Annotated in this window: 44 protein-coding genes and 1 tRNA gene (2 of these 45 cut by a window edge); 23 read left to right on the top strand and 22 right to left on the bottom strand. The window is 59.5% G+C overall.

Annotation, left to right across the window (positions count from 1 at the left end):
* Positions 1 to 68 carry the 5' portion of a hypothetical protein gene (locus GO988_RS06965; RefSeq protein ID WP_157563530.1) on the bottom strand. It extends 328 nt beyond the left edge of the window, so 68 of the gene's 396 nt are visible here — the first part of the coding sequence; it begins with the start codon at positions 66 to 68; its stop codon lies off the left edge, out of view.
* 497 nt (positions 69 to 565) lie between these two features.
* Between GO988_RS06965 and GO988_RS06960 the strand changes: the two genes are divergently transcribed.
* The gene (locus GO988_RS06960; RefSeq protein ID WP_157563528.1) at positions 566 to 1012 is read left to right on the top strand and encodes a hypothetical protein; all 447 of its coding nucleotides are present in this window, start codon (positions 566 to 568) and stop codon (positions 1010 to 1012) included.
* Between the two features lie 350 nt (positions 1013 to 1362).
* Here GO988_RS06960 and GO988_RS06955 read toward each other — a convergent pair whose 3' ends face one another.
* A complete protein-coding gene (locus GO988_RS06955; RefSeq protein ID WP_157563525.1) occupies positions 1363 to 1638 on the bottom strand; it encodes a hypothetical protein in 276 nt (91 codons plus the stop codon).
* A gap of 388 nt (positions 1639 to 2026) precedes the next feature.
* Here GO988_RS06955 and GO988_RS06950 point away from each other — a divergent pair, with 388 nt between their 5' ends.
* Positions 2027 to 2323, top strand: coding sequence for a hypothetical protein (locus GO988_RS06950; protein WP_157563522.1), 297 nt, complete (start codon positions 2027 to 2029; stop codon positions 2321 to 2323).
* A gap of 135 nt (positions 2324 to 2458) precedes the next feature.
* On the opposite strand, the gene GO988_RS06945 is transcribed toward GO988_RS06950, so the two are convergent.
* The 4 genes from GO988_RS06945 to GO988_RS06930 form a co-directional block, all read right to left on the bottom strand.
* A complete protein-coding gene (locus GO988_RS06945) occupies positions 2459 to 2686 on the bottom strand; it encodes a hypothetical protein (protein WP_157563520.1) in 228 nt (75 codons plus the stop codon).
* Positions 2687 to 2775: 89 nt separating this feature from the next.
* The gene (locus tag GO988_RS06940) at positions 2776 to 3096 is read right to left on the bottom strand and encodes a hypothetical protein (RefSeq protein ID WP_157563517.1); all 321 of its coding nucleotides are present in this window, start codon (positions 3094 to 3096) and stop codon (positions 2776 to 2778) included.
* 104 nt (positions 3097 to 3200) lie between these two features.
* Entirely contained in the window at positions 3201 to 4286 is a 1086-nt protein-coding gene (locus tag GO988_RS06935; protein WP_198172554.1) for a metallophosphoesterase, read from the bottom strand.
* Positions 4287 to 4740: 454 nt separating this feature from the next.
* On the bottom strand, positions 4741 to 6387 hold the full coding sequence (locus tag GO988_RS06930; RefSeq protein ID WP_157563511.1) for a CotH kinase family protein: 1647 nt from the start codon (positions 6385 to 6387) through the stop codon (positions 4741 to 4743).
* Positions 6388 to 6945: 558 nt separating this feature from the next.
* On the opposite strand from GO988_RS06930, the gene tal reads away from it, so the two are divergent.
* Complete coding sequence (tal, locus tag GO988_RS06925; protein WP_157563509.1) at positions 6946 to 8085, top strand: transaldolase; 1140 nt, start codon at positions 6946 to 6948, stop codon at positions 8083 to 8085.
* Positions 8086 to 8246: 161 nt separating this feature from the next.
* On the top strand, positions 8247 to 8663 hold the full coding sequence (locus GO988_RS06920; protein ID WP_157563506.1) for a hypothetical protein: 417 nt from the start codon (positions 8247 to 8249) through the stop codon (positions 8661 to 8663).
* Between the two features lie 75 nt (positions 8664 to 8738).
* Here GO988_RS06920 and GO988_RS06915 read toward each other — a convergent pair whose 3' ends face one another.
* Together GO988_RS06915 and lptB are read right to left on the bottom strand one after the other, a co-directional pair.
* Positions 8739 to 10265, bottom strand: coding sequence for a GH3 auxin-responsive promoter family protein (locus GO988_RS06915; RefSeq protein ID WP_317164811.1), 1527 nt, complete (start codon positions 10263 to 10265; stop codon positions 8739 to 8741).
* Positions 10266 to 10448: 183 nt separating this feature from the next.
* Positions 10449 to 11186, bottom strand: a complete 738-nt coding sequence (lptB, locus tag GO988_RS06910) for an LPS export ABC transporter ATP-binding protein (protein ID WP_157563504.1) — start codon at positions 11184 to 11186, stop codon at positions 10449 to 10451.
* 218 nt (positions 11187 to 11404) lie between these two features.
* On the opposite strand from lptB, the gene GO988_RS06905 reads away from it, so the two are divergent.
* Both GO988_RS06905 and GO988_RS06900 read left to right on the top strand, forming a co-directional pair.
* Positions 11405 to 15814, top strand: coding sequence for a DUF7619 domain-containing protein (locus GO988_RS06905; RefSeq protein WP_157563501.1), 4410 nt, complete (start codon positions 11405 to 11407; stop codon positions 15812 to 15814).
* 392 nt (positions 15815 to 16206) lie between these two features.
* A complete protein-coding gene (locus GO988_RS06900; RefSeq protein WP_157563498.1) occupies positions 16207 to 18387 on the top strand; it encodes a protein-disulfide reductase DsbD family protein in 2181 nt (726 codons plus the stop codon).
* Between the two features lie 72 nt (positions 18388 to 18459).
* On the opposite strand, the gene GO988_RS06895 is transcribed toward GO988_RS06900, so the two are convergent.
* Positions 18460 to 19350, bottom strand: a complete 891-nt coding sequence (locus GO988_RS06895) for a LysR substrate-binding domain-containing protein (protein ID WP_157563495.1) — start codon at positions 19348 to 19350, stop codon at positions 18460 to 18462.
* Positions 19351 to 19536: 186 nt separating this feature from the next.
* On the opposite strand from GO988_RS06895, the gene hppD reads away from it, so the two are divergent.
* The 6 genes from hppD to GO988_RS06865 all read left to right on the top strand — a co-directional run bounded on the left by hppD (position 19537) and on the right by GO988_RS06865 (position 26083).
* The gene (gene hppD, locus GO988_RS06890) at positions 19537 to 20667 is read left to right on the top strand and encodes a 4-hydroxyphenylpyruvate dioxygenase (protein ID WP_157563492.1); all 1131 of its coding nucleotides are present in this window, start codon (positions 19537 to 19539) and stop codon (positions 20665 to 20667) included.
* 159 nt (positions 20668 to 20826) lie between these two features.
* Positions 20827 to 22035 (top strand): homogentisate 1,2-dioxygenase, encoded by a 1209-nt coding sequence (locus GO988_RS06885; RefSeq protein ID WP_157563488.1) that lies wholly within the window; start codon positions 20827 to 20829, stop codon positions 22033 to 22035.
* Between the two features lie 81 nt (positions 22036 to 22116).
* On the top strand, positions 22117 to 23346 hold the full coding sequence (locus tag GO988_RS06880; protein ID WP_157563485.1) for a Glu/Leu/Phe/Val dehydrogenase dimerization domain-containing protein: 1230 nt from the start codon (positions 22117 to 22119) through the stop codon (positions 23344 to 23346).
* Between the two features lie 149 nt (positions 23347 to 23495).
* Positions 23496 to 23882, top strand: a complete 387-nt coding sequence (locus GO988_RS06875) for a DoxX family protein (RefSeq protein ID WP_157563483.1) — start codon at positions 23496 to 23498, stop codon at positions 23880 to 23882.
* A gap of 64 nt (positions 23883 to 23946) precedes the next feature.
* On the top strand, positions 23947 to 25347 hold the full coding sequence (locus tag GO988_RS06870) for an APC family permease (RefSeq protein ID WP_157563482.1): 1401 nt from the start codon (positions 23947 to 23949) through the stop codon (positions 25345 to 25347).
* A gap of 55 nt (positions 25348 to 25402) precedes the next feature.
* Complete coding sequence (locus tag GO988_RS06865; protein ID WP_157563480.1) at positions 25403 to 26083, top strand: hypothetical protein; 681 nt, start codon at positions 25403 to 25405, stop codon at positions 26081 to 26083.
* On the opposite strand, the gene GO988_RS06860 is transcribed toward GO988_RS06865, so the two are convergent.
* The 4 genes from GO988_RS06860 to rocD all read right to left on the bottom strand — a co-directional run bounded on the left by GO988_RS06860 (position 26080) and on the right by rocD (position 29529).
* Positions 26080 to 26592: a GNAT family N-acetyltransferase gene (locus GO988_RS06860; protein ID WP_157563478.1), complete on the bottom strand. Its 513-nt coding sequence runs from the start codon at positions 26590 to 26592 to the stop codon at positions 26080 to 26082. The genes GO988_RS06865 and GO988_RS06860 overlap by 4 nt on opposite strands.
* A gap of 2 nt (positions 26593 to 26594) precedes the next feature.
* On the bottom strand, positions 26595 to 27587 hold the full coding sequence (gene hemB, locus GO988_RS06855) for a porphobilinogen synthase (protein ID WP_157563475.1): 993 nt from the start codon (positions 27585 to 27587) through the stop codon (positions 26595 to 26597).
* Positions 27588 to 27732: 145 nt separating this feature from the next.
* Positions 27733 to 28260, bottom strand: coding sequence for a hypothetical protein (locus GO988_RS06850; RefSeq protein WP_157563472.1), 528 nt, complete (start codon positions 28258 to 28260; stop codon positions 27733 to 27735).
* Between the two features lie 12 nt (positions 28261 to 28272).
* Complete coding sequence (gene rocD, locus GO988_RS06845) at positions 28273 to 29529, bottom strand: ornithine--oxo-acid transaminase (protein WP_157563469.1); 1257 nt, start codon at positions 29527 to 29529, stop codon at positions 28273 to 28275.
* A 213-nt stretch (positions 29530 to 29742) separates the two neighbouring features.
* Between rocD and GO988_RS23735 the strand changes: the two genes are divergently transcribed.
* From GO988_RS23735 to GO988_RS06815, 7 genes are all read left to right on the top strand, one after another.
* Complete coding sequence (locus GO988_RS23735) at positions 29743 to 29922, top strand: DUF5522 domain-containing protein (RefSeq protein ID WP_198172552.1); 180 nt, start codon at positions 29743 to 29745, stop codon at positions 29920 to 29922.
* A gap of 140 nt (positions 29923 to 30062) precedes the next feature.
* Positions 30063 to 30302 (top strand): 50S ribosomal protein L28, encoded by a 240-nt coding sequence (rpmB, locus tag GO988_RS06840; protein ID WP_068339669.1) that lies wholly within the window; start codon positions 30063 to 30065, stop codon positions 30300 to 30302.
* 256 nt (positions 30303 to 30558) lie between these two features.
* On the top strand, positions 30559 to 30741 hold the full coding sequence (rpmG, locus tag GO988_RS06835; protein ID WP_133659579.1) for a 50S ribosomal protein L33: 183 nt from the start codon (positions 30559 to 30561) through the stop codon (positions 30739 to 30741).
* Positions 30742 to 30750: 9 nt separating this feature from the next.
* On the top strand, positions 30751 to 30906 hold the full coding sequence (locus GO988_RS06830; RefSeq protein WP_157563464.1) for a DUF4295 domain-containing protein: 156 nt from the start codon (positions 30751 to 30753) through the stop codon (positions 30904 to 30906).
* Between the two features lie 180 nt (positions 30907 to 31086).
* Positions 31087 to 32064 (top strand): signal recognition particle-docking protein FtsY, encoded by a 978-nt coding sequence (gene ftsY, locus GO988_RS06825; protein WP_157563461.1) that lies wholly within the window; start codon positions 31087 to 31089, stop codon positions 32062 to 32064.
* Positions 32065 to 32147: 83 nt separating this feature from the next.
* Positions 32148 to 32591 (top strand): Rieske (2Fe-2S) protein, encoded by a 444-nt coding sequence (locus GO988_RS06820; protein ID WP_157563458.1) that lies wholly within the window; start codon positions 32148 to 32150, stop codon positions 32589 to 32591.
* Positions 32592 to 32698: 107 nt separating this feature from the next.
* A tRNA-Asn gene (locus GO988_RS06815) sits at positions 32699 to 32772 on the top strand.
* 277 nt (positions 32773 to 33049) lie between these two features.
* On the opposite strand, the gene GO988_RS06810 is transcribed toward GO988_RS06815, so the two are convergent.
* The 6 genes from GO988_RS06810 to GO988_RS06785 all read right to left on the bottom strand — a co-directional run bounded on the left by GO988_RS06810 (position 33050) and on the right by GO988_RS06785 (position 44926).
* Positions 33050 to 34612 (bottom strand): RagB/SusD family nutrient uptake outer membrane protein, encoded by a 1563-nt coding sequence (locus tag GO988_RS06810; RefSeq protein ID WP_157563455.1) that lies wholly within the window; start codon positions 34610 to 34612, stop codon positions 33050 to 33052.
* A 23-nt stretch (positions 34613 to 34635) separates the two neighbouring features.
* Positions 34636 to 37683 carry a SusC/RagA family TonB-linked outer membrane protein gene (locus GO988_RS06805; protein WP_157563452.1) on the bottom strand — a complete coding sequence of 1016 codons (3048 nt, stop codon included), beginning with the start codon at positions 37681 to 37683 and terminating at the stop codon, positions 34636 to 34638.
* A 157-nt stretch (positions 37684 to 37840) separates the two neighbouring features.
* Positions 37841 to 39610, bottom strand: a complete 1770-nt coding sequence (locus tag GO988_RS06800; protein WP_157563449.1) for a glycoside hydrolase family 13 protein — start codon at positions 39608 to 39610, stop codon at positions 37841 to 37843.
* Positions 39611 to 39661: 51 nt separating this feature from the next.
* Positions 39662 to 40543: a carbohydrate kinase family protein gene (locus GO988_RS06795; RefSeq protein WP_232341433.1), complete on the bottom strand. Its 882-nt coding sequence runs from the start codon at positions 40541 to 40543 to the stop codon at positions 39662 to 39664.
* 71 nt (positions 40544 to 40614) lie between these two features.
* Positions 40615 to 41943, bottom strand: coding sequence for a sugar porter family MFS transporter (locus GO988_RS06790; RefSeq protein ID WP_157563446.1), 1329 nt, complete (start codon positions 41941 to 41943; stop codon positions 40615 to 40617).
* A 196-nt stretch (positions 41944 to 42139) separates the two neighbouring features.
* Entirely contained in the window at positions 42140 to 44926 is a 2787-nt protein-coding gene (locus GO988_RS06785; RefSeq protein WP_157563443.1) for a substrate-binding domain-containing protein, read from the bottom strand.
* 356 nt (positions 44927 to 45282) lie between these two features.
* Between GO988_RS06785 and GO988_RS06780 the strand changes: the two genes are divergently transcribed.
* On the top strand, positions 45283 to 47343 hold the full coding sequence (locus GO988_RS06780) for a glycoside hydrolase family 65 protein (protein WP_157563440.1): 2061 nt from the start codon (positions 45283 to 45285) through the stop codon (positions 47341 to 47343).
* A gap of 185 nt (positions 47344 to 47528) precedes the next feature.
* On the opposite strand, the gene GO988_RS06775 is transcribed toward GO988_RS06780, so the two are convergent.
* Both GO988_RS06775 and GO988_RS06770 read right to left on the bottom strand, forming a co-directional pair.
* On the bottom strand, positions 47529 to 48464 hold the full coding sequence (locus GO988_RS06775) for a ring-cleaving dioxygenase (RefSeq protein ID WP_157563437.1): 936 nt from the start codon (positions 48462 to 48464) through the stop codon (positions 47529 to 47531).
* Between the two features lie 45 nt (positions 48465 to 48509).
* Positions 48510 to 49403, bottom strand: a complete 894-nt coding sequence (locus tag GO988_RS06770) for an AraC family transcriptional regulator (RefSeq protein ID WP_157563434.1) — start codon at positions 49401 to 49403, stop codon at positions 48510 to 48512.
* A gap of 280 nt (positions 49404 to 49683) precedes the next feature.
* On the opposite strand from GO988_RS06770, the gene GO988_RS06765 reads away from it, so the two are divergent.
* Complete coding sequence (locus tag GO988_RS06765) at positions 49684 to 52215, top strand: sigma 54-interacting transcriptional regulator (protein ID WP_157563431.1); 2532 nt, start codon at positions 49684 to 49686, stop codon at positions 52213 to 52215.
* 71 nt (positions 52216 to 52286) lie between these two features.
* On the opposite strand, the gene GO988_RS06760 is transcribed toward GO988_RS06765, so the two are convergent.
* Positions 52287 to 54617 (bottom strand): histidine kinase dimerization/phosphoacceptor domain -containing protein, encoded by a 2331-nt coding sequence (locus GO988_RS06760; RefSeq protein ID WP_157563428.1) that lies wholly within the window; start codon positions 54615 to 54617, stop codon positions 52287 to 52289.
* Positions 54618 to 55407: 790 nt separating this feature from the next.
* Between GO988_RS06760 and GO988_RS06755 the strand changes: the two genes are divergently transcribed.
* Positions 55408 to 56199: an alpha/beta fold hydrolase gene (locus GO988_RS06755; protein WP_157563424.1), complete on the top strand. Its 792-nt coding sequence runs from the start codon at positions 55408 to 55410 to the stop codon at positions 56197 to 56199.
* A 410-nt stretch (positions 56200 to 56609) separates the two neighbouring features.
* On the top strand, positions 56610 to 57671 hold the 5' portion of the coding sequence (locus GO988_RS06750) for an aldose epimerase family protein (protein ID WP_157563421.1). Its footprint extends 147 nt past the window's final position; 1062 of the gene's 1209 nt are visible here — the first part of the coding sequence; its start codon is at positions 56610 to 56612; the stop codon falls past the right edge of the window.

Here is a 57671-nt window from a genome sequence, read left to right as displayed (position 1 = left end):
GCCTGGGCGGCCAGGGGCAAGAGCAGTGCCAGCAGCAGCCAGCGGGTCAGAGGGGAGAAGTGCTGCATATAAAGAATAAGCAAAAAATATGTCGGCCGAGATGCCCCACCGTACCCGAAAAGGTCGACAGTAACAAGGGCTAGCTTTAGCGCATATTGATGCTATGCGCACACTTATTCTAACTTTATTTTTTCCATTAAAATGTAGTATATCAAGGTATTATTAGCTTTTTGTTAGTTCAGTTCCTTTTGCTGTATAGAGTTGGTAATTGCAGTGGGAATGACACCGGCCACGATGCAGCTAAACGACGCACTGGGCTGCGTGATAAGTACAGCTTCAATACCCTTGAGTAAACCCTATGAGTTGGACGCGCATAGCTTTGAAAGTGGGGTCTGCTTTCTGCGGCTTCAAATAAAGAATTTATTGATTGCGACAAGGTTACTTCTTGATTAGCACATGTTTGTAAACTAAACTATAAAAAATTCCAACTAGATGGTCGGGTTTTTTTATTACGTTTCCTACCTGATTCCCTATTGACACTGAACAGCATGCGTAGTTTGGCAGCATGAAAAAACTGCTGCTACTCGCCCTTCTTCCCCTTTCGCTACTAGGTGCTAGCGGCTGCTCGAAAAAAGAAGACGACGCGACCCCTACCCCGGCGCCCGCGCCTACTTATAAGGAGCTTATTATTGGTAAATGGAATATCACGGGCAAGGACTATGTCTATACCCCGCCCACTGGCGCGCCTTACACGAAGTCGCCCAGGTATACAAAAGGGCTCTATACCAGCGTTTTTACAGCCACTACGGTGGAAGAGACACTCGCTGGACTTTCGAGCGGAGTCAATACGTATAGCCTTTCCGGCACTACGTACACGACAGCCGGCTTCTCCACGTACACCTACAAAATTCTGGAACTGACCACCACGCGGCTTGTCACGAGTACTTCCTATGACACGGGGACCAATGGCAATTCACAAATAATTGTGGAAACGACGACCCTGGAGCGCTAAACCCCTTATTCTATCACCTGGGCGGTATAGCTCGCGCCAACTCGCATATTCAGCGTCGGTGAAGAAAAGGGTACCTTAAGCTAGACAATAAGCCCGCCTACCCCCATCGGGTGGCGCACAAGTTCTTCAGCTTGGCGGGCAGGCTAGTGATTTCCTTAATCGTCAGGACGTAGTACTGACGATTAAGGAAGTCACTGGCGACAAACTTGGCATAGTTGCCCTGCTCGTCCACCTTGTTGAACTAAGCTAGGGTATTGGCAATCTGTCCTCGAGCTTGCGGTACTCTTCCCGCTGCTTGGTCAAGTCTACTTTATTGGCCTGCTCGGCAATCTCGCGCCGCCGGATTAGGCCTAAGCCTTGTCGGTGTTGATGTCTAGGTCCTTGCCGTAAACATCAAACTGCATCACGGTCGTAGGAATCTCGGTTCCTACTTTTTCGATGCTGCTGCGCAACTCCTCCTGCTCGGCCGCCGTCAGGCTGCTCTTGCTTTGAGCTTGTCGTAGTAGGCCAGTAAGAGGGGAATGGGCAGCTCTGAATGGCCCTGGGCACACTTCAGGCGGCTGATGGCCCAAAAAGCCGTAGTTAGCAGCAAGCACTTCTTCATATAGTGCTGAAAATGTAGACAATGTATACGAGAAGGCAAGTAACGCTAAGCTATGCCCGGTGAAAATTACTTCCTGCCGAGCTGGCCCAGTCTCGGCGGCGATTAAATTGTACCTAGCAGAGGTTGCTAGCCATATGGGGCGGGGGTAGGGGTAGCAGAGTGGTAATCCTGTCAACTGCTAAAAAGTAACTGGCCACTCTTTATATATCCCGGCCCTTGCGCTGATTGCTTTAAGGTAAAAAAACAATTTATTTTGAGAAATAAAAATTACCAATAGACGGTAAAGTAAGTGTGAAAATGATTTTAATTATAAAATAACTCTGCTTTATCTTATTCAAGATGCTAACTGACAGTCAGTAAAAAGCTAGTTAAGCTGTTACTTACAAATAATTGGTGTATACTTGTCCTCTATGAAAGATGCTATTCAAGATTGCTGCCAGCCGCGCACTCAATTACAGGAAAATATGCAATTTCCTGAGGATATCCTACTATTAGAGGAAACTACTCACATGTCATTCGGCGCTATTCGAGCAGCACTAATTGGTATGAGTTTTACCGTATTGATGATAGTAGCGCTAGTTCGCTTTTTTTATCACTCTGCCGAGCCGCAGCCTGCCGCCGTTAGCTACGAGGTGCATGCTGCACAGCCGGCGAGCACCCTAGCGAGCAATGCTCCGCAAGCCACCGTACAGGGGGTAGCTAACTAAACCTCTGGCGGGCAACCACCGGCCAGCCGCAGGGCGAGTTACCGCTCGCCGAACAACACCTGTGCGAGTACACCAGGCTACTTGAGGGTAGGCAGCCAGTTAGCTATGCGTTAGCGCCAGGGGCGGCGCCGCAAGCTAAAGGCGGTTAAGCACCACCAGCAGAATTACCTGCTGCGCGTCTTTGGGCGACAGCTTATTATCAAAGCTGTCCAACTCGTAGCCCTTTGCCAGCCACTCCTTCACCTCTGGGAAGGCGAGGATTTCGGCTTTGGTGAAGGGAATGGGAGCCGCTTGTTGACCAGCAGCTGAGCCGGCCGATAAGAAGGTCAGCATCTTAGTTGCCGGAAGGTTATCTGAATGCATAAGAAGAACTGCTTGCCACAGAAAGCAGAGTAGAATAAGAGAAAATAATGCAGCCGCGCGCACAGCGAAGGCTACGAGGCCCACCAAAATTAGGGCCGGTGCCGCCGTAAGTAGTAGCGCACGCCTCCACCCTGGTTGCGTTGCCCAACGCTGATAACCTCCCAGCCCCGGCTGCTTAGGTAGTTCAAAGCATCGACTTCGTACTCGAAGGTTTTCATACGGGCTACCTCCTCGGTTTGCTGGGTTTGGGCAGGGTCGGCCCCCGTGATTAAGCTCACTAACGACCGATTGCCACTTCGAGAAGCCGTTTCCAAAATGCAGTACTGGTCGGGCTGAGGCGGAACTGTTTGGGCTAGGGCAGGGGGTAGGAAGGCCACTAGCAGCCCGGCAACTAACACTAATTTTTTCATAAGAACAATGAATAAGCGCAGCTAAGGGCATCCCACTAACGCCGCCACCCGCTGCCAGATGTTTGGCCATGCCTTAGTAGGCGCCCTCACCACCCACGGTAAGCTTACAGCACTACGGCCTGGGTAGCCTGCGCAAAGCCAGGGCCCAGCAATTGCACATAGTATAAGCCCGCGGGCAAGGTGCCGCGCACCCACGGAAAGCGGTGCCAGCCCGCTAGCAGTTCGCCTTGGTGCAGAGTGGCTACTTCTTGGCCCAGCACATTGAGCACGCGCAGCTGCACCGTAGTGGGGCTAGGCAGCGAAAACTCCACCGTAGTGGCTTCCTGAAATGGGTTGGGAGCAACCGGGTACAGCTTGGGCTCGGGGCTGATGGGCCGCAGCAAGGTGTAAGTATCGATGAGCTTCTGGGTGCGCGTAAAAAATTGCAACTTCAGGCTGTCGGGCGTGGCATTGATAAGCATGGCGCCGTAGTCGCCATTGAAAATAAGCTTGCTTTCGGCTAAAGCCACCCGGTTTACCCGGTATACACTGCGGCCGCCTAGGCCATTCACGAAGTACGGTAGCCCGTCGGCTTCTAGGCGCTCGTAGTGGTGGTCGTGGCCCGCCAGCACCACCGAGGCTCCCCACTCGCGATATGGCCAGCGCGTAGCGGCCGTGCTGCCGTGCAGCCCCGACGAATAGGGCGCGTGGTGCAAATACACCACGTTCCAGCGGGCTTGCGAGGCGGCCAAGCCGGCTTGCAGCCAGTGCGCCTGTACCGAATTAGCATCGACGCCGTCGGGCTCGGCCGGGTCGCTATCGAGGGCGAAAAAATGCACGTCGCCGCGCACAAAATCGTAGTAGCGCCCATTGCCGGGCAAGGTGAAATAGTCGCGGTAGGCTTCCCCGTTGCGCGTATAGTAATCGTGGTTGCCAAGCGACGGGAAGAAGCGGTTGGTAGAAGCGCTGGGGCCGTAGCGCCCGCGGTACTTATAGATGTAATTGTGGAAGTACTGGCCGATGTTCTGGTCGATAGTGGTCGAGTCGCCCACGTCGTAGTTGTTGTCACCCAGCGTAATAATAAAATCCGGGTCCCAGTCCTTGACCATCTGCGCCACCTGCGCTTCGGCCGGCCCCGCGTACCCATAGTCGCCGATGGCCGCAAAACGCTGCCCGTAGCTAGCCCTGCCCCCTAGGCTCAGCAAAAGCATTAGTACTAAGCAACGTAGGCGGAAATGGGGCCAGGTGTTAGCCAAAAAAGGTAGCGGTATACTCATGCCGGGCTGGTCGTTTGCGGGGCGCGCCGGGTAGCGGCTCGGCCCCTGCTAATAGGGCTATAACTACCTCTAGCTGCAGAAGGTTGCCCCGCTGTGCAAGCAGTTAAGTCGCTAATTTACGTGTGACTTACGCTGTGATTTTGCGCCAGTAACCACTTTTTCCGAATTGGATAAAAGATTCTTCGGCAGCGCCAGCCAGCCGCTACCTGCCGGCTGATGCCTTAGTCAGTGGTTCAGGCTTTTACCCAAAATCTTTCTGGTTGCCCTACCCCCAGCTTGCGGCCCGAGCTACGCGCTCCTATACCAAGCGCCCACCCATACTCAGTGGTTGCTGAGTGCAGGTGGGCGCCAAGAAGGGGGGTGGGGCCCAGCCGCCGGGCCCTACGCACTATTCGGTGTGCACCACGCGCAGCGTCCGGCTGCCCGCGTCGGAGGTAAGCTGCAAAAAGTATACACCGGGCGCCAGCTTGGCGCAGTCAGTGAGGTGCACCACGTGCTCGCCCACGCTTTGGCGGGGTAGGGCCTGCTGGTACACAGGCCGCCCGAGGGCATCGGCCAGGGCCACGCGCACTACCGACGCGCTAGGCAGCGAGTAGGCCACGGCCAGCGCCGCCCCAAACGGCACCGGCGAGGCAGTAGCCTCGGCAAATACCACGGGGGCTTTGGTGGCTAGCAAGGGGTTTGAGTTGGTGGGTATGTTGTTATCCATCCAGGCCAAGCGCTGGTGCATCCAGTTTTTCAAGTAGTTAACTTCTTCGCCATAGGTAGGGAAGGCTACTGCATTGGCCCATACCCCCACGCCCAAAATGGGCCAGGCCGTAAAGTTGCGCCCCTGGCTTTCGGCCACCTGCGCCGCATTGGCATCAATGAGCTGGTCGAGGTTGGCCTGGTTCAGCACCGACGAGCGCAGCACGTCCCAGCGTGCGCGCAGTTCGCGCACGAAAGCCGGGTCGGCCAGCAGCTGGCGCCACCAAAACGGAATCTGGTGTCCGCAGCTCGCATTGCTGTACACCCAGCCCGCTGGGTCGCTGCCCGCGCAAAGCGCCGCGCTACCCCAAGCCAGGTCATAATCCCAGGCGGGGCCCATGGTCAGCTTGCCGTTTTTGCTGGTACGGTCCTTATAAAAATACGTGCTGAAGCAGTAGCCGTCGATATTGCGGCTCAGCTCGGTGAGCAAAAAATAATCGGCAAACGACGTCGTGTTAATGAAGTGCCGGTAGCCCCGGCGCGCATCGTTGAAGTTGCCGCCACTCAGCGCCGTCTCGAAGCTATCGACGTAGGCCTGGATGTAGCTGCGCTGCGCCAAATTGATGTCCTCCAGCTTCGGGTATTCCACCTGGAAAAGTATCTCATTTTCTAGCGCATTAGTCGGGTTCTTGAACTTAGAAGTCCAGTTGGCGGCCGAGCTACCCGTAGCCTTATCGAGCTTCACGATATAGCCGCCCGTAAGGGCATCGCCCTTCGTATCAGTGGTTTTGAGTTTGCTGATATTTACGCGGTCGGCGCCCCGCTTCACTTTTTCGGCCAAAATGTACACGCCCTGGTACACATTGTTTATTACCACTTCGCAAAAGCGGGTGCGGCTGGCGTAATTGCCTACCTGGTTAGATATCTGATAGGTTAATACATTGCGCATCAAGGTCTTGTCGCCGTAACTGGCTGACAGTACCCAGTCGCTACCCGCCGGCATGCCGAGCAGGCTGGCGTCGAGGTCTTCGCCGGCCGCGTCGCGGGTTTCTACCCCGAAGGACTTTTTGGGGAAATACCACTGCGAAGAAGAACCACGGGTTTCAATGCCAATCTTACCAGTATAATTATTAAAAGAATCAGTTGCAAGGTTGCGCTTGCCTGGGCCGTTGTCAATGATACCCATATCGGCCTCAATTTTGGGGTCGTCCAGAATTTCCTTCTGGTGGGTATCAATAACAATAATTGGCAAATCAGAAGAGAGAAAACCTAGGCCTGGCAACGGAACAACTTGGGCCCAGCTAGACAAGGGTAAGCTAAGCAGTAGCGTGAATAAGAGGTGCTTCATGCAGAGAAAAAAGAGTATAGAATATGAGTAAAATGCAATAGAAATGTTTCTTATCGCAAATAAGGGTACAAATAACGCGGAAAAAGCGTATTCATGCAAATACTCATTATCTATATGTTCTAAAGTATAAGCGCTTGTGTGCTAAAGTGTCATGAAGCACGACCCGCTACTTTGTAAAGGCCGGGCACCGAAGAATAAGTAAATGTTGTTTTTTTGGTAAGTTGCACGAGTCGCTGATGCGGCTCCGCTGGTGACTAGCCAGCGAAAAAAGGTTGTAAATACATGTAGGCTACCTGAATAATAAATATAACTTTTAGCCTAGCAAGCTTGGGGCGAATATCGGTTTGCTCCTGCTGTGCATGGGGGGTAGGCGCTGGCCCACTGCCGCCCGCGCGCGGTAGCAACGCGTGGCGGTGCGGCGTAGGCGGGACACTGCTATTAAGTATAACTTGCCGATAATTCCCTAAACCCCGCGTTTTTCGTATCAGCAGGCAGGCAGCCGGCCAACTACCTGGTTGGTTAGCTGTTCTTACCTTCTATTAAGAAGCCCCTTTTGCCATGAACCCTTTAGTAGACATACGCCGCCTCGACCAGAGCCTGTGGCTCGACTTCATCAGCCGTAAAGTGTTGCAAAACGGCGAGCTCAAGCGCCGCATTGAGGAAGATGCGCTGCGGGGCGTGACCTCCAACCCCGCCATTTTTGAGAAAGCCATTGGCGGCAGTGCCGATTACGACGACACCATTCAGGCGCAGGCCCAGCAGGGCAAGTCGGCTGAGGAAATCTACATTGGCTTGGCCGTGGCCGACGTGCAGGCCGCGTGCGACTTGTTTCGCTCGCTCTACGACAGCCACGACAATTCGAGCGACGGCTACGTGAGCCTCGAAGTATCGCCCAAGCTGGCCCACGACACGGAAGGGACCATTGCCGAAGGCCGCCAGTTGTGGAAAGACGTGGCCCGGCCCAACGTGATGATAAAAGTGCCCGCCACTCTGGAAGGCTTACCCGCCATTCGGCAGCTGATTTCGGAGGGCATCAACATCAACGTAACCCTGATTTTTGGCTTGGAGCGCTACCGCGCCGTTACGGAAGCCTTTATTGCGGGCCTCGAAGACCGCGCCAAGGCTGGGCAGTCGCTAGAAGGCATCGATTCGGTAGCCAGCTTCTTCCTCAGCCGCATTGACGTGCTGATTGACCCGCAGCTGGAAAAGATAGCGGCCGAAGGCGGCGAAAAAGGCCAACTGGCCGAGTCGCTGGTGGGCCAAGTGGCGCTGGCCAGTGCCAAGCAGGCGTACCAGATGTACAAGCAAATCTTTGCTGGCCCGCGCTGGGAAGCCCTAGCCGCAAAAGGCGCAAATACGCAACGTTTGCTGTGGGCGAGCACAGGCAATAAAAACCCGAAATACGACGACCTTAAGTACGTAGAAGGCCTGATTGGCCCCAAAACGGTGAACACCATTCCGGTGGAAACCATGGACATCTTCAAGCAAAAAGGCCAGCCCGCCGACCGCCTGGAGCAGGGCTTGCCCCTGGCCGAAGCTGTGCTGCGCGACCTGCCCAAAGTAGGCATCGACCTCGACGCCATGACGGCCCAATTGGAAAAAGAAGGGGTGCAGAAATTCATCGAACCTTTCGGCAAGCTGATAGACTCGGTAGAGAAGAAGCGCGAACAAGCCGTGAGCGCCGTAGCCGGCAAGTAGCTAAGCAGCGCTACCCTACCCCCTGCAGGAGGTTCAGGGTAGTACAACGCCTTGTATACCAAGCCCCAGTGCTGGCCGGCGCTGGGGCTTTTGCGTGCCGCAGGCAACGCGCGCGGCCTGGGGCACGTATAGCAACAGGTTTAGGAAAATTACACGTATTCGTGAGCCAACCCAGCCAATATTTCCGCAACCCGGCGGCCGAGATAACTTATTACCCTGCCGGCTACATCCGGGCCGATTGGCGGGCAATGGACTCTTCCGAAACCGAGCTGCGCGCTATTTACGAGCACATTCTGGGGGCCATGCGTCGTTACGAGGTAACGGCACTCTTGATTAAGCACACGCAGCCGCAGCCCATTCCGGCGGTGCTCCGGCTCTGGCTGCTAGAGAATTGGATTCCGCGCGCCATGCGCGAAGTGGGCTACCGCCGCTGCGCCATTGTGGAAACGGCCGACACGGCGAGCCGGTCTGCTACTCGGGAAATCGGTAGCCGCCTCAACCAGCCGCTGGACTTTGCTTATTTCGAAGACCCGGCCGAGGCCGAAGCCTGGCTGCTACGGCCAACTAGCGCGCAGTAGCGCAGCAGGTACTTAGCTACGAAAAATTGGCTGTTTGCCAAGCTGTGCGCATCTGGCGGGGGTAGGGCTGGCTGCCTACGCCGGCTGGCAGGCCAGCACCTCCTCCAATATCTGCCGCGAATTGCTGAGGCGCGGCACCTTGAACTGGCCACCTAGCCGGCCGCGGCTGCGCAGCCAGGCCTCGAAGGTGCCGGCGGGCAGCAGGTGCAGGCGCGGGGCGGCCAGGGCGATGTCGCGGTGGCGCTTAGCGTCGTAGTCGGAGTTGAGGCGGCGCAGTTCTTGGTCGAGGGTGTGGCCAAAGAGCGCCGCATCGGCGGGCGGCGGGCCGGTAAACTCCACGGCCCACTCGTGGCTGCCGCGCGAAGTGGCCGCGCCGGTAGCAAAGTAGATGGGCGCTGCCGTAAAATCGCGCACCAGCGTGCCCGTGGCACGGGCCGCGGCCGCCACGGCTGCTTCGGCATTCTCTACCACTACCTCTTCGCCAAAGGCATTGAGAAAGTGCTTGGTGCGGCCCGTAATGCGCACCCGGTAAGGCTGTAGCGACGTAAAACGCACGGTATCGCCCACGAGGTAGCGCCACAGCCCAGCATTGGTGCTGATGACGAGCGCGTAGGTGGGGCCTACCTCCACGGCTTCGAGCGGCACGGGGCGGGGGGTAGGCGAGTTGAACTCGGTGGCGGGCAAAAACTCGTAGTAAATACCGTGGTCGAGCAGCAGTAGCAAGTCCTCCGAGTCGGGCTCGTCCTGCAAGGCAAAGTAGCCCTCCGAAGCATTATAGATTTCGAGGTAGCGCATTTGCGGGTTCGGAATGAGCTGCTTAAACAACTCGCGGTAGGGCCCAAACGCCACCGCGCCGTGCAAGAACAAACCCAGCCGCGGCCACACCTGCGAGATGTCGGTGGCGCCGGCCAGCGTGAGCACGCGGCGCAGCAGCACTATCATCCAGGTAGGTACGCCGGCCAGCACGCGCACATCTTGGTGCAGCACGTGCCAGGCAATGCGCTCAATTTTTTCTTCCCACTCATCGAGCAGCGCCAGGGGCAGGGGCGGCGTGCGCAGGTACTCGGCCCAGCTCGGCAGGCCCTGCATGATGAGCGCCGACACATCGCCGGCCTGCGCCGCGCCGCCGAAGGGGCTGGGGCCGCGGGTGCCGCCCAGGCTCAGGGTTTTGCCTTGCAGCACGCGGTGGGCGGGGTAGAGGTGCGTGCTAAGGGCCAGCATGTCGCGGCCGGCGCGGTAGTGGTTGCCGTGCAGCGCCTCAGTGGTAAGCGGGATGTACTTGCTGCGGGCGTTGGTGGTGCCACTGCTGCGGGCCTGCCAGTGGGGGGTAGGGCCGGGCCACAGCACGTTGGGCTGGCCGCGCAGCACTTTTTCGAGCTCGGGGTATAGCTGCTCGTAGGTGCTTACGGGCACGCGGCGAGCAAACTCGTCGGCACGCAGGCTGGTGGCGTAGCCGTAGCGGCGGCCCCACTCGGTGCCCTGCGCCCGGCCCAGCAAGTAGCGCAGCACGGCCGCCTGCGTGGCCAGCGGCTGCTGGCGCACGCGGGCCAGCCGGGGCAGGCTCCCCAGCTGAACGGCGGCGGCAATGAGCTGGTCGAGCACTTTGTTCTAGTTATGAATTGAAAATCTTGAATTTCAAGGTGAGTTTCAAGAAGAACGTCATGCTGAGCGCAGCCGAAGCATCTTGCTCGCAGCACTAGCCTAATCGTTCAACGGTATTGATTAGTGCTGCGAGCGAGATGCTTCGGCTGCGCTCAGCATGACCTTTTTCAAGAGAGCAAACGATTAATCAAAATACTTGCGCTTGAACTCGAAGTTCTTGCCCAGGTACACGCGGCGCACGGTTTCATCCTCGGCCAGCTCTTCGGCGGTGCCGGCTTTGAGCAGCTTGCCCTCGAAGAGCAAGTAGGCGCGGTCTACGATACTGAGCGTGGCTTGCACGTCGTGGTCGGTGATGAGGATGCCGATGTTGCGGTGCTTGAGCTTGGCCACAATACCCTGAATCTCCTCGGTGGCGATGGGGTCGACGCCCGCAAATGGCTCGTCGAGCAGCACAAACTTGGGGCTTACGGCCAGCGCGCGAGCTATTTCGGTGCGGCGGCGCTCGCCGCCGCTCAGCACCTTGCCCAGGTTTTTGCGCACGTGGCCGAGGCTGAACTCATCGAGCAGCTCCTCTACTTTGTCGTGCTGCGCTTTTTTGGGCATGTCCGTCATTTCGAGCACCGAAAGGATGTTTTCCTCCACGCTCAGGTCGCGAAACACGCTGGCTTCCTGGGCCAAGTAGCCCATGCCGCGCCGGGCACGCTGGTAAATGGGCAGCCGGGTAATGTCTTCGTCATCGACGAAAATGCGGCCCGAATTGGCTTTCACCATGCCCACCATCATGTAGAAACAGGTGGTTTTGCCGGCGCCGTTGGGGCCCAGCAGCCCCACTATTTCGCCCTGCGCCACGGACAGCGACATGTCGTTGACGACGGTGCGGGCTTTGTATTGCTTAACGAGGTGCTCGGCGCGAAGAATCATAGACAGGGACAAAGGTAAAACCCAAGGCCGCCGCTCGGCTGCGGGCGCCCAAGGGGGGTAGGGCCGCGCAAGCCGGCAGCTCGGAAGTAGCTAACGCGGGCCGCGAAATAAAGTGCTTTGGCGGTGGCTAATGAAAGCTGTTGGCGGCGTGGCGAGCTGGGTTTTGAGGTAAGTGCCGCGCTATCGTTTCTTTGCTACGGAATATTATCTACTTGCTTATGCCTAAATACTTACTCTTTTTTATACTGTGGGGAAATTGGTTGGCTGGGTTTGGGCAAGCTCCGGCTTTTCAGCTGACCAAAACTATTGGTACTCCGGTGTCTGACCCCTACGATTTGGTGGTGGACAAGGCCGGCTTTATCTACTTGCTCGATGGCCCCGGCATCACGAAGCTGAATGCGAAAGGCGAGTTGGTGCAAAGCATCGTGCTGGAAACGCACAAATACGGCGGCTTTGGCCTGGGCATCGACGACGCGGGCAATCTGTACGTGGCCAACTACACCTACAGCTACGTGCAGAAATACAACCCAGCCGGCAAGCTACTGCTGGAGTTTGGCACTGCGGGCAGCGCACCAGGGCAGTTCACCTACGCCAACAGCCTGACCGTGGACGGCGCGGGCAACATCTACGTGGCCGACACGGGCAACAACCGTCTGCAAAAATTCGACACCAACGGCAAGTTTTTATTTGAATACAAGGCCACTAGCAGCAACAAGCTCGACCGACCCATGGACGTGGCGCTGGACGCCGACGGGGCCATTTATTTGTTTGACCAGAGCTTGATGATTACCAAGCTCTCGGCCAGCGGCGCGCTGTTGCAAACCATCGCGCTCGGGCCAGTATCGACTGACGAAGGCACTTCGCTGGCGGTAGACGCGGCGGGGGATTTCTACCTAAGCACCTTCCGGGGCGGCGGCGTACTGAAATACAGCAGAACTGGCGTGTACCAACGCGCGCTGGAGGCGGGCTACGACTGGAGCAACAGCACCCACACACCGATTGCGCTGGACGCGGCCGGCAACGTGTACGCCTCCACCTTTGGCCACCACGGCGACAGCCGCCTGCTCAAGTTCGACGCCAGCGGCAAACAGTTGAACCGCTGGGGCAACCTGGGCACATTTGGGCCGCTGGCCATGGATGCGGCCGGCAACTACTACTACCACGACCCACTGCAAGGTAAAATCTGTAAGTATGCGGCTAACCACCAGCTGCTGGCGCAGTTTCCGGGCGTGTTTGACCCCGCCGCGCTGGCTGTGGATGCGGTAGGCAATATCTACGAGATGGCCTGGAGCTCGCCGGCCAGCATCACCAAAATAGCCCCCAATGGCCGCGTGCTGGCAACCTATAATAAGCTGGGCGGCAATATTGGCTACAACTCGTCGGGCATTGGGCTGGCCGTGGACGCGGCCGGCACCATGTACGTCACCGACTACTACGGCGGCTGCGTGCGCCGCATTGATGCGCAGGGCAACCAGCTGCCCCCCATTGGCACGTGGGGGGTAGGGGCGGGGCAACTGTGGCTGCCGCAGGCCGTGGCCATCGATGCGCACGGCTTCGTGTACGCCGTGGACAACGGCGGGCTGCGCGTGCAGCGCTTCACGCCCGATGGCCAGCTGCTGCGCGAGTTTGGCGAGCGCACCACCATGGGCGGCTCGGTGTCGGTGAGCACGGTGCGCATGGCTGTGGATGGCGCCGGCAACATGTACGTGACCAGCAGCCTCGTGGCGGGCTTGCAGGTGTACGATGCCGCGGGCAAGGGTAAAACCATTCTGCCCGACATCTGGGGCTTTTTGGCCGTGGACCGCCGCGCCAGCCAGCTCGTGACGATAGGCGGCGACCTCATTCGCCTCTACAGCGGCAATAACGTGCGGCCCGAAAACGTGATAACCGGCAACATCTACGAAGACCTCAACAACAGCTGCACCCGCGAGGCCAACGAGCCTGCCCTACCCGGCATTGCGGTGGTGGCGCAGCCGGGCAACTACTACGGGCTGTCGGATATCAATGGCAACTACTCAATTGCTGTTGATACCGGTGCTTACACCGTGCAGCAGCTGCTGCCGACGCACGAAGTGGGCCGGTCGATTGCGCTGCTTTGCGCCGCCTACCCCCCCTTGGCATTCTCCTCGTACGGCAACACGGCCAGCGGGCCCAACTTCGGCGACCAAGTAAGCCTTGCACCCTACCTCAGCGTGAGCGTAGCCGTGAACCGCCGCCGGCGCTGCGCTCGCAACAGCACCACGGTGTCGTACGCCAACACGGGTTTTGCCCTGGCGCCCAACGCCCAGGTGGTGGTGGCGCTGCCAGAGTACGTGGTATTTGTGGCGGCCAGCGCGCCCCACACCCGCGATGCGCAGGGCAACTACGTATTCGCCGTCGGCGACCTACCCCCCAACCGGCAGGGCAGCATCACAATTCAAGACTCGGTGGTGTGTGGCAACACCGCCATCCGGGGCCTCACGCTGTGCACCAAAGCCTGGATAACGCCCGCCAATTCCTACCCCGAGCCTTCGGCCTGGAACAAGGCGTCGATGGCCATCAGCAGCCGGGTGGAGGCCAACAACCAGGTGCGCTTCGTGCTGCGCAACCAAGGCAAGGGCGCCACCACCGACAGCCTAGCGCTGCGCGTGTACCAAGATGCGCAGCTGGCGCTCACGCACGCCTACGCCCTAGCCGCCGGCGACAGCCTGGTGCTGCGCGTGCCGGCCACTCGCTCGGCGGTGCGCCTCGAAGCCGACCAGCCCGCCGGCCACCCCCTTCAATCCCAAACCAGCGCCACCGTCGAAGTAGCGGCCCTGCACACCGGCGCCGCGCCCAATGCGGCCCTGCGCGCCCTACCCCCCAACGCGGGCAATCCGCAAGTGGCCGAAGACTGCCAGCCCGTCGTCGATTCCTTCGACCCTAACGATAAGCAGGTGTGGCCGCAGGGCACCACGGCCCAGCACTACACGCCCACCGGCAGCCCGCTGGCCTACCAGGTGCGCTTCCAGAATACGGGTACCGCGCCGGCTTACTACGTAACGGTGGTGGATACCCTGGCCGCCGGCCTCGACCTGCGCACGCTGCGCGTGGGCGCCGCGTCGCATCCGTACCAACTCACGGTTTCGGGCAAAGACCGGCCAGTGCTCACCTTCACCTTTAGCGGCCTCACGCTGCCCGAAAGCGCCCGCGACCCGCTCGGCAGCCAGGGCTTTGTGCAGTTCACCATTCAGCCTAAAGCGGGCTTGGCGCCGAAGACGTTGATTGAAAACTACGCCGATATTTTCTTCGATTACAACGAACCGGTGCGCACCAATACCACCACCAACCGCCTCTACGATGTGCCCGCCCAGGTAGTGCCGGCCGTGCAGCTGGCGTATGCCGACCTGGTGGCCTCGCCCAGCATCAGCCGCTTTGCGCCCGCCCAAGGCCGGGTCAGCACGCTGGTGACGATAACCGGCCAGCGGTTCGACGCCACGACGACGCACAACCAGGTGCTGTTCAACGGCGTGGCGGCGGCGGTGCTCAGCGCCACCCCTACCACCCTCACGGTGCGGGTGCCAGCCGGCGCCACACCCGGCAAAATCCAGGTAGTGACGCCCAATGGCGGCGTGCGCAGCGCGACCGATTTCCTCGCCTACCCCCCGCCCACCCTGGCAGCCGTAGCACCGGCCGAAGGCGTGCCGGGCGCCGTCATCACACTCACCGGCACCGGCTTCTCGCCCGATAGTCGGCAAGATTCGGTGGCTTTTGACGGCGTAGCGGCTGTGGTGCGCCGCGCCTCGGCCACCGAGCTAACGGTGGAAGTGCCCGCTGGCGCGCACACGGGCCTTGTTACCCTACGCACGCTGGGCGGGCAAGTAGCTAGCGCGCAGCCGTTCCGGGTGTGGTATCCGCCCACGCTTAGCGCCTTCGGGCCGGGCAAGGCTAAGGCCGGTACGGTGCTGACCATCAACGGGACGAATTTTGCCGAAACGGCAGCCCGCAACGTCGTGCTGCTGGGCACAGTGGCCGCCCCGGTAGTGGCGGCCACCGCCACCCAGCTACGGGTGCAAGTGCCCAGCACCGCCGAGTCGGGCCCGCTCACGGTGCGCACGCCGGGCGGCCAGGTGGTCTCGGCGGCCAGCTTTGTTTTTGTACCTGCGCCTACCATCACCGACTTCGCGCCCCGCGAGGGTAGCGTAGGTACTACCCTCACTATTAGCGGGAAGAACTTCAACGCCGACGGGCAGACCGATACCGTTTACGTGAACGGGGTAGCGGCCCGGGTGCTCAGCCGCAGCGCCACGCAGGCGGTGGTAGTCGTGCCCAAGGGGGTGCGCACCGGGCCCGTAACGCTGGCCGGCGCGGGCGGCCCCGCCCGCAGCGCCCAAAATTTTGAGGTGCTCGACCTCGGGCCCGACCAGGCCGTGACGGTGTACCCCAACCCCACGCACGGCCCCCTCACGCTCGACTGGCAGCACGCCGATTTTGCCCTGCAAGAAGTGCGCGTGTACAATGCGCTGGGCCAACTCGTGCTCCAGCAAACCCTGGGCGGCGTGGCTACTGATACGCTCCCACTGACGCTGGACACCGCCGGGCCAGGGCTGTACCTGATAGTCATTCAAACTGCTCGCGGCTCGGTAACTAAGCGAGTGGCCGTGCATTAAGAGTGTATAGGAAAGTTAGCGAGAGTCAAAAGCACGTCATGCTGAGCTTGTCGAAGCATCTCTACCTGGTGAGTAATTCCTGACGTTAGGGTGTTAGTGGCGCGATAGAGATGCTTCGACAAGCTCAGCATGACGTGCTTTCTGCATTCACAGAATTTCCCTGCATGTACTAATTAAGAAACCAAAGAGTCAGTTTTTAGCAAGCAAAAGGCCGACGCATCTCTATGCGCCGGCCTTTTGCTTGGGGTAAGGTAGCCGGCCAGGGCCTATTGGCAGTGGCCCGCGCACCGCCGGCGCAAACTGCCAGCTGGTTGCGGCTGTTAGGAAGGCCGCTGGGCCAGACCTTTGCAGCCCCGTACTTTCGCTGCGGCCGCGTGGCCGTTGTTCTTTATATGCTAGATTTTGTTGTTCGCCGCCCCGCCGCCCTGCGCCTGGCGTGGCTACTGGTGCTGTTAGTGCTGGGCCTCGGCCGCCCGGCCCAGGCTCAGATAGAGCGCCCCGTTACCTGGAAATTTGCGGCCCAGCCCGGCGCCGCTGGCGAAGCCACGCTCACCTTCACGGCTGCCATTAGCGGCAACTGGCACATTTACTCGCAGTTTATTGAGGAGGGAGGCCCCGAGCCCACAAGCTTCAAGTTCACGCCCTCGCCCGACTACGAGCTGGTGGGCAAGGTGAGCGAGGAGCCTACCCCCGTCAAGATGTTCGAGAAGGCGTTCAACATGAACATTGCTTACTTTCCCAAGCGGGCAGTGTTCAGCCAAAAAATTCGCCTCAAAGCCGCGCAAACTACCGTGAAGGGTACCCTCACCTTCATGGCCTGCAACGACGAAAAGTGCCTGCCGCCCGACGACCTCGATTTCAGCATCGCCGTGAAAGGGACGGCTGGTGCCGCAGCAAGTGCGCCTGGCGTGGCTGCCCCTACCCCCCCCGCCGCCACTAAGCCCACGGCAGTAGCACCCGCGGCCCCAGCCGTGCCTACTCCCGCCCCGGTGGCCGACGCGCCGCCGGCCGCACCCACTGCCCCGGCGCTAGCTGCCGCTCCGGCCGACTCGGGCCGCCAAGCTGCGGCCGCAACTGCGCCAACGAGTACTACCAAAGTCTTGGCCGATGCGCCAGCTTCGGGGGCGAGCCAGTCGTTGTGGGCCATTTTCCTGGCTGGCTTTCTGGGCGGCTTGGCGGCGCTTATTATGCCATGCATTTTTCCGCTCTTGCCGCTCACGGTTAGCTACTTCACCAAGCAGGCGCACTCGCGCCAGCAGGGGCTGGGCCGGGCGCTGCTCTACGGGGCCAGCATCATCGTTATTTACGTGGCGCTGGGGCTGTTGATTACAGTTTTATTTGGCTCCGATGCGCTGAACGACTTGGCTACTAGTGGCTTGTTCAACCTGTTTTTCTTTGCGTTGCTGGTTGTGTTCGCGGCCTCCTTTCTGGGTGCGTTCGAGTTGACATTGCCCAATTCCTGGATTGCCAAAACTGACACCGAAGCCGATAAAGGCGGCGTGCTAGGTATTTTCTTTATGGCGGCCACACTGGCGCTGGTATCATTTTCGTGCACCGGCCCCATCATCGGCACGCTGCTGGTGCAGGCGGCCAGCACGGGCGCCTACCTGGGGCCAACGGCCGGCATGTTCGGTTTTTCAGTTGCTTTGGCGCTGCCATTTACCCTGTTTGCGCTGTTCCCGTCGTGGCTGAAAGCGCTGCCCAAGTCGGGCGGCTGGCTGAACTCGGTGAAGGTGGTGCTCGGCTTTTTGGAGCTGACGCTGGCCCTGAAATTCCTCTCTAATGTAGACTTAGCCTACCACTGGCAGTGGTTCGACCGCGAACTGTTTTTAGCTCTGTGGATTGTGATTTTTGCACTGTTAGGTTTCTACCTGCTGGGCAAAATTCGGTTTTCGCACGACAGCGAACTGCCATTTGTGTCGCTGCCTCGGCTGTTTTTGGCCATTGTGGTGCTGGCTTTTACTACCTACCTGGTGCCCGGTTTGTGGGGCGCGCCGCTCAAGTCGGTGTCGGCGTTCCTACCCCCCCAACACACCCAAGACTTCGACCTCTACACGCCCACGCTCAGCGGCGGCGGTGGGGGTAGCGCGGCTGCCCCAGCGCATCCTGTGCGCAAGTACGGCGAGCTGTTTCACGCCCCGCTGGGGCTCGATGCGTTTTTCGACTACGACGAGGCCCGCGCCTACGCTACGCAAGCTAATAAGCCCATTATGATTGACTTCACTGGCAATGCCTGCGTGAATTGCCGCAAGATGGAAGCCAACGTGTGGCCCGACCCGGCCGTGTTGCAGCGCCTGCGCAACGACTTTGTGCTGGTGCAACTCTACGTAGACGACAAGACCGACCTGGCCCCCGCCGAGCAAACGGTTTCAAAGTTCAGCGGCAAGAAAATTCGCACCATTGGCAACAAATGGAGTGACTTTCAGGCCAGCCGCTACGGCTCTAACTCGCAGCCCGACTACGTACTGCTCGACCCCCGCACCGAGCGCGTGCTGGTGGCGCCCCAAGGCGCTAACTACGACCCCGCCAATTTCCTAGCTTTCCTGGATAAAGGTTTGGCGGCGATGAAGTAACAGCTGGTAAAAACCATTTGGTCAATTAAGAAAGCGGCCATGCTCTGGATAGAGCATGGCCGCTTTTTGGGCTTATACCAGCCCCACCAACGCCTGCAACAAGGGCGCAGGCCGCGCTGCCAAATAAGCCACGCACTGCGTAAGCGTCAGGGCGTCGCCGCTGGCTACGTGCAGCGGCCGCGCCACTACCCCCGGCACTTGGCTGAGGTCAAAAAACGAGGGTACAAAGGCGATGCCAATGCCCAAGCTGACGAGGTTGCTGAGTAGCTCCAGCGACGATACTTCCTGTACAATGGCCCCGCGCCGGCTAAAGCCCGCCTGCTGGCAGAGGTGCTCTATCTCGTCGTACACCGGGTGCAGCGGGCGGCTGATTTCGACCCATCTCTCGTGGGCCAGGGCGGCCAGCGGCACCTCGGCAGCAGTGGCCAGCGGGTGGGCAGTGGGTAGGGCCACGGCCAGGCCGCCCTGGCCGAAGGGCCGCGCCGCCAGCTCGGGGTGCAGCAGGGGCAGCATGGTTAGGCCCAGGTCAATAGTTTCGGCCATTAGGGCTTCTTGCACGGCCCGGAAGGTGGGTAGCTCGTGCAGGTGAAACTGCACGTCGGGGAAGCTCTGGTTGAAGCGCTGCACAATGCCCACCAAGCGGTCGGGGCGCAACAGTTGGTAGTAGCCGAGCTCTACCGTTTTTTGCTGCGAGCCCACGCGGCGCACCGCTTCAATGGCTTGCCGGCTAAGGTGCAGCAGGCGCTGGGCCTCGGCCAAAAACACGGTGCCGGCCTCCGTGAGCACTACTTTGCGCTGGCGGGTGCGCTGCGCGTGGTCGAATAACTCGACGCCTAATTCGCTCTCTAGCAGTTGAATTTGCTGGCTAAGGGCCGGCTGCGATACGCATAGTTTGGTGGCCGCCCGGCCGTAATGCCGCTCGGTAGCTACCTCAGCAAAATAACGCAACTGGCGGAGTTCCATTAGGCAAATTTCGATAAGAAATTCTTATCAGCCTCATAATAAACTGATATTGGACTTGGTGGCTAACAAGCGTTAGTATTGCGTGGTAAATACGTTTTAAAAAGAACGTCCTATTGCGGCAAGCGCAGCAGGGCCGCCTTTTTTATCCTTAAAAATACTTCCATCCCCACCCTACCCCCTCCTCTCATGGAAACCCTCGTCGCCCAGGAGCTACAGCAGCGCGCTACTACCGACTTCCTACCCCTGCTCGGTACCGACTACCTCGAGTTTTACGTGGGCAATGCCAAGCAGGCGGCCTACTACTACAAGGCCGCGTTTGGCTTCCAGACGGTGGCCTACGCCGGCCCCGAAACCGGCGTGCGCGACCGCGCCAGCTACGTGGTGCAGCAGGGTAAAATTCGGCTGGTGCTGACCACCGCTATGCACTCCGACCACGAGATTTCGGCGCACGTGCGCCAGCACGGCGATGGCGTTAAAATTCTGGCCTTGTGGGTAGAAGATGCTTTTGAGAGCTACGAAAAGACGATGAGCCGCGGCGCCCGCAGCTACCAAGAACCCAAAGTGCTCACCGACGAGTTTGGCGAGGTGCGCACGGCGGGCATCTACACCTATGGCGAAACGGTGCATCTGTTCATCGAGCGCAAAAACTACCACGGCGCCTTTTTGCCCGGCTACGTGGCCCAGGAGTCGAGCTTCAACCCGGCGCCCGCTGGCCTGCTCTACGTAGACCACTGCGTGGGCAACGTGGGCTGGAACCGCATGAACGAAACCGTGAAATGGTACGAGGAGGTGATGGGCTTCACCAACATCCTAAGTTTTGATGATAAGCAGATTACGACCGAATACTCGGCCCTCATGAGCAAGGTGATGAGCAACGGCAATGGCTACGTGAAATTTCCCATCAACGAGCCGGCCGAGGGCAAGAAAAAATCGCAGATTGAGGAATACTTGACCTTCTACGAGGGCGAGGGCGTGCAGCACATTGCGGTAGCCACCGACGATATTATCAGCACGGTGCGCGAGCTGAAAAGCCGCGGTGTGGAATTTCTCAACACCCCCGATTCGTACTACGACAACCTGCGGGCCCACGTCGGCAACATCGACGAGGATGTGGAGGCACTGCGCAACCTGCGCATCATGGCCGACCGCGACGAGGAAGGCTACCTGCTCCAGATTTTCACCAAGCCAGTGGAGGACCGCCCTACGGTTTTCTTCGAAATCATTCAGCGCAAAGGCGCTAAAAGCTTCGGCGCCGGCAACTTCAAAGCCCTGTTCGAGAGCCTAGAGCGCGAGCAAGACCGTCGAGGCAACTTGTAAGTGCCTACTAAAGAACGTGATGCTGAGCCTGCGAAGCATCCCACTTTCGCCGCTGGCAGTAGTAATCCAACGGACGCGAGCAAGATGCTTCGCAGACTCAGCATGACACGCAGGATTGGTCGTTAGCCACTCATCAACTCATTAGTAATCACTAGCAAGATGCCCATCTACCACAAGCTCGGCCGGCTGCCGGCCACGCGCCACACGGTGTTTGACAAGCCCGAGGGCGGGCTGTACTACGAGCAACTATTTGGCACCATCGGTTTCGAAGGCATGTCGTCCTTGATGTACCACTTGCGCCGGCCTACCACGGTGAAAGAAATCTTGGGCGAAACGGACCTTACCCCCCAAATCGCGGTCGAGAAGAGCATTAAAGCGCGGCTGCTGAAAGGCTTCCAGGTGCCGCCGCAGGATGATTATTTGCAGTCGCGGACGCCAGTGCTGGTGAATGGCGACGTGCACATTTCGCTGGCGGCGCCGCGCCAGTCGCTCACGGCTTATTTCTACAAAAATGCCGATGCGGACGAGCTGCTGTTCATCCATAAAGGCACCGGCAAGCTGCGCACGCAGCTGGGCAATATCGAGTTTGAGCCGGGCGACTACCTGCTGATTCCGCGCGGCATCATCTACCAAATTGAGTTTGATGGGGAAGATAACCGGTTGTTTATCACCGAGTCGTTTCATCCTATTTACACGCCCAAGCGCTACCGCAACCACTTTGGCCAGCTGCTAGAACACGCGCCCTACGCCGAGCGCGACTACAAGCTGCCCACCGAGCTAGAAACGCACGACGAGCTGGGCGATTTTGTGGTCAAAATTAAGAAGCAGGGCGTGCTGCACGAGTTGCTCTACCCCTCGCACCCGTTTGATGTGGTGGGTTGGGATGGCTATAATTTTCCCTACGGGTTGAACATCAAGAACTTTCAACCCATTACTGGCAAGGTGCACCAGCCGCCACCCGTGCACCAGCAGTTCGAAACCAAGGCCTTTGTGGTGTGCTCGTTTGTGCCGCGGCTGTTCGACTACCATCCGCAGGCCATTCCGGCGCCCTACCACCACTCCAACATCGACTCAGACGAGGTGTTGTACTACGTAGACGGCAATTTTATGTCGCGCAACAACATCGCGCAGGGCCACATTACGCTGCATCCCGGCGGCATTCCGCACGGCCCCGCGCCGGGTGCCTACGAGCGCAGCATCGGCAAAACCGGTACCGACGAATATGCCGTAATGATTGACACCTTCCGGCCGCTCATGCTCACGGAAGCCGCCCTAAAGCTCGACGATGGGACTTATTATAAGTCTTGGCTGGAGCCCGCTGCCGCGCCCGCCGTTGGCGAAGGCCAGCGCCTCGAACGCATCGAATAACAGGTCCTACTTCCTACCCCCTCTAAGTTGGGCGGGCCGGCTACGTAAGCCGGCCCGCTTTTTAGTAAGTTATTGATTTTCATGAAAGAATTATTGGCTCAGTTTGAGCAAAAGCGTCCCGAAATCGTCTTTGAGTGGAAAGATTCCGAAACCGAAGCCGAAGGCTGGATTGTTATTAATTCGCTGCGGGGCGGGGCCGCGGGGGGCGGCACGCGCATGCGCAAAGGCCTCGACAAGCGCGAGGTTGAAAGCCTGGCCAAGACGATGGAGGTGAAGTTTACCGTGTCGGGCCCGGCCATTGGCGGGGCGAAGTCAGGCATCAACTTCGACCCCCAAGACCCCCGCAAGCGCGGCGTGCTAGAGCGCTGGTACAAGGCCGTAATCCCGCTGCTGAAAGCGTATTACGGTACCGGTGGCGACCTCAACGTGGACGAGATTCACGAAGTAATTCCCCTCACCGAAGACTACGGCCTCTGGCACCCGCAGGAGGGGGTAGTCAATGGCCACTACCGCGCCACCGAGCCCCAAAAAATTCAGAAGCTGGGCCAGCTGCGCCAAGGCGTAGTAAAGGTGCTCGAAGATGCCACCTTCACGCCGAGCCTGGCCCGCAAGTACACCGTGGCCGACCTTATTACCGGCTACGGCGTGGCCGAGGCCGTGCGGCACTACTACGCCCTGTGGGGAGGTAGGGCCGTGGCGGGCAAGCGCGTGCTCATTCAGGGCTGGGGCAACGTGGGCGCGGCGGCCGCCTACTACCTGGCCAGCCAGGGCGCCCACATCGTGGGTATCATCGACCGGGCGGGCGGGCTGCTGCGCTCCGAAGGCCTGAGCCTGGAGGAGGTGCGCGAGCTGTTTTTGAACCGCGCTGGCAATGCGCTGCACGCGCCTGGCTTACTGTCGTTTGCCGAAGTAAACGCCCGTGCGTGGAGTGCCGGCGCCGAGATTTTTGTGCCCGCTGCCGCGTCGCGCCTCGTGACGCAGCCGCAGGTAGAAGCCCTGGTGGCGGCCGGCCTCGAAGTCATTTCGTGCGGGGCCAACGTGCCCTTTGCCGACCCGGCCATTTTCTTTGGCCCCACCGGCGAGTGGGCCGACGCACACTGCGCCGTCATCCCCGATTTTATCGCCAACTGCGGCATGGCGCGCGTGTTTGCTTACCTCATGGAAACGGGCGCCGAAATTACCGACCAAGCCATTTTTCAAGATACCTCGCGCATCATCGAGGCCGCCCTGGCCCGCACGCGTCGCCAAAGCGCCGAGCCCACGGGTATCGCCCAGCGTTCATTTGAGATGGCCCTGCGGCAACTGGTGTAGCCAGCGCCTAGTAACGCAAGCAGCAGCCACACGAGTCAAAAAGAACGTCATGCCGACGACAGAAAACCTCTCGTTCGTACCGTTGCTGACGTAGGAGCTTACTGCTGCACGCGCGAGGCTTCCTGTCGTCAGCATGAAGTTCTTTTTCTATGATTAACGCCCGTCCCCTGTCCCGTCGCCCTTGGTCCCTTTACCTGCTGGCGCTGCTCTTCGTGGGCGCGGGCCTGCTGCACTTCCTCAAGCCCGAAACCTACCTGCGCATTATGCCGCCCGCGCTGCCTGCGCCCCGGCTGCTGGTGCTGCTAAGCGGCGTGGCCGAGGTGGCGGGCGGCCTGGGTTTGCTGCTGCCCGCTACCCGGCGCTGGGCGGCTTGGGGGCTGCTGGCGCTGTTGCTGGCAGTGTTTCCGGCCAATGTGTATATGCTTCAAATTCAGGCACAGTTGCACATCCCGGCCTGGGTGGCGTGGGCGCGCTTACCCCTCCAGCCGCTGCTGATGTGGGGGGTGTGGCACGCGGCCAAGCCCGCCAGCCGATAACTATTGGCGGTTAGTTTTGCTTGCTAGTGCTCCCAGCTATCAGCTAGGAGCTAACCGCTACCTAATGTCGCAACCTTCTCTACAGCGCCGTTTGGGCCTGGTGCAAGCCACCGCCCTCAACATGATTGATATGGTGGGCATCGGGCCCTTCGTGACCCTGCCGCTGGTGATGGGTTTCATGGGTCCCAACTTCTTGTTGGCCTGGTTGGTGGGGGCAGCGCTGGCCTCCGTCGATGGCCTCATTTGGAGCGAGTTGGGCGCGGCCTACCCCGAGGCGGGGGGCTCGTACCGCTTCCTCAAGCTGGCCTACGGCGAGCAGAAATGGGGCCGTTACATGTCGTTTCTCTACGTGTGGCAAACGCTCATTCAGTCGCCACTGGTGCTGGCTTCGGGCGCCATTGGCTTTGCGCAGTACTTCAGCTACCTAGTGCCCATGCCCGAGTGGTGGCAGCCTAAAGCCGTGGCTGGCAGTGTGGTGTTATTGCTAATTGTGCTGCTCTACCGCCGCATCGAGGACATTGGCAAGCTGGGGGTGGCGCTGTGGGTAGGCGTACTGGGCCTCATGGGCTGGCTGATTTTTGGCGGTCTCACGCACCCCAACCACCCGGTGGCCTTATTGCCCGCAGGGGGGGTAGGGGCCCTGCCGGCCCTGCTGCTATCGGCCGCCATGGGCCAGTCGGCGGTCAAAACCATTTATTCCTACCTCGGCTACTACAATGTATGCCACTTGGGCGCCGAAATAAAAGGCCCCGAGCGCGTGATTCCGCGCAGTATTTTCCTGAGTATTCTGGGCATTGCGGCGCTGTATTTATTGCTCAACTGGAGCGTGGGCACCGTCATTCCGTGGCAGGAAGTGCAGGCGTGGCAGGCCGGCGCCGGCGACAAGTCGCAGTTTATTGTGAGCGTGTTTGTGGAGCGCCTGTATGGGCCCGCGGCGGCCACCGTGGCCACGGGGCTGGTGCTGCTGGTGGCGTTTGCGTCGCTGTTTGCGGTGCTGCTGGGCTACTCGCGCATCCCCTACGCGGCGGCGGCCGATGGCGAGTTTCTGCCCGTTTTTGCGAAACTGCACCCTACCAAGCAGTTCCCCTACGTATCGTTGCTGCTGCTAGGGGGGGTAGGGTTTGTGTTTAGCTTGCTATTTCGGCTGGGCGAAGTCATCTCGGCCATCCTGGCCATGCGCATTTTGGTGCAGTTTGTGGGCCAGGCGGTGGGGCTGATACTGCTGCGGCGCCGGCGTGGCACCAGCACGCTGCCCTTCAAAATGCCGCTCTACCCCCTGCCCGTTCTCGTGGCGATACTTGTGTGGCTGGCCGTGTTTGCGGGCATTGCGCCGGTCGAAGTCAACTGGGGCGGCGTGCATTTTAAGCTCTACTTTCAGCTGGCCGCCGTGGGCATGATGGCGCTCGGCACCATCGCGTTTCTGCTCTGGAGCCGCCGACTGGGCCGCTGGCCGTTTGAGCAATAGCTACATTATGGGTATACTTGCACGTTCCTACCCTTACCCAACACTGCAACGAGCTATGCGCCAGTTATTGACCTGGGTTTTGCTGGCCGCAGCGCTGGCTTCGTGCACCTCCCTAACCTTCGTGCGGGCTGGTTTTAAGCCGGCTGCGCTGCAAGATGTCGCCTTCGTGACGCCGCAGTCAGTTGTGGCCATTAGCCCGCTCAATCAGCCGATGGTAGTGGAGGAGTCAGCTACCAATTTATCGGTGCAGATGCTGCATAAGCTGATGGTCCGGCACCGGTTTCAGCTGCGGCTGCGCGACGAAATAACGCTACCCGACTCGCTATTTCAGCAGGGCAGAAGCGAGATTTATAGGGCTATTGACGGCATTGAGCGCCACCAGCAGCTGGCCGGCGGTGCCGCGTTGCCGGTGCTTGATTACCTGTTAGGCGCTCATGGTCAGCGCTATGCTATGATGGTGGCGGGCCGCGGCATTCTGTGGCTACCAGTCCGCACAAAGTGGCAAGTACCAGTGGGCTATGACCCGAACCTATTGCTGAGCCAAACGCTGAAACAAACAGTAATCGGGGTAAAATCCAGCTTGTACTTGTTCATTTACGACAGTCAGCAGCACGCCATTGTGTACTATGCGCGCACGCCGCCCACCGAGCAGCGCAACCCACTCAACGAAGCCAGCCTGGAAGAGCAATTCAGCAAGATGGTAGGCAAGGATTTTCCCGTGCCGCACCTGCCTTAAAGCTGCTTTTCGTAGCAAAAAAAACGCAGTCCCGGCCGAAACGCCAGCTTTATTTCGCCCGCAAACCGGTAGCCCAGCTTCGGGAAAAGTCGTTGGGTAGCCGCATTTTCGGAGTTAGTATCCACGCGCAACGTGCGCAGGCCCAGCGCCCGCGCCTCGTGTTCGGCCTGCGCCAGCAGCGCCTGCGCTACCCCCTTGCCCTGGGCCGAGGGCGCCACCGCCAGGCGGTGCGTGACTACGGCTGCCTCGGCGGCGTCCCAGTCGGCATCGGCGTATTCCGCATCTTGGTCTTGGGTGAGGGCGGCCACGCCAGCTAGCTGGCCGGCCAGTTCGGCCACCCACAAGTGCTGCTGCTCAATATCTTGCCCAAATACCGCCTCGTTGGGGTACTCCGCCGTCCATTGAAAATTGCCACTGGCGTTCATCAGCGGCACTACCGCTTGCACCAGCGCCACGATGGCCGGCAAATCGGCCACCGTGGCGCGGCGAATCGTTACGTCAGTAGCCATGCCTACCCCCAGCGCAGCACCTCAGCTGCTTCTTTGGCGAAGTAAGTAAGGATGGCGTCGGCGCCAGCGCGCTTGATGCTCATGAGCACTTCCATCATCGTCTTTTCGCCATCCACCCAGCCATTTTGGGCCGCCGCTTTGATGAGGGCATACTCACCGCTCACGTTGTAGGCCGTCACGGGCAAATTCGTGTGGTTTTTCACTTCCCGAATTATATCGAGGTAGCTCAGGGCTGGCTTAATCATCACCATATCAGCGCCTTCTGCTTCGTCGAGAGCCAACTCGCGTAGGGCTTCTAGGCGGTTGGCGGGGTTCATCTGGTAGCTTTTTTTGTCGCCTTTCTTGGGGGCCGAGTCCAGCGCATCGCGGAACGGGCCGTAGAACGCCGACGCGTACTTGGCCGTGTAGCTCATGATGCTCACGTGGCTGAACGCGTTGCTATCCAGCACTTCGCGTATCCAGGCCACGCGGCCATCCATCATGTCCGAGGGCCCGATGATGTCGGCGCCGGCGCGGGCTTGTGCCAGGGCCATCTGGCCTAGAATCTCTAGTGAAGCGTCGTTCAAGATTTCGCCCGTTTCGGCATTTACTACCCCATCGTGGCCGTCGGAGGAGTATGGGTCCATCGCCACGTCGGTCATGATGACCACATCCGGAAACTGCCGCTTGATGTCGGCTACCGTTTTCAGGTAGAGCCCGTCTAGGTTGGTCGATTCGCGCGCCAGCGGGTCTTTCACCGCGTCGCTCAGGCCAGGGAAGGGCGCGAAAGCGTTGATGCCCAGTGCTACGGCCGAGCCAATTTCGTCGATAATACGGTCGGCCGAGTAGCGGTATACGCCGGGCATCGACTTCACTTCTAGACGTTGGTTTTGACCTTCAACTACAAAAACGGGGTAAATAAAATCGTGCGCCGTGAGCCGCGTTTCCTGTATCATGTCGCGGATTACCTGCGACTTACGGTTGCGGCGGGGGCGGTGCGTGGGAAGAATGGGCATAGAAAAGCAAACTCGAAGTAAAAGCCGCGGTGCCGCGGTGAATCAATGCGCCTATAACCAGCAACGGGGCCAAAAAGGTTAAGCGCCGGCCCAGTAAAGCAGCCAGATGCGCAGCAGCAAGCCCGCCGCACCACAGAAAAGAAGCCTATTTTTTGCCGCTCAGCAGCAAATACAACACGCCCAGCACTACTAGCCCCGCCGCGGTGTAGCCCAGCGCCGTAAAAAAGCCCACGCCAAAAATGACGTTCACCAGCGCGGCCAAGCCCGCCAACACGGCCAGCACCACCCCAATAAAAAACAACCCAATATTACCCAGGCCACTTTCGGCCGCTCCACCCCGGGCCTGCTGCCGATGGAGGTGCTGGGCCAGGCGCCGCGCCGCCCGCATGGGCACCGTCGCCGTTGCCAAGGGGGGTAGGGCCTGCGTCAGCTTGGCCACCGACCGCTGGCGCAGCGGTTGCGTTGGGGCTGTTGCAGGGTGGCTCGGCTCGGTCGGGGGGGGTAGGGCCGCGCTGCTGCTTACGGGCGCAGGCGCTTCCGGCGCTTCAGCGGGGGCCACGGCTCTTGGTTTGGTCGCTACCGCCGTCGAAGCCACTGGCTGAAAGTGAAACGCTACTTGCTCGCTGCGACAGCCAGCCAGCAGCACGCCAGCCAGGAATAAGAGTTTTTTCATGAAGGGAGGAGGTTAGAAAGCCAGTAGTACGTCGGCAATCAACTGGCAGGCATCACGCAGCTCATTTTCGGTGATGACAAGCGGCGGCGCAAAGCGAATAATGTCGCCGTGCGTGGGCTTGGCTAGCAGGCCGCGCTCCATCAAGCGCACGCACACATCCCAGGCGGTGCGGCCGTCGGGGGTAGGGTTGATAACCACCGCGTTAAGCAAGCCCCTACCCCGCACCAAGTCGATGAGGTCGGGGCGCTGGGCCTGCACGTGGCGCATCTCCTCGCGAAATATTTCACCCAGCCGGAAGGCATTATCGGCCAGGTTTTCGTCCTGCACCACATCTAGTGCCGCTTGCATAACCGCGCAAGCCAGCGGGTTGCCGCCAAACGTAGAGCCGTGCTGCCCCGGCTGAATCGTGAGCATAATAATGTCGCTGGCCAGCACCGCCGACACCGGTAGTACCCCGCCGCTCAGGGCTTTGCCTAAAATGAGGATGTCGCCTCGAACTTCGTCATAGTCAGCTGCTAGCAGTTTGCCCGTGCGGCCCAGCCCAGTCTGAATTTCATCGGTAATGAGCAGCACATTGTGCGCATTGCACAGCTCGGCAACTTTGGCCAGGTAGCCTTCGCTGGGCACCACTACCCCCGCCTCACCCTGGATGGGCTCGACCAAAAAGCCGCACACGTGCGGGTTTTTCAGGGCTTCGGCCAGCGCTTCAATGTCGTCATAGGGCACCACTTGGTAGCCCGGCACAAAGGGGCCAAACCCACCCGTGCTATCAGCATCGGTGCTGAAAGAAATAATGCCCGTAGTACGCCCGTGGAAGTTGTGCTCGGCTACTACAATAAGTGCTTGGTTGGGCGCGATGCCCTTCTCTTGATAACCCCACTTCCGGGCCAGCTTAAGGGCAGTTTCTACGGCTTCAGCCCCGGAATTCATCAGCAGCGCCTTATCATAGCCAAAGAACTCGCACAGCTGCTGCTCGGCGGCGCCCAGCCGGTCGTTGAAAAACGCTCGACTCGTGAGGGTTAGGCGCTGTGCCTGCTCCGTGAGAGCTTCAATAATACGTGGGTGGCAATGGCCTTGGTTCACAGCCGAATAAGCCGATAAAAAGTCGAGGTATTGCTTGCCCTTCACATCCCAAAGATGCACCCCGCGGCCCCGCGTCAGCACCACGGGTAGGGGATGGTAGTTGTGGGCGCCGTACTGGTCTTCGAGCTGCATAAAGCGCTCAGCTTGTGAAGCAAGGGGGGTAGGGGCAGGCGTGGACGTTGACATAAGAGAGCAATGGCTAAACTTGAATACGCTGTAAGTTTACGAGGAAGCGCCGCCTGCGGCTGGCACAAGTACCTTGTGGGTCGCGGAAAAGTACGTTAAGACGCTGGTTGTAAGCAAATTGCTGGCGAGTTCGGCATTACTGGGGGCTATTTCCGCTCTGCAGTGCCGGCTAGCGGCGACTTATATAACTGAGCGCGCCGTAATTTTCGGCCTATGCCCCCTGCCGACCCGCGGCTCGCCGCTTTTGCGGCTCAGCCACTTCAGCCAGACGATTTTTATTACACCCCCGAAGGCTACCTCGTTTTCACCGAGCAGTACCACCGGCGCCGGGGTTTTTGCTGCGGCAATGGCTGTCGCCACTGCCCCTGGAAAAAAAGTAAGAAGGCAGAATGAGCCAGGGAACAAGGTAAGTTACTGGTAGCTATTCCAAATTACGCATGCCTCATGCTCAATTGATTTGGTAGTTGGCTGAATTTTTCCGATATTTGCGGCCCGTTTCGGAATAGCATAGCATCATCTAACCCTTCGATATCATGGCCCGAGTTTGTGATTTGACCGGCAAGCGTACCCGCGTGGGTAACAACGTGTCGCACGCCAACAACAAGACCAAGCGTAAGTTCTACCCCAACTTGCAGAAAAAGCGCTTCTACATCCCCGAGCAAGATGCTTGGGTAACGCTGAAAGTAGCCGCTTCGACCATCCGCACCATCAACAAGAATGGCATTATGGCCACCTTGAAGAAGGCCAAAGAGCAAGGCTTTATCGTTTACTAGTTGCTGATTTAGCCGCCGTTTCGGCGGTCAGTCACAGGCCAGTGATAGTGCTGCCAGGGCCGGCCCGCATTTCTTAGCTAAGAAATGTGAGCCGGCCCTGGCCTTGTCATTTCAGCAAGAGCCACGGAGTAATTAAGTAGCCAAAAAGAATGCGCAACAGCAGCTTTCTTACAGACTGCCTGCACACTACTTGGTATTTTCCTGAAAAAGCCGTACCTTTGCAGTCCTAAAATCAAAAATTAAACCCCCCGTCACGATGGCCAAGAAAGGAAACCGGGTGCAGGTTATCATGGAGTGCACCGAGCACAAAAACTCGGGCATGCCGGGCACCTCGCGCTACATCACCACCAAGAACCGTAAGAACACCCCCGAGCGCATCGAGCTGAAGAAATTCAACCCGATTCTGCGTAAAATGACTGTTCACAAGGAAATTAAATAACCCTGCGTCATGGCTAAGAAAGTAGTAGCAACCCTGAAAACTGCCACGGGCAAAGATTGGGCGAAAGTGATTCGCGCCGTACGCTCGGAAAAAACTGGTGCCTATACCTTCAAGGAGGAAATGGTACCCGTAGATAAAGTACAAGAAGTACTGGCCGGCAAATAAGTTGCCCCAGCACTTAAACACGAAAAAAGTCCCACCTTCGTGGGACTTTTTTCGTGTTTAACAATTTTGTCAGGCTGGCGCCAGAAGCATCTTATCATGGCTACTTTCGTCAGATTGCCCCACCCGAGCGTTGCGAACGTGGTAAGATGCTTCGTAGGCGCCGCATGACACAGCAGGTATATGGGTCTTTTCGACTTCTTTAAGAAAGACAAGGATAGTAAAGAGCAGCAGCAAGCCCTCGACGAAGGGTTGCAGAAAACGAAGACCAATTTCTTCGACCAGCTCAGCAAAGCAGTGGTGGGCAAAAGCACCGTGGACGAGGCCGTGCTCGACGACCTCGAAACGCTGCTCGTGCACGCCGATGTAGGCATCGATACGACCGTGAAAGTTATCGACCGCATTGAGAAGCGCGTGGCCCGCGACAAATACGTGAGTACCAACGAGCTGGACCGCATCCTGCGCGAGGAGATAGTGGGCTTACTCGATGCCAATACCGAAACCACGGGCTCGCGCGCTATTCTGGACCGGCCTGATAGCCCTGGCCACCCATTCGTAATCATGGTGGTAGGCGTAAACGGTGTGGGCAAAACAACTACCATTGGCAAGCTGGCGCACCGCTTTCACTCGGCGGGCAAGAAGGTGGTGCTGGGTGCCGCCGACACTTTTCGGGCGGCGGCCGTAGACCAACTTATCGTGTGGGGCCAGCGGGTGGGCGTACCGGTTATTTCGCACGGCATGAACACCGACCCCGCCTCTGTGGCCTACGACGCCGTGCAGAAGGGCGTGGAAATGGGTGCCGACGTGGTGATTATCGACACCGCCGGCCGCCTGCACAACAAAGTGAACCTGATGAACGAGCTCAGCAAAATTAAGCGCGTCATGCAAAAGGTTATTCCAGAGGCGCCGCACGAAGTACTACTAGTGCTGGATGGCAGCACGGGCCAAAATGCTTTCTTGCAAGCCAAGGAGTTTACCCGCGCTACTGAGGTTACGGCCCTGGCCATCACCAAGCTCGATGGCACGGCTAAAGGGGGGGTAGTAATCGGCATTAGCGACCAGTTTAGCATCCCAGTGCGTTACATAGGGGTAGGAGAGAAGATGACGGACTTACAGTTGTTTGACCGCCACACGTTTGTGAACTCCCTTTTTAAAAAATAACGGCCAACAACGCTTGAATAAAACCGCCCGGTAAACTACCGGGCGGTTTTGTGCGTTTGGCGGCTACTCCTTTTCTATTCCTCATGCGGATTCTTCTTTGGGTTGGCTTGCTAGCCAGCGGGCTGCTAGCTGCCTGTAGCTCGGGCACCGACACGTCGTCTACTATTCCTTCTGTGCCCGTAAATGTGCAGCTCGACCTGCGCGACCAGCAAAACCAAGCCCTGCGCTTCGACAATGGGGTAGTAACCCTGCCACCTACGGGCCTGAACGGCGGCGGGGTCAAGGGCATCTATGTGGTGCGCCGCAACGCCACTACGTACTTCGCTTTTGAGCGCAACTGCCCCTACCAGCCCTACAACACCTGCGCTACCGTGACACTCGACCGCAGCTCACACTTATTCTTCCGGGATTCCTGCTGCACCTCACAGTTTGACTTGAATGGTACGGTGTCCGGCGGGCCGGCTACTCGTTCGCTCCGCCAATATGCAGTTAGCATGAGTGGTAGCTTGTTGACAATCACGAACTAAGAAAAATATTGTTCAAAAAATAGGGAAAATTATCTGAAGAGCTTGTTTTCCTAAAAAAGGCGTCCCTATCTTTGCAGCCCGAAAGCGCCGGTTTCGGAATACTATTAGCTTCCTTAGCTCAGCCGGTTAGAGCATCTGACTGTTAATCAGAGGGTCCCTGGTTCGAGCCCAGGAGGGAGCGCTTTTAGAGAAAAACCCTTTGTAAATCACGTATTTACAAAGGGTTTTTTGTTAGTGCGCCCGTCAGTGCCCCTTTTGAACTGTTTTGCGCGTAGCAAACCACCTAAAATATTAGGTTAGCTTTGTTCAAATTACAGTGCTAACCGTTGAGCGTTTGCTTAGGTAGAAAGGGTAGAGGCACAAAAAGCCGTCAGTCTTGCTTAGGCTAGGCCAGAAGCAAAACTGACGGCTTTTTGTGTGTGCGATAGCTGAGCCCCGAGGAGCCGCCAATCATTTGCCTAGTATCCTGGGTTCTGAGTGAGGTTTGGGTTCACTGCTAATTGCTGATTCGGGATGGGGAAGATGAGATATTTGGGGTCGCTGCTCGTGGGGCCTTGCTCGATGGGACCCAGGAACGTGCCGAAGCGCACCATATCCTGGCGGCGCCACTGCTCCAGATACAGCTCGCGGCCGCGCTCGGCGTAGAGCGTGGGCAAATCCACGGCGGCCAGGGCGCCGGCACTACGAGAGGCATTGGTACGAATAGAGTTGACCAAGGCTAGCGGCGTGCTGCCGTAGGTGCCGGCCGTGGTGCCGGTGCCGCCGCGCAAAATGGCTTCGGCCTTCATCAGCAGCACGTCGGGCAGGCGGAAGTGCACCATGTCGTTGTCAATCGCGCCCGAGGCGTTGTTGGTGAAATCGGGCGGGTATTTCATAGGTCGGATGCCGGTTACCTCCAGGTTGGCGCCGAGTTCGATGATACTCACCGCCCGGGTGAAGGCTAGCGGCGCGCCGCTGCGGTCGGTAAGGGCCTTGTCCGTAATCAGGTTGTATTGCTGCCCAATGAGGAAGCCCACGTTTTGGCGCTTTCCGGGGTTAGCCGGCCCGTTGGTATAGGTATACACCGTGCCGCGGCGGATGTCGTTAGCTCCAAACGTGTCGTAGAAAGTCGGCAGGGCACACGGGCCGTTGTAGCCGCTGGGCACCATATTGTAGTGCGAGATGAAGCGCCATAAATCGTACTGCGCCCCGCTGCTCACCCCGCCGATATTCTGCTCGGTAAAGATGTTTTCCGTGCCGATGTTGGTGTTGTCGGGGGCGAAGTTGTCGAAGTAGTTGTTAGCAAACTTATAGCGGTTGCCGGTGATAATCTGGTCAGCCAGGGTAATCACCTGGTTCATATCGGCTGCCGCAAACGTGGGCGTCTGGCGGTTGGCATACACCCCTCGGTTGAGGTAGCATTTCATGAGCAGGCAGCGGGCCGCGTCCTTATTAGCCCGGTAGGCCGGCCCATCGGGCAGGTTGTTGATAACGGCCGTTACCTCACTAATGACATAGTCGAGCGCCTCCGAGCCTTTGCGCACGCGGGCCAGCACGCCCACCGTTTCGCCGGGCTCGCGGTAGGGCACTTGGTCGTAGAGGTCCAGCGTCCAGTAGGTAGCAAAAGCGCGGATGAAGCGTGCTTCGGCCTGCTGCTGGGCAGTGGCGTTAAACTTGGTTTGCAGCACGTCGTTGGCCGCGAATATTACCCCACCCAGATTGGCGAAGGCATCCCGAATTTCAGGGTGGTTGGCGTCCCAATTGTGCAGGTGCAGGGCGCGCCACTTGCCATTATCGTCCCAGTCGCCGGAGCGGGTGGGCATCAGGCGCTCGTCGGTGGTCACCTCCGTCATGGCAAAAATCTGGGTGGCCCCCTGAAACGGGCTCCGCATGGCCGTGTAGGCGCCTTCGAGCAGCGAGGCCGCATTGCCGGTGGCAATCTGGTCGGGGGTAAGCACGCCCTGAAACTCCTCGTTAATCTTGCAGCTATCGGCTAGCTGCAGCAGGGCCAGCATGGCCGCTGCACTGAGTATCTTTTTCATAATAATAATGCGCGATGGGTGAGTTACAGAGAGAAGTTGAGGCCGAACGTGAAGGTGCGAGCCGTGGGATAACCCGTGTAATCGATGCCGGCTGAGGGTACTACACCCGACGACTTATTTGTGTTCACCTCAGGATCGAAGCCCCGGTACTTCGTGATAACGAACAAGTTCTGGCCGATGGCGTAGATGCTAGCCCCTTTGAATACCTTGCCGATGTCGCCAAGGGCGTAGGAGAGCGTCACGTTGGAGAGCTTCACAAAATTGCCGCTTTCCAGGTAGCGCGTCGAGGGCGTTACGGCGTTGGCCACCGACTCTTTTACTCCCGATTGGTACTCGGCCAGCGAAATGTTGCGGCCCCCGCGAATCTGGCTCACGTTGAGCACACTGTTGAAGGTGTTATTGTAAATCTTGTTGCCGAATACCCCGTTGAAGTTGGCAGTCAGCGAGAGTTTAGCAAAGCGGATGGTAGTGCTTAAGCCCGCAATGGCCGTAGGGTTGGGGTTGCCCACGTAGCTGGCCGGAGTAAAATCATTATAGATGCCGGTAGTAGAGTTGAGGCCATTATAGGTGGGCAGGTAGAAGCCGTTGAGCGGCTGGCCGTTCTGAATGGTTTCGGCCAGTACCCCCGACAGACCCTGCCCGCTGAGCGTGCCGGTCTGAATGATGAGCGTAGCTGGCAAACCCGACACGTTGTTGTGCACAAAGGTGGCGTTGGCATTGAAGTTCAAGCCAAAGCGCTGGCCATCAACGGCCGTGACGCCGAGCAATAGTTCTACGCCCTTGTTCACGATGTTGCCCGGCAGGTTTTGCCACACCACGCTGCTGCCGCCGGGCGCCGCCGGAAAGCCGGGGATGTTGGGGTACAGCAGGTCGGTGGTGCGCTTGTAGAAGTAGTCGGCCGTCAGCGTCACGCGGTTGTTGAACATGGCTACGTCGATACCGGCGTTGTACTGCTCATCCGACTGCCACTTCAGGTCGGCGTTGGCGTTGGTGGTCCGGCTGATACCGCCATTGTTGGGCAGGAACACGAACTGGTCGCGAGCCGAGCCGGCCGGAAACTCTTGGTTGCCGGTGCGGCCGTAGCCCACGCGCAACTTCAACTGGTTGAGGGCTTCGTACTTCGACTTCAAGAACTCTTCCTGGCTAATATCCCAGGCCGCCGATACCGACGGGAAGTAGCCGTACTTGTTATTGTCGCCAAACTTGGTACTACCATCAGCCCGCAGCGTAGCCGTGAGTAGGTAGCGGTCCTTGTAGTTAAGAATGGCGCGACCGAAAAACGACTGCAGTTCCGTAACCGGGTCTACAAACGATGAGATGAGGCGGCCCGAGGGGTTCGAATACTGGAGGTAGTTGGTGTAGTCGAGCCCGTAGGTGCCGAAGCCCTTCGGCGTGCCATCCGAGTTAGCTGGTCCGCGGCCGCTCAGGTTAGTGCCCGAAAAGCCGAATTTAGTGTATTCGTAGCCCAGCAAGGCATTCACGTTGAGGTCCGGCGTGACTTTCTTGTTAAAATTCAGTGTGTGGGTCATTTGCTGCGTTTGCAGCTCGTTGGTACCGATGGCGGCGTAGCCAAACTGCTGATAATCAGAGATATTGAGGCGCTGGTCAATCGAAGTGCGCCGCATACCCGTGCTATAGTTGATAGCCACCAAGGCGCGGTACTCCAGCCAGTCGGTAAACTTGTAGTAGGGCGAAATTGAAGCCAAGGCCGTCGTTACGCGCGAGTTATCATCGTAGTACTGCTGCTGCGCCACCGGGTTGATGGTCGTGCTGCCCAGGCGCGACACCGGCAGGCCATTGGCGCTATACAGCGAGTCGGTGGGATTCCACTGCAAGGCCTGGCCGATGAGGCTGCCCCGGAAGTCGCCGTTGTTAGTGATGGGGGCTAGCTGCTCGCGCGTTTGGCTAGCCGTGATGTTCATATCCACGCCCAGCTTCTTGCTTTCCAGAAACTTTACGTTGGTTACGAAGTTGGCGCTATATTTCTTGAAGTCGGTTTTCTTAACAATACCCTTCTGGTCGAGGTAGCCTACCGAGAGGCGGTAGCGCGCATTCTCGTTGCCCCCGCTCACGGCCGCCGTATAGTTCTGCAGCGGCGCGGTTTGCAAAATGGCTCCTAGCGCATCATTGCTTAGGCCTTTATCATTGCTGGCCGGAGCCCCGTAGTAGGTAAGGGCCTGGCGGTACTGGTCCGCGTTCAGCACATCGATGCGGCGCATGATGTGCGAGAAGCCGCCCGATACCCCAATATCCAGTTTGGCTTCGCCTATCTTACCGCGCTTGGTAGTAATGAGTACGACGCCGTAAGCAGCTCGCGAGCCATAAATAGCCGTGGCCGAGGCATCCTTAAGTACCGTAAGCGACTCAATATCAGCTGGGTTCAAGAAGTTGAGTGGGTTGCTGTCCGGGCTGTCGCCGGCCGAAGTATTCAGGCCCGGGCGGGCCGAGCGGCCGTCGAGCGGCACGCCGTCCACCACGTACAGCGGCTGGCCGGTGCCTGTTACAGCCGAGTTGCCTCGGATGCGGATAGTGGAGGCCCCACCGGGCTGCCCGCTATTCTGAGTTATCTGCACACCCGAGGTCCGGCCCTGAATAAGCTGATCGGGCGAGGTAAAGGTGCCCTTGTTGAAATCTTTGGGACCCAGCGTGCTCACGGCTCCGGTCAGGTCGCTTTTCTGCACCGAGCCGTAGCCCACTACTACTACATCACCCAGGGCCTGGGCATCGTCTTTTAGCGCGATGGTCACCGTGGATTTACCTGTGATGTCCACCGTTTGCTTGGCGTAGCCCACGAACGACACCGTGAGCGAAGTAGCGGTGGCGGGTACTTGCAGCCGGAATGAGCCATCGGCCCCCGTGCTGGCCCCAATCTGGGTGCCCGTCACGAGTACCGTCACGCCGGGCAGGCCGGTGCCGGTGGCGTCCGTCACCTTGCCCGATACGTCGCGCGTGGTTTGCGCAAAGCTAGCGATGGGCAAGAAAAGGGTTAAGAGCAGCAACTTGCCGCTTAGGGCCGACCGGACCGCCGGCTGCTCGTAGGCTTGGTGCGTTGAGTAACAGGTGTTACGCATGAGTGAAAAGGAGGAAAAGTGGGAAATTCTAAAAACACTTAGCCGCCGCAGCAGCTATCGCAAACGATTTCGAAAAAAGTTACAGCAGCTACCTGCGCTAAGTGAGGACCTGGAAAAGAGTGAAAATTGCTGAAGGCCATAGGCCCTACCCCCCGCGCTACCGCAGGCTGAGCACCACCGCCTGCCAGGGCTGCAGCGCCAAAGCCGGGCCGGTAGGCACCGTAGGGTAGTTGTTGAGCAAAGGCTGGCTGCCGGGCTGTAAGCCAGGGGGTAGGGGCCAGCTCTGCGGAGCGGAAGAGAAGTTGAGCACCACCAGCGCTTTTGCGGCGCCTAGGGTGCGGGTGTAAGCGTAGATGTGTGGGTTGGCGGCGTCGAGTAGCTGGTACTGCCCGTATACTAACGCTTTATGCTGCTTGCGCACGGCTATGGCCCGGCGGAAGTGGTGGAGCACTGAAGCCGAATCTTTGGCTTCGGCGGCTTCGTTGACGGTTGGGTAGTTGGGGTTTACCTTCAGCCAGGGCGTGCCGGTGGTAAAGCCCGCATTCGCCGTGGCATCCCACTGGAATGGCGTGCGGCTATTGTCGCGCGAGAAGCGCTGCAAGGATTTGATATACTGCGGAATGCTACCCCCCTGGCTGCGCACGAGCTGGTAGCCGTTGCGGGCCGCCACATCGCGGTAGTCGGCGATGTTGTCAAACTTGCTATTGGTCATGCCCAGCTCGTCGCCGTTGTAGCAATAAGGCGTGCCGCGCATGGTCAGGATAAAGGTGTTGAGCAGTTTCGCCGACGCGGCCCGAAACGCCGGGCGGTCGTCGCCGAACTTGCTCACGATGCGCGGCTGGTCGTGGCTGCCTAAGTAAATCGACTGCCAGCCCTTGTGGGCAAAGGCGCTGTCCCATCGTGTAAACACGCGCTTCAGGGCCGTGAGTTGGTAAGTATCTGCGCCGCTGCCTACCCCCACCGCCTCGAAGTGGTAGGTCATATTCAGCTCCTTACGGGCGGGGTCTACAAAGAGCATGGCCTCGGCGGGGTTGCGGCCCGCGCCCTCGGCCACGGTCATCAAGTGGTACTTGCTCAGCACCTCGCGGTTCATCTCCTGGAGGTAGTCGTGCAGGTGCGGGCCGTGGTTGTAGGCGTTGGTGTAGTTGTGCTCGTTTAGCCCCGGCATGGGCGGGAAGGTGGGGTCTTTGGCCACAAACTGGAAGGCATCCATGCGGAAGCCGTCGATGCCTTTGTCGGCCCAAAACCGCATGAGGCTGTACACTTCCTGGCGCAGCTTGGGGTTGTTCCAGTTCAGGTCGGGCTGCTTCTTGGAGAAATAGTGCAGGTAGTAGCTCTTGGTAGCAGCGTCGTACTGCCAGGCATTTTTCTTGACATCGAAAGTGCTGTAGCGGGCCGGGGGCGTGCCCTTGTCGGCGGGCCACCAGTAGTAGTAATCGCGGTAGGGGCTAGTACGCGAGCTGCGGGCCGACTTAAACCAGGCGTGTTCGTCGCTGCTGTGGTTCACCACCAAGTCCATCACTAGCTTAATGCCGCGCTGGTGCAGGCCCTTGAGCAGCGCGTCGAAGTCGGCCATGGTGCCAAAATCCTTCATGATGGCGCGGTAGTCCGAAATGTCGTAGCCGTTGTCATCGTTGGGCGAGCCGTAGATGGGGTTCAGCCACACAGTGCCTACCCCCAGGCTTTGGAGGTAGTCGAGCCGCGAAATAATACCGCGTAAGTCGCCTACCCCATCGCCGTTGCTGTCCTGAAAACTGCGCGGATACAACTGGTACACTACCGTTTCCTTCCACCAGTCGGCCTGGCCGACGGTGGTGGGGGTAGGCGCAGCAGCTGTGGTAGCAGTTTCCGTCTTGGCAGGTTGGTTGCAGGCCGCAACCAAACCTGCCAACAGCAGAACAGCCCATGCGATACGGGGATAAATCATGAACGGAGCACCAAAAAACTTAAATTGAAAAATAGTGTAAGTAGTAGAAAATCAAGTAGATGAAGCTGCAAGTGCCAGCACCTGCGCCGCCGAAATAGCTGGTGTGGCGCCCTGGTAAGTAGCTACCAGCGAGCCCGCCGCGCAGGCAAAAGCCAGCATGTCGGCCGGGGCCTGTCCCGCCAGCCAGCCCTTGAGCAGGGCCGCCAGAAAAGCGTCGCCGCTCCCGATGGTATCCTGCACGGCCACCGCAATACCGGGGCTGCGGTACAGCTGCTGGCCGGCCCAGAGCACGGCGCCATCGGCACCCTTCGTCACGCACACGGCTTGCAGCTGGAAGCGGTCGGCTAGCCAGTGCAAGGCCGTTTCTTCGTCGGGGCTGGCGCCAAACCAACCCATTATCTCGGCCAGCTCGTGGTGGTTGAGCTTCACCAGGTTAGCTTGCCGCAGCAGGTAAGTGACCACGCTGCGCGAGTAGTGCGGGGCGCGCAGGTTCACGTCGAATACCTTGAAGGGAGCCCATTGCAGCAGCCGGTACAGGGTTTCGCGGGTGGTACTGCTGCGGGCAGCCAGGCTGCCGAATACAAAAGCATCGGCCGTTTCAACTAGTGGCCCCAGTGGCGCTTCGTACTGAATGTAGTCCCAAGCCACGGGCTGTACTATCTTGTAAACCACCTCGTTGCTATCGCCCACGTTGGCTTTTACTACCCCCGTCAGGTGGGTTTCGCCGCGCTGCACGTAGCAAGTGCTCAGGCCTTTGGCTTCGGCAAAATCCAGTAACTCGGTGCCCAGGTCGTCGTGGCCCACGCGGCTGATAAGCTGGGCAGTCAGCCCAAAATGGTGCAGGTGCATAGCCACATTAAGTGGAGCACCGCCCGCTTGCCGGCCGGTGGGCAGTACGTCCCAGAGCATTTCTCCAAAACAGACGACGGACATGGGAGTGGGTGGGAAAGGGAGGGGTAGGGAGAGATAGGAAGGCGGGCGGCGCCTACGCAACAACTTGATGGCTAATGCATAACTAAGGTTTTGGCGACGCCTTCGAGGCTGGTGCCCTTGGTTTCGGGCATGAAGCGCAGCACGAACAGGAGCTGGAGCACCATCATGCCGCAGAAGAAAGCGAAGGTGTTGCCCCCGCCCAGCCGCTCGGCGAAGTAGGGGAAAGTGAAGGCAATGACCGTGGCCATTACCCAGTGCGTGCTCGAACCCAGCGCCTGGCCCTTGGCCCGCACGGCATTGGGAAAAATTTCGGAGATAAAAACCCAGATAACGGCGCCCTGCGAGAAGGCAAAAAAGGCGATGTAGGCGAACAGCAGCCCCGGCACCAATAAGCCGTTAAATATCTGAAAATTAGAGGTATAGAAAGCGGCCGCCACTAGCCCCAGCGTGGCAATAAGGCCCACCGAACCAATGCGCATGAGCGTGCGCCGCCCAAACCGGTCGATGAGGTTGACGCCCAGCAGCGTGAACACGAAGTTGACCAGCCCAATACCCGCCGACGATAGCAGCGCCGCGCCCTGGCCCAGCCCCGTCATCTCAAAAATGCGCGGAGCGTAATAGATAATGGCGTTGATACCAGATACTTGGTTGAAAAAAGCGAAGGCCATGGCCAGCAGCACCGGCGTGCGGTATTGCGCCGCCCAGAGCGACTCGCTTTGCTGGCCGGCTAGCTCCTGCGCCGTGAGAATAGCCGTCGTATCGGCCTCAACCGTGGCGGGGCTGATGAGGCGCAGCACGTCCTTACCCTCCGCTAGGCGGCCGTGCAGCAACAGCCAGCGCGGGCTTTCGGGCACCCAAAACAGGAACACTAAGAAGGCTAGCGCCGGCACGGCCTGCACGCCCAGCATTAGGCGCCACGAGTGCTCGCCCACGTTGGCCAGCAAGTAGTTAGAGAGGTAGGCGGCCAGAATGCCGAATACGATGTTGAACTGAAACAAACCTACGAGCTTGCCCCGCGAGTCGGCCGGCGAAATCTCCGAGATGTAGAGCGGGGCCGTAACCGACGACGCCCCTACCCCCAGCCCGCCCAGGAAGCGAAATAGTAGAAACGATACCCAGGCCGGGGCTAGCGCCGCGCCCAGCGCCGATACTAAGTAGAGCACCGCAATCCAGCGCAGCGTTTGGCGCCGGCCCAGCTGGTCGGAGGGGAGGCCGCCGAACATTGCCCCGAGCACCGTGCCGATGAGGGCAATCGAAATCGTGAAGCCGTGCTCCACCGCGCTCAGGTGCCAAAGCTGCTGAATGGCTTTTTCGGCCCCCGAAATAACGGCCGTATCGAAGCCGAACAGGAAGCCGCCGAGCGCCGTGACAATAGACCAAAAAAGAACTTTGCGCTGCATGAGCCAGACCAAAACGTTTGCTCAAAAGTCTGGTCTTGACTGCTTTTGCCCGTGCTCGATTATGCCAAATCCATTAAAAATTAGGGCAAAACTTACTTATTGAATAACGTATTGATTTCAAGTGCTTAGCTATAATGTAAGGCTGCGGTTACGGAAAAGGCGTTTTCACTTTTGATGCACGACTTTTGAAAATAGGTCAGGTGCGCAGGGGGGTGTGCACAGCTTTGAACTCGGAGGGCGACACCTGGTACTTGCCTTTGAAGGCAGTGGAGAAGTAAGAGGGGGAGGAGAAGCCCGTTTGGTAGGCCACGTCGGCCACGGTGCTGCCTTCTTGCAGCAGCAATTGCCGAGCTTTGGTGAGGCGCACGCTCTGGATATATTCCGTGACGCCGGTGCCGAGCAGGGCTTTCACCTTGCGGTAGAGCTGCGTGCGCGACACGCCCAGGCTGTGGGCAATGTCGTCCACGTTCAGGCTGGGCTGGTCGAGCCTACCCTCGATAATGGCGGCGAGGTCGGCCAAAAACTTTTGGTCCACGCGCAGCGGGGCCACGGTGGGCGTGGCGCCCGACAGCTGCCGGCGGAAGTGCTCGCGCTGTTGGTCGCGGTTGCGCAGCAGCGTGCGCAGGCTTTCAAGCAAAAAGGTGGGGTTGAAGGGCTTGGTAAGGTAGAGGTCGGCGCCGGCCTGCACGCCGGCCACCTGCTGCTCGGGGGCATTTTGGGCCGTGAGCAGCACCAGCGGAATGTGCGAGGTGCGCCAGTCGCCCTTCAAGATGGTGGCCACCTCAAGGCCGCTCAACTCGGGCAAGTTCACATCGCACACGATTACGTCGGGGATGGTGTCGCTGGCCAGGCGCAGGCCAGCCGAGCCGTCGGCGGCGGTACTTACCTGGAAGTACGCTTGTAGCTTCTGCACCAAAAAGTTGCGTACTTCCTCGTTGTCTTCAATAACGAGGGCCGTGGCGTCGGTGCGGGAGAGTGCCGCGTCGGGGGTAGGGTCGGCTAGCTCATCGTCGGGCAAGATGGCCGCGCTGGGCAGGCGGGCCGGGCCAGGCGCCACGTCGAGGAAGGCGGCGGGTTTTTCGAGGGGTAGGCGCACTTCGAAGGTGCTGCCGTGGCCCAGCCGGCTCCGAAACGAGAGCGTGCCCTGGTGCAGCCGCGTGAGGCCTTCGGCCAGCGCCAGGCCCAGGCCCGAGCTGTTGGCCGAGGGCTGGCTGCCCTGGTAAAACCACTCCAAGATGTGGGCCTGGTCGGCATCGGCAATGCCGCGGCCGTCGTCTTCTACGCTGATACGCACCGTTTTAGCATCGGCCTCGGGCTGGATACACACCGTAATGTGCCCGCCATCGGGCGTGTACTTGAAGGCGTTAGACAAGAGGTTGAAAAAGACCTTATCCAGAATGTCGCCATCAAACCACAGGAAAATAACCGGCTCGGCGGGCAAGAACCGGAACGTGATGCCGCGCCGCCGGGCCGTTTTCTCAAACACGTCCATGATTTCGCGCACAAAGCCCACCAAGTCGCCCTCGGTGGCGCGCACGGCCATCTTGCCCACGTCGATTTTGCGGAAGTCCAGCAGCTGGTTCACCAACTGGAGCAGCCGTTGCGTGTTGCGGCGCACCAGCCCCAAGTCTTGGCGCTGCGCGGTCGATAAGTTGGCGGGGCTCGTCAGCAAGTCCTCGATGGGCCCCAGAATAAGGGTAAGCGGCGTGCGCAGCTCGTGCGAGAAGTTGGTGAAAAAGCGCAGCTTAGCCTCCGAGGAACGCCGTACTTCCTCGGCCGCCTGGCGGGCTTGCTCAGCCAACTGCGAAATCTGGTTGCGCTGAGCGCTGATTTCGGCATTTTGCCCCTCCAGCACGCGCCGAATACGCTGGTTGAGGCGCGACGAGCGCCACGCCAGCGCCCCGAGTAGCACGGCGCCCAGCAGGCTAGCCAGCAGCAAATACACCAGCATTTTTTGGCTGGCGTAGCGGCGCTGCTGCATTACCCAGCGCTGCTGCTGCCGCCGAATATCCTGCTGCTGAGCCGCGAGCCGCTCGGTTTGGCTGCGCACGGCACCCACATTGGCCGAGTCTACTACCATCGTTACCAAGATGTTGTCTTTGGCATATGGCTCGTGGCGCAGAATGCGCAGCGCCGTGCGAATGGCTTCCTCGCCGCCGGGCGAGTACAGCAGCGTGGCCGTAAGGGCGCCGTCTTCTACCAGTTGCAAGCCGTTGCCGGGCCCCGGCAGCCCATCGACCCCAATAATGCGGATGCGCCCGGCCAGGCCCAGTTGCTGCACTACCTGGTGGGCCGCCTGGCCCATGGGGTCGTTGTGGGCAAAAATCAAGTCCGTTTCGGGGTGCTGGCGCAGCACGGCCGGCAACTGCGCCAGCACCGAGGCCGGCCGCCAGTCGCCGGTAAGCTGGCCGGCCAGCGCCAGGCCGGGGTAGGCGGCCAGCGCCTGCGTAAAGCCCTGGTGGCGGTCGATGGCCGGCGACGACCCCGGCCGCCCCAGTATCTCGAGTACGTGCCCGTGGCCGCGTAGCAGCTGCGCGGCGTAGCGGCCGGCCGTGCGGCCCACCTCCAAGTTGTTGCCGCCCACGTAGGCTGTGTACAGCCGCGAGCTGGTGCGGCGGTCCAGGATAATAACGGGAATGCCTTGGTTATAAGCGCTTTCGGCTAGTGTAGTGAGGGGCCCCGATTGGTTGGGCGAGATGATGAGCAAATCGACCCGCTGCCGGATAAACTCCTGCACGTGGCGCTGTTGCAGGTCGGTGTCGCTGTGCGCATCCAGCATCTGGAACTGCACATTGGGGTGTAAGCTCAGCTCCTTTTCCATGCCGGCCAGCATGGCCCGGCGCCAGGCATCGCCGGTGGTGCATTGCGAAAAGCCGATGCGGTATACCGGCTCCTGCGGTTCGGGGGCGCAGCCGGCCAGCCCGGCCAGCAAAGCAAGGGCCAACAACCGACACCACAGCTTGGAAAGCAGTAACGTGTTCAACGGGTGGGAACTAGAGAGTGTATAGCACTTGGCCAAGCCGCCACAATTGCCCAAATAGGGCTGCTGGGCCACTTAAGCCAAGAATAGTCAATCAGAGGAGGGCTGATTTTACCGTAAGGTAGATAGAAATGGATTAATCGGTTGCAACAGTGGCTACTAAGGCCTACTCCATCACCGGGTGGTGCCCCTTGGCCCCGGCCGCCCAGCGGGGGGTAGGAGCCCGGTAAATAGGTGTGGCTAACCCCATTGCCTACCAAGGCTAGCTGCTTATTTTTGAGGCGCTGCCTACGTGGGCGGCTCCACCGGCGCTGCCGGGCGAGCGTTTGCTTGCCGGGCGTCGCTTTTCGCCCTCTTCCATGTTCCCACCCACCCCGTTTCGCTGGCTGGCTTGCTGTGCCTGGCTACTACTCTTGGGCGCCCGCCCGCTCGTGGCTCAGCCCACCCCCGACCCCTGGCGCCTTGCCGCCGGCAAGATTGACCCCAGCAACTACTACGGCGTGACGGTGGCCAATGGTATGCTGGGCATTGTGTCGTCGCCTACCCCCTTCCAAGTGAAGACCGTGGTGCTGGCCGGCGCCTACGACCAGTACGGGCGGGGTAGGGTGAGCAATTTCTTGAACAGCTTCAACCTACTTAATATGTACCTGGAGGTGGACGGCCACCGCCTCAACGCGCAGGATGCGAGCAACTTCCGCCAGCAGCTCGATATGCAGCGGGCGAGCCTAACGACCACCTTTGACTACCAGGACAAAGCTACCATCAGCTACACCTACTACGCGCTGCGCCACTTGCCCTTCACGGTGCTGCTCGATGTGAGCATCGTGGCCAAGAAGGACGTGGCCCTGACGGCCGCCAGCGTCATGGATGCCCCCGACGCCCTGCGCGACGTGCAGAACTACTACAACGAAATCGACCGGCCGCACGCTACCCTCAGCTTGCTCACGTCGTCGGCCAAGAGCCCGACGGGCAAGCTCACGCTGTGCGCCAGCAACAGCTTCTTGTTTAGCGAGCCGCACGGGCAGGAGCCGCGCGTTATTCACGAGATGTGGGACAATAACATGCACCTCATGAAATTCAGCCGCGCCCTGAAGGCCGGCCAAACCTACGCCTACGCCGTGGCGGGCTCCAGCATCACGTCGGCCCACCACCCCGACCCGCTCAACGAGGCCGAGCGCCTCACCATTTTTGCTCGCCTCGAAGGCCGCCAGCGCCTGCTCGATTTTCACCAGAAAGCCTGGCAGGACTTGTGGCGCAGCGACATCCAAATAACCGGCGACGCCCAGGCCCAGCAGGATGTGCACAGTATGCTGTACCACCTCTACAGCTTTTCGCGGGCGGGCACCGATTATTCGCCTTCGCCGATGGGCCTCTCGGGCCTCGGCTACAACGGCCACGTGTTCTGGGATAGCGACTTGTGGATGTACCCAGCTCTGCTAGTATTGCACCCCGACATTGCCAAGTCGCTGGTCGAATACCGCTTCAATCGCCTCGATTTGGCGAAGCGCAACGCCTTTGCCCACGGCTACAAGGGCGCCATGTTTCCGTGGGAAAGCGCCGACACCGGCGTGGAGGAAACGCCCGTGTGGGCGCTGAGCGGGCCATTTGAGCACCATATTTCGGCCTGCGTGGGCCTGGCCGCCTGGCAGTACTACTGCGTAACGCAGGATAAGGATTGGCTGCGCGAAAAGGGCTACCCCATCCTCGCCGCCACGGCCGACTTTTGGGCCAGCCGCGTCGAGCGCAACGGCCCCGGCCACTACGACATCAAGAACGTGGTGGCCTCCGACGAGTGGGCCGAAAACGTGGACAACGACGCCTTCACCAACGCCGCCGCCCAGGCCAACCTGCGCGCCGCCGCCGCCGCCGCCAAGCTGCTCGGCCGGCCCGCCAACGCCGACTGGCAACTCGTGGCCCAGAACATTCCAATTCTTAAAATGGCCAACGGCGTAACCCAGGAGCACGCTACTTACCACGGCGAGGGCATCAAGCAGGGCGACGTGAACCTGCTGGCCTACCCCCTGGGCACCATCACCGACCCCGCCCAAATCAAGAAAGACCTGGCCTACTACGAAACGCGCGTGCCCAACGAAGGCACCCCGGCCATGACGCAGGCCATCTTCGCGCTGCTCTACGCCCGGCTTGGCGACGGCGCCAAGGCCCAGCATTTCTTCCAAGATGCCTACACGCCCAACCTGCTACCCCCCTTCCGCGTCATCGCCGAAACCAAGGGCGGCACCAACCCCTACTTTGCCACCGGCGCGGGCGGCGTGCTGCAAGCCGTGCTCATGGGCTTTGGCGGGCTCGACATCACGCCCACTGGCATAGCTCAGCGCAAGACTACGCTGCCCAGCGGCTGGCAGTCGGTGAAAATAACGGGGGTAGGCACCCAGCGCAAAACCTACTCGGTGGGCCGCTGAGCGCCTGCCTTATATCTTGAAAGCATGTTTAGGGTTTGCTAAAACACCTTCAGGCCGTCATGCTAAGCTCGCCGGAGCAGCTCTGCCGCCTCATTCAACGAAGTGGTAGAGTTGCTTCGGCGAGCTCAGCATGACGGCCTTTTTATTTCTAAACGCGCTCTTAAAAACAGCCGTTGGCGGTGGGCCTAGCCGATGGGGGGTAGGCGCGTTTCTAGCTGCGAGCGCAGGCGCTCGTGCTGAGTGGGCAGCATGAGGTGGGTGCCTAGTTCGGCCAGCGGCTCATCCACCGTAAAGCCGGGGTTTTCGGTGGCGATTTCAAATAGCACGCCGCCGGGCTCGCGGAAATATACCGAGTGGAAGTAGTCCCGGTCAATCTGGGGGGTAGGCTGCAAACCTCTTTCCAGCAGCTTCTTGCGAAAATACAGCTCGGCCTCGTCATCCTTCACCCGGAAGGCGATGTGGTGCACCGAGCCACCCGCCGTGATGCTGCGCGCCTCGCCAGGCGCCTCCACCAGGTCGATGTAAGCCGCGCCCTGCACCGTATCGGTCACGTAGCGGGCGCGGTTATCGTGCTGCTCCAGCAGCGTGTAGCCAAATACATCGGTCAGGATTTCGGCCGTGGGCTTGCTGCTGGCCAGCGTGAGCGTGACGGTGTGGAAGCCCTTGGTGGCTACCTCGGCGCGCACTTCGGGGGTAGCCCAGGGCGTACGCTCATCGGGTGTTTTCGATTCGATAAGCTCGAATTTCAGGCCATCGGGGTCGAAAAAAGTGAGGTAAGGTTCGCCAAATTTCTCGCTCGGCTTAAGGTAAGAAATGTCATTATCCTCGAAGCGTTTCATCCAAAAATCGAAGCTGCCAGCCGGCACCGAGTAGCCGATTTCGGTGGCTTGGCCCGTGCCGCGCCGGCCGGCCGTGATGTGCTCCCAAGGAAAAAACGTGAGGATGGTACCCGCCGACCCCGTCTCGTCGCCAAAATAGAAGTGGTAGGTGCCAGGGTCGTCAAAATTGACCGTCTTCTTCACAAAACGCAGGCCCAGCACCCGCGCGTAAAAATCGTAGTTGCGTTGCGCATTGCCCGCAATGGCGGTGATGTGGTGCAGGCCCAGTATGCGAGGTGCCATAAGAAAAGTTGTTGAAAATGAAATAGGTAGTGGGCGAAGCACTGGCTAGCGCAGCGCATACGCCGGGGTAGGGTGGTGAGGGGTGCCTCCCACCAGCTGCCGGCGGTAGGCAGTGGGGGTAAGGCGGTAGCGCTTCTTAAAGAGCTTGTTGAGGTGGCATACATCCACAAAGCCCAGCTCATCAGCAATTTGGGAGATGGGCAGCGTGCTTAGCTCCAGCCGGCTTTCGGCCAGCCACAGCCGGTAGCGCACAATGTATTGGCGCAGCGACTCGCCCGTTTCCTGCCGAAACAGCTCGCTTAAGTGGCTGGGCGAATAGGCAAAGGCACTGGCCAACTCTTCAACGCGCAGGCGGTCCGGCTCGGCAATGTGGTGGCGGATGTAGGCCAGTAGGCGCTGCACCACGCTCGCTGCGTAGGATGGAGCGCCGCGCCGCACGGGCAGCGGGGGCGCCAGCTGCCGGCCCACAAAGCTCAGCACGGCCCCCATCAGCGAACTGGCTAGCGCGGCGTGGCCGGCCGGCCGGTGGCCGTATTCGGTGAATAAAATGGTGAGCAGCGCGCTCAGCTGGGGCTCGGCCGCACCCTGGGCAAAGTAGCCCGCTGGGCCCAGCGCAGTGTGCTGCCCTACATCGCGCAGCTGCTGCCAGGCCGCCGCGTGGGGCCCGGTGGCCGTGAGGCTGGCCAGGTACGCCTCGGTAAAACGCAGCTGGCCAAACCGCGTGGGTTGGTCGATGGCGAAGTGGTAGCAGTCGGCGGGGCCAAGCAGCAGCAGGGTACCGGGCTGGTAAGGAAGATTATGGCCGTGAGGTAGATACGTGCCACTGCCCCGGCGGATGAGTACCAGCGCGAAGTGGTCACGCAGGGGTTGCGGAGCGTTCCAGGTAGCGGCGTCAATTTCTTCCACTACCAAGGCCTCATGTTGGGTTAAACACGTCATGGGAAGGACTGGAATAAGGGCTAGAAAAACAGGTATATCCCCCTTTTTGCCAAACCAATGCCAAGGGGCTTATGACGGCTTTTGCTTTGATAGGCTGGTAGGTATTTGCTTGTTTCATAAATAGTTGTACATTTAGGGTGGGTGCCCTGCTGCTTCGGCAGTGGCCCCATTAAAATGGAGTCTCCAATATGTTGGAGGTACTTTTGGAGTTCATTTGGGCGAGTGCTGACCTGCAAGATCAGGCAAGCAGCGACTTCTCATTTCTTAGCTAAGCTGCTGCATGACGCCCCATTCTGCCGAACTCGCTCCTGCGGCTACCGCCCTCATTGTGGAGGATGAGTTCTTAATTGCGAACGACTTGCGTCGAATTCTGGTCAAGGCTGGCTACGCGGTGCTGGGCCTGGCAGAGTCGGGGGCCGAGGCGCGGGCGCTAGTGGCGCAGCAGGAGCCGACTATTGTGCTGCTCGACATTTTTTTGAAAGGAGAGGAAACGGGCATTGACCTGGCGCACTGGCTGGGCGAGCGGCATATTCCGTTTATTTTCTTGTCGGCCAACCTGACGGACAGCGTATTAGATGCCGCCAAGGTCACCCAGCCGTTTGGTTTTCTCACCAAGCCCTTCCGCGAAAAGGATGTGCTAACGACCCTCGAAATAGCCCGCTACCGCCACGCCCACGGCGAAGAAACCAAGCTGCGCCAACAACGCGACATTCAAATGGCCGTCAACAATGCTGTTGTGACGGTGCACGACCGCGACGCGCTGTGCTTGGCCATTGCAGTGCAAGTCGATAAGCTAGTACCGTTTACGCTGCTCAACCTGCGTATTGGCTTGCCCGAGGAGCAGTCGTTTTACTGGGTGATGCTGCGCAAAACGGCGCTCGGCAACTTCGAGCGGGTGCACCTGCCCGGGCTGCTGGGCCGCGACACGCCCGCCGAGCTACTGGCCCGCCTGAAGCAGGAGGCGCCCGACCAGTTGGGCGAACGGCCGGGCCTGTTTGCGGGCGCGGCCTTCGACGAGTTGTGCCGGTACTACCCCACGGCGCAGGCCAGCCGCACCGCGTTTGGGGTGCGGGCAATGGCCGTGTTTCCGGTGCTGCTGAAGCAGCGCTCGTTCACCAGTATGCAACTGGCTAGCACGAAGGCAGAAGGTTTTACCGAGGCTGATTACGAAGCGATTAAGCTCATTATTCCGCAAATTGCCCTGGCCCTCGACAACCTGCTGGCCTGCGAGGAAATTGACGCCCGCCGCCGCCTCAAAACCGCCGAGCTGTCGATAGTCGGGGCTTTCCGCAATGGGCGCGACCTGACCGAAATTACCCCCGTGGTGGCGGCCGCCATTCATAAACTGCTGCCCCTCGACCTGTTGGCTTTTCACCAAGTAGGGCGGGTGCTGGGCACCACGCACGGCGAAAACAGCGTGTACCGGCAAAAGGGCACCTTCTTGCCGCTGCCCGCCGAACAGGTCGTGGACCTGACCGATGCCCAGACGCGCCAGCAATGGCAGCAGGCCCTGGTCGAGCTGGAAGACTTGCTGCAACAGCCCACCCTGAACGTGGGCGAGGCCGGCCGCGCGGCACGCGCGCGCAACCTTGTGGCCCAGCGCTATGGCGAATGGCTGGGCGGCCTGCAATCGTCGATGTACGTGCCCATTATCATCCAGAACCGCCCCTTGGCAGCGATGGTAGTAGCCAGCAAGGCGGCGTATGCCTACACCGAGAAAGACCTGCGCCTGTTGCAAGAGCTGAGCCGGCCGCTGAGCCTGGCGCTGGAAAACTTGCTGGCCTACGAGCGCATCAAAACTCTGAGCGAGCAGCTGGAGCTAGAGAAAACCTACCTCACCGAGGAAATCAGAACCAGCCACAACTTCGAGGAAATTATCGGGGTGGGCCCCGCTATGCAGGCGCTTTTCAAGAATATTGCCCTCGTGGCTCCCACCGATTATACGGTGCTGATAACCGGCGAAACCGGCACCGGCAAAGAACTGGTAGCGCGGGCGTTGCATAACCTGTCGAAGCGTGCGCGCCGCACCATGATAAAAGTAAACTGTGCCGCCCTACCCCCCCAGCTTATCGAGAGCGAGCTGTTTGGCCACGAAAAAGGCAGCTTCACCGGAGCCACCGATAAGCGCCTCGGCAAATTTGAATTGGCCCAAGGCAGCACCATTTTCCTGGATGAAATCGGCGAGCTGCCCCTCGAGCTACAAGCCAAGCTGCTGCGCGTGCTCCAGGAAAAGGAAATCGAGCGCATCGGCGGCAAAGGGCCCCTGGTGGTCGATGTGCGCATCGTTGCGGCCACCAACCGCGACTTGCAGCAGGAGGTGGCCGCCGGGCGCTTCCGCTCCGACTTGTACTATCGGCTCAACGTGTTCCCATTGGTGGTGCCGCCGCTGCGCGAGCGGCCAGAAGACATTTTGCCCCTGGCCACGCACTTTTTGCCCCGCATCGGCAAGAAGCTCGGCAAGCCGCTTACTGGCATCGCCACCGCCTCGGTGCAGCAGCTGCAGCGCTACGCTTGGCCCGGCAATATCCGCGAGCTGGAACACGTGCTTGAGCGAGCCGCCATCCTGTCGTACTCGCCCACCCTGGCCCTGGCCGAAAACCTGGTGCCCGCCGCGCCCCCCTCCGAGCCAGGAGAGGGGGTAGGGGCCTCGGTTCGCCCCTTGCAAGAGTCGATGCGCGCCGCCATACTAGCTGCTCTGGCGCAGGCAAGCAACCGCGTACGCGGCACTGGCGGGGCCGCCGAACTGCTTAACATTAAGCCTACTACGCTGGAAGCTCGCATGAAGAAGTTGGGTATCAGCGTGCCGCGGTAGGCGGGGGGTAGGCAGGTGCTAGCGCTGGGTAGCCGCAGCAAGCCCACGGTTCGCGGTGCAGTTGTGCCAGCTCACGCCGGGGCCGTTTCGGCGCGCACGGCTTTGCGGGTAGCCTCAAATTGCAGCGTGAGGCGCACGCCGTGGTCCTGCGTAATATGCAGTAGGCCATCTAGTTGCTTGCTTAGGCCGGTCACCATTGTCAGGCCCAGCGACTGGCTGTGCCTCAGGTCGAAGCCGGGGGGTAGGCCCACGCCGTCGTCGGCAATGAGCAACTCGTAGTGGTGCGCTCCACGGGGTTGCAAGCGGATGCTGAGGGTGCCCGGCCGGCGCTGCGGAAATGCGTGCTTGAGGGCGTTGGTAACGGCCTCGTTAATGATGAGGCCCAGGGGCGTGGCCAGGGCCACATCTAGCTCGATGGGCGCCACGGCTACTTGCGCCCGCACCGAGTCGGCGCAGTCGAACGAGTCTAGCAGGTGCTCGGTAATCTCGCGGATGTATTCGGGCATATTCACCCGCGCCACGCTGTCGGACTGGTATAGCTTCTGGTGCACCAGGGCCATGGCCTGCACCCGGTTTTGGCTTTCGCGCAGGGCCGCTAGGGCGGCGGGGTCGCGCAGGTATTCCGCTTGCGTGTTAAGTAGGCTGCTGATAATCTGAAGGTTGTTTTTTACTCGGTGGTGTATTTCCTTCAGCATCCAGTCCTTTTCTTGCAATAGTTCTTCCTTTTCATCCAGCAAGTCTTCTTTCTCTTCTAGCAAGCCTTGCTTATCGCTGACTAGCTGCTCCAACCAGTCGTTTTTGAGGTTGATTTCCTGCTGCTTGGCTTCCAGCAAGTGGGCGCTGCGCTGCTTGAGACGGTAGCGATTGTAGCCCAGGCCCAGCAGCAAGGCTAGCAGGGCGGCCCCGGCCAGCAGGGTGTTGCGCTGCCACTCGCGCTGCCGGATACGCGCCTGCTGCACCAAATTTTGTTTGGTGAGCAAGGCGATGTTTTGCTCCTTCTTGCGGGTGTCGTACTGAATTTCGAGGTCAAGTAACTGCTTGTTTTTTACTTCGTTAAACATGGAGTCAGTCAGCAGCTTGTAGCGCTGGTAGTGCGCAATAGCCGCCGGAAAACGCGCCTGCGCCGAATCAACCCGAAACATCAGCAGGTGCAGCCGCGCCAAACTCGGCAGCGCCCCTTTGCGCTGGTTGAACTGCAAAGCCTGCTGCAAGTACCAGCGCGCTTGGTCGTAGCGCTGGGTGCGCAAGTAAAAGCTGCCCAACTCCCGGTGGATAGCCACTTGGTTGAAATTATTATCAGCCTTGCTCTTAATAAGGGACAACGCCCGCAGAAAACAGGCTTCTGCCTGGTGGTTGCGGCCAACGGCAACGTAGCAATCGGCGAGGTAGCGCAGGTAGCTAACCTGGTTGCGGGCCCCACCCGGCTGGGCATTTTGCGTGAAAAATGCCAGTGCCTGCTGGGGCTTGTGCTGCGCAATTAAGATGCGGGCAATTGCCCCGGCTATTTGAATAACGGAGCCCGCTACATGAGCCTGGCGGTAGCTAGCCAAGGCTTTGTGGTAGTAAGTAAGCGCGGGCGCCTCTTGGTGCAAGTCGTGGTAAATGCCGCCCACCTTGGCGTAAAAGCCGCCGATAACTAGGGTATCGTGGGTGGCTTGGGCGCTTTCTATCGCGGCCAGGGCGTAGCGCAGGGCCTCCTTATAGTTGCCCGCCTGCTGGTAGGCCGCCTCCAGTAGGTCGTAGGTGTAGTGCAGCTCGCGGTGGCCGGCGGCGCGGTACCAGGCGGCCACCTGCCGTAGCTCCTGGGCCGCCTGCATAGAGTGGCCTTGCAGCAAGTGCACATCGGCGAGACATTTGAGGAGGTAGGCTTCCTCTACGCGGGCCCCCAACTGATGAAATAAGGACTTGGCCCGCTGGTAGTAAACCAGCTTGGCCGACCTATTTAGCTCGGCTTGGGGGTAGCAATTGCCGAGGTAATACCACCCCAATGCTTCGAGGTGGCGGCGGCCCTGGCGCTGGCTCAGGCTAATACCCTGGCGCACGGCGGCCGTGCCCGACGTATCGCCGGCAATGTCGCACTGCACCCGCCCCAAAATGTAGAAGCTGCCAATGCGTCCCACCGCAAAATGCAGCCTCTCGCTGGCTGCGCCCGCCTGCTCGGCAAAGGCGACAATGCTATCGGGCCCAATGCCTAGCTCTTCGTAGCGAGCCAGCAGGTCGGCGGTTAGCTGAAGCCGCAGCTTTAGCTGGTTGGTATCGGGGCGGCTGTGGCGCAACTGTGCACGCAGCCGGCTCACGGCGGCGGGGCTGAGCAAGGGGTAAATGGGCTCGGCCCGGCTAACAAAGCTGAGCAAGACGAGCAGTAGTAAGAGCCGCCTACCAACCAAAAAGGAGAATGCCATAGGGGAAACGAAAGCGCATTTGTTTCTCAACTAGTTACGGGCCAGTAGGTTGGATAAAATTCAAAGTACCGCCAAATCCTCGGTTTATACCGTTTGCCGGGGTAGGGCCGCCCCTAGGTTTGCAGTGTCAGCCGCGCCGCGATGCGCCTGGGTTAACCTCCCGATTTACTATGCTCACCTTTAAAACTTTGTAAACTACAATGGCAAGCTAACATGCTCTTTCAAAAACCTGCTCAACTTATGCTCGTGGCCTAAGGCTTAAGGCTCGGCGCTTTCCCAAGGCGTCAAGGCGTCGCCCAGCTAGCTGCCGGCGGTCCGCCCCTCCAAACCCTACCCCCCCCGTTCAAGCCCACCGCGGGTTCCTCAACCCTGGCGCGCCAGCGCGCCCCCAACGATGTTGCCCAGAACTGGCCCTCGGCCGAAAGCAAGCTCATCTTCACCACCAAGGGCCGTGACCGCAGTGAGCGGCAGGAATTTGCCGGCGACCTAGAAAACCAAGCCCTCCTGGTACACCTGCCTCGTGGCCAGTGAGCACCCCCTGATGACCCCCGCCTGCAACGCGCGCTGGCTAAAGAGCGCAAGGCTACCACGCTAGTGGTCAAAAGCAAAGCCACGTGCCGCTGCGCTCGCAGCCAGCCCAGGTGGCTGCCCTTCATCGGCGAAGCCGCCCACAAAGTAGGGGCAAAGCAGCCCACCTAACTGCTAAGGCAGCATAGGCAAAAACTACTCCCAGGCCGCTAAGCTCCAGCCATACTTGGGCGCTAATTAGTCTCCTAACCCCTTGATAGCCATGAAACTTATTTCCTGCGTCCTCTTGGGCGCCCTCACCGGCCTACTGATGGCCAGCACCCCTCCTACTCCCATGAGCGAACCTACTTCTGCCGCGCCCGCCGGCCTCAAAAACATTGTACTCGTGCACGGCACTTGGGCCGATGGCTCTAGCTGGGCCAAAATTATCCCGTTGCTGCAAGCCAAGGGCTACCACGTTACGGCGGTGCAAAACCCGCTCACCTCGCTCGCCGACGACGTGGCTGCCACTAAGCGCGCCATCGCCCTGCAAGATGGGCCGGTGCTGCTGGTAGGCCACTCGTGGGGCGGCGTGGTTATCACCGAGGCTGGCACCGACCCCAAGGTATCAGCCTTGGTGTATGTGGCCGCCGCCGCCCCCGACGCCGACCAATCGTTTCTGGAACTGGTGCAAACGGCTACCGCCACGCCCGGCAACGACGAGATTCGACCCGATGCCCAGGGCTTTGTGAGCATGACGCCGAAGGGCATTATGGAAGATTTTGCCCAGGACTTGCCCAAAACCGAGCAGCAAGTGCTTATTGCCACGCAAGGCCCGCAGGCTTTTGGGGCCCTGAAGGAGAAAGTGACCGTGCCAGCCTGGAAAAGCAAGCCTTCCTGGTACATCGTAGCCGCCAACGACCGCATGATTAACCCCGACTTAGAGCGTACGCTGGCCAAAAAAATGAACGCCACCACTACTACGCTGTCTACCAGCCACGTGGCTATGCTGGCTCAGCCCGAAAAGGTGGCTGCCGTCATCATGGATGCCGCCACTAAAACCGCGCTCAAGTAAGTAGCTAGCGACTGTTCAATCGAAAAAAAGCCCGCTCCCAAGCTGTAGAGTTTAGGGAGTGGGCTTTGCTGTGACAGCAGGAAGAGGCGCGGCAAAATACGGCCGCCTACCCCCTTGCTCGCGACCCACCTAGCAACGGCTCGCCAGTTGTTGCAGCGCAAAGCAGTACGATATGCTTCAACAGCTTGCCTGTCTGGAAGGGGGTAGGGGGCGAGCAGAAGCGGAAGAACGCTGGTAGAATTCGAAGAGGCAGTAGTAGCTTAGGTAGTATTGATAGGATGTAAAGCGCTGACTAGTAAGAAAAATGCTTTTATTGTAGCTTTATTAAACAACTTTTTTCCGTTGCTTTCACACAATCGATTGTGTAATCAACGATATTCGCCTTTCGTTTCCTTCACTTTTCCCGCCCAATGTCCATTTCCCACCGCCTCAGCTTGCTAGCTACTGGGCTCAGCAGCGCCCTGCTGCTAGCCGCCTGCGACCAAAAGCCCACCACGCAGGAAACTACCACCGCCACCACTACTCCCAGCGCTGCGGTGGCTGATTCGGCCGGCGCCACGTCGGCCCTCCCTACTACCGCCAGGTTTGGCAAAACCAGTGAAGGCGCTGAGGCGCAGCTGTTCACGCTCACCAATAATTACGGCCTCAAAGCCACCATTAGTAACTACGGCGGCACGCTCACCGGCTTGCTGGTGCCCGATAAAACGGGTAAACTGAGCGACATTATTCTGGGTTTCGACAGCTTGAGCGGCTACCAAAGCCCGGCGTTTCGCAAGGCAAATCCCTACTTTGGCGCGCTCATCGGGCGCTACGGCAACCGCATTGCGCAGGGCAAATTCACGATTGATGGCAAAAGCTACCAAGTAGGCGTGAACGACGGAGCTAACTCGCTGCACGGTGGCAAAGTGGGCTTCAACCAGCGCCTCTGGACGGCCCAGCCCGGCAGCTCGGCCGATGGCCACACCTTGACTCTCAAGTACCTGAGCAAGGATGGCGAGGAAGGCTACCCCGGCAACCTGAACGTGACGGTGGTGTACACCCTCACCAACGACAACGCCCTCAAAATCGACTACACGGCCACTACCGACAAGGCTACCCCCCTCAACCTTACCAACCACGCCTACTTCAACTTGGCCCTGGGCCAAAGTAAGGACGTGCTGGCCCACCAGGTCACCATTCCGGCCGACCGCTACACGGTGGTGAATGCCACGCTGATACCCACCGGCGAGTTGAAAGCGGTGAAGGGGACGGCCTTCGATTTTACTACCCCCCACGCCATTGGCGAGCGCCTGGCGCAAGTGCCCGGCGGCTACGACCACAACTGGGTGCTAAACCAGAGCAGCGGCCAGCACCCGGCCGCCACGGTGTACGAGCCCACCACCGGCCGCACCCTGGAAGTGACCACCGACCAGCCAGGCGTGCAGTTCTACACCGGCAACTTCCTCGACGGCAGCCTCACCGGCAAGGGCGGT

Origin of the sequence: Hymenobacter ginkgonis (genome assembly GCF_009755225.1) — a bacterium.
GTDB lineage: Bacteria > Bacteroidota > Bacteroidia > Cytophagales > Hymenobacteraceae > Hymenobacter > Hymenobacter ginkgonis.
Note: the sequence above shows the minus strand (reverse complement) of the source record. Positions and strands in the feature narration are given on the sequence as shown.

Bases quoted from the DNA above. Each gene is read 5' to 3' on its own strand.
- GO988_RS06960 (WP_157563528.1), top strand. From the start codon at position 566: ATGAAAAAACTGCTGCTACTCGCCCTTCTTCCCCTTTCGCTACTAGGT.
- GO988_RS06950 (WP_157563522.1), top strand. From the start codon at position 2,027: ATGAAAGATGCTATTCAAGATTGCTGCCAGCCGCGCACTCAATTACAG.
- GO988_RS06945 (WP_157563520.1), bottom strand. From the start codon at position 2,686: ATGCATTCAGATAACCTTCCGGCAACTAAGATGCTGACCTTCTTATCG.
- GO988_RS06940 (WP_157563517.1), bottom strand. From the start codon at position 3,096: ATGAAAAAATTAGTGTTAGTTGCCGGGCTGCTAGTGGCCTTCCTACCC.
- GO988_RS06935 (WP_198172554.1), bottom strand. From the start codon at position 4,286: ATGCTTTTGCTGAGCCTAGGGGGCAGGGCTAGCTACGGGCAGCGTTTT.
- GO988_RS06930 (WP_157563511.1), bottom strand. From the start codon at position 6,387: ATGAAGCACCTCTTATTCACGCTACTGCTTAGCTTACCCTTGTCTAGC.
- tal (WP_157563509.1), top strand. From the start codon at position 6,946: ATGAACCCTTTAGTAGACATACGCCGCCTCGACCAGAGCCTGTGGCTC.
- lptB (WP_157563504.1), bottom strand. From the start codon at position 11,186: ATGATTCTTCGCGCCGAGCACCTCGTTAAGCAATACAAAGCCCGCACC.
- GO988_RS06905 (WP_157563501.1), top strand. From the start codon at position 11,405: ATGCCTAAATACTTACTCTTTTTTATACTGTGGGGAAATTGGTTGGCT.
- GO988_RS06900 (WP_157563498.1), top strand. From the start codon at position 16,207: ATGCTAGATTTTGTTGTTCGCCGCCCCGCCGCCCTGCGCCTGGCGTGG.
- GO988_RS06895 (WP_157563495.1), bottom strand. From the start codon at position 19,350: ATGGAACTCCGCCAGTTGCGTTATTTTGCTGAGGTAGCTACCGAGCGG.
- hppD (WP_157563492.1), top strand. From the start codon at position 19,537: ATGGAAACCCTCGTCGCCCAGGAGCTACAGCAGCGCGCTACTACCGAC.
- GO988_RS06885 (WP_157563488.1), top strand. From the start codon at position 20,827: ATGCCCATCTACCACAAGCTCGGCCGGCTGCCGGCCACGCGCCACACG.
- GO988_RS06880 (WP_157563485.1), top strand. From the start codon at position 22,117: ATGAAAGAATTATTGGCTCAGTTTGAGCAAAAGCGTCCCGAAATCGTC.
- GO988_RS06875 (WP_157563483.1), top strand. From the start codon at position 23,496: ATGATTAACGCCCGTCCCCTGTCCCGTCGCCCTTGGTCCCTTTACCTG.
- GO988_RS06870 (WP_157563482.1), top strand. From the start codon at position 23,947: ATGTCGCAACCTTCTCTACAGCGCCGTTTGGGCCTGGTGCAAGCCACC.
- GO988_RS06865 (WP_157563480.1), top strand. From the start codon at position 25,403: ATGCGCCAGTTATTGACCTGGGTTTTGCTGGCCGCAGCGCTGGCTTCG.
- GO988_RS06860 (WP_157563478.1), bottom strand. From the start codon at position 26,592: ATGGCTACTGACGTAACGATTCGCCGCGCCACGGTGGCCGATTTGCCG.
- hemB (WP_157563475.1), bottom strand. From the start codon at position 27,587: ATGCCCATTCTTCCCACGCACCGCCCCCGCCGCAACCGTAAGTCGCAG.
- GO988_RS06850 (WP_157563472.1), bottom strand. From the start codon at position 28,260: ATGAAAAAACTCTTATTCCTGGCTGGCGTGCTGCTGGCTGGCTGTCGC.
- rocD (WP_157563469.1), bottom strand. From the start codon at position 29,529: ATGTCAACGTCCACGCCTGCCCCTACCCCCCTTGCTTCACAAGCTGAG.
- GO988_RS23735 (WP_198172552.1), top strand. From the start codon at position 29,743: ATGCCCCCTGCCGACCCGCGGCTCGCCGCTTTTGCGGCTCAGCCACTT.
- rpmB (WP_068339669.1), top strand. From the start codon at position 30,063: ATGGCCCGAGTTTGTGATTTGACCGGCAAGCGTACCCGCGTGGGTAAC.
- rpmG (WP_133659579.1), top strand. From the start codon at position 30,559: ATGGCCAAGAAAGGAAACCGGGTGCAGGTTATCATGGAGTGCACCGAG.
- GO988_RS06830 (WP_157563464.1), top strand. From the start codon at position 30,751: ATGGCTAAGAAAGTAGTAGCAACCCTGAAAACTGCCACGGGCAAAGAT.
- ftsY (WP_157563461.1), top strand. From the start codon at position 31,087: ATGGGTCTTTTCGACTTCTTTAAGAAAGACAAGGATAGTAAAGAGCAG.
- GO988_RS06820 (WP_157563458.1), top strand. From the start codon at position 32,148: ATGCGGATTCTTCTTTGGGTTGGCTTGCTAGCCAGCGGGCTGCTAGCT.
- GO988_RS06810 (WP_157563455.1), bottom strand. From the start codon at position 34,612: ATGAAAAAGATACTCAGTGCAGCGGCCATGCTGGCCCTGCTGCAGCTA.
- GO988_RS06805 (WP_157563452.1), bottom strand. From the start codon at position 37,683: ATGCGTAACACCTGTTACTCAACGCACCAAGCCTACGAGCAGCCGGCG.
- GO988_RS06800 (WP_157563449.1), bottom strand. From the start codon at position 39,610: ATGATTTATCCCCGTATCGCATGGGCTGTTCTGCTGTTGGCAGGTTTG.
- GO988_RS06795 (WP_232341433.1), bottom strand. From the start codon at position 40,543: ATGTCCGTCGTCTGTTTTGGAGAAATGCTCTGGGACGTACTGCCCACC.
- GO988_RS06790 (WP_157563446.1), bottom strand. From the start codon at position 41,943: ATGCAGCGCAAAGTTCTTTTTTGGTCTATTGTCACGGCGCTCGGCGGC.
- GO988_RS06780 (WP_157563440.1), top strand. From the start codon at position 45,283: ATGTTCCCACCCACCCCGTTTCGCTGGCTGGCTTGCTGTGCCTGGCTA.
- GO988_RS06775 (WP_157563437.1), bottom strand. From the start codon at position 48,464: ATGGCACCTCGCATACTGGGCCTGCACCACATCACCGCCATTGCGGGC.
- GO988_RS06770 (WP_157563434.1), bottom strand. From the start codon at position 49,403: ATGACGTGTTTAACCCAACATGAGGCCTTGGTAGTGGAAGAAATTGAC.
- GO988_RS06765 (WP_157563431.1), top strand. From the start codon at position 49,684: ATGACGCCCCATTCTGCCGAACTCGCTCCTGCGGCTACCGCCCTCATT.
- GO988_RS06760 (WP_157563428.1), bottom strand. From the start codon at position 54,617: ATGGCATTCTCCTTTTTGGTTGGTAGGCGGCTCTTACTACTGCTCGTC.
- GO988_RS06755 (WP_157563424.1), top strand. From the start codon at position 55,408: ATGAAACTTATTTCCTGCGTCCTCTTGGGCGCCCTCACCGGCCTACTG.